We start from the raw sequence: 56,746 nt of genomic DNA, 5'->3' as shown, positions 1-56,746 counted from the left end.
ACATGTGTATAAGAGACCGTTCCACCACCGCGCCCATCACCGCGGCGACATCACCCTCACCGGACCCGCCGACCACCTCGCCGTCACCGACGCCACCGGCCAACCCATGACCAACCGCGCCCTCGCCCGGCCACCCACCACACCTCCACCGGAGGTGAAACCGTGCCCCGGACCGACCGGGGAACGCGCCGACTGGTGGTGGTACACCCCCTACCAACCCAAACCACCACCGGCCGCCGCGTAGGTCGAGAAAACGCGAAGACCCCCGCGGCGAAATGCCTTGTCAGACAAGACGCCGCGGAGGCCTCCGTGATGCCGAACGGGACGCGCTACTAGTCGCGAACCTCGCTGTCGTCGTAGACGATCCGGCCGATCAGCTCGTACCGGCGGGCGTCGCGGTACTTGAAGTACGTCGCCATGGCCGCGCCGATCACGAAGACCGACACCACGATCCACGGCGTAAGCTTGAACAGCAGCGTGCCCGACGCCGTACCCGCGGCCGACTCCTTGTGCTCCCACAGCAGATACACCACGTAGAGCATGCCGAGGCCACCCATCAGCGGCGCGAGGAACGTCTTGAACCAGTGCGCACTCGACGGATGCTCCTTGTGGAAGTGGAAGTACGCGATCACGGCGAAGGCGCACAACGACTGCACGATCAGGATCGCCATCGTGCCCAGGATCGCCAACAGCGTGTACATGTGCACGTACGGATCCATACCGGCGGCGAAGAACGCCATGATCAGCACCAGGGCGATACCGCTCTGGACGAACGACGCGATGTACGGCGAACCGTGCTTCTTGTGCGTGGCGCCCAGCGTCTTCTGCAGACCGCTCGACAGCCCTTCGCGCCCCAGGGCGTACAGGTAGCGCGAGGCACAGTTGTGGAACGCCATCCCGCACGCGAACGAACCCGTCACCAGCAGGATGTTGAACAGCGTGATCGCCCACTCGCCGTAGGTGGTGCGCACCGGGCCGAAGAAGATCTCCGACGACGTGTCCGCGTCCTGCGCGAGCTCCAGCGCCCTTGACGGACCCGTGCCAGCGATCGCCATCCACGACACGAAGACGTAGAACAGGCCGACACCCAGGACCGCGATCATGGTGGCGCGCGGGATGATCCGCTTCGGGTCCTTCGACTCTTCGCCGTACATCGCGGTCGATTCGAAGCCGACCCATGACCAGAACGCGAAGAACAGGCCGAGGCCCGCGCTGGCGCCCGCGATGGCGGCCGGGGTGAAGGCACCGATCGGGTTGAGCGTCTCGGCCACCGCGAATCCGTCCGGACCGCCGCCCTTCACCAGCACCGCTACCGCACCCAGACCGAGCATCACGATCTCGGTCACCAGGAAGACACCGAGGACCTTCGCGGTCAGATTCACGTCGAAGTACGTCAGGATGGCGTTGAGCACCAACATCAGCAGCGCCGGCAGGATCCAGTGGATCTCGACGCCGAACTGCGACGACAGGAAGTTCTTGAAGAAGAACGAGAAGATGCCGATCAGCGAGGCCTCGAAGACGACGTACGCCATCGTGATCAGCAGACCGCTGGCCATCCCGACGATACGGCCCAGGCCGTGGGAGATGTAGCCGTAGAACGCACCGGTGGCCGTGATGTGTTTGGCCATCGTGGCGTAACCGATCGCGAACAGCCCGAGCACGATCGTTGCGACCAGGTAGCCCGCGGGGGCGTGCGAACCGTTTCCGAAGCCGACCGCGATCGGCACGTTGCCGACCATTGCGGTGATCGGCGCTGCGGTGGCGACCGCCATGAAGATCACCCCGAGGGTGCCCACGGCGTTACGCTTGAGTCGCTGCACCCCTTGAGGTGCTGTGTTCTGCGGTGTGACCGCTTGATCCGTCATTTACGGGCGCGCCTTCCTGCGAGCGGTACAGAGAATCCTGATAGACGATGTGGCGTGGACCACAACCGAACCGTAGGAATATTGGCACTACCAATGCGACTGCGCAACAGGAACCGCCAACCATTGACTTGAATGGTCCGCCCATTTACGGTGGCGGGGTGTACGACTACGGCACGTTCTCCTTCGAGTCCAAGACTCAGGTGCTGGAGCGCGCGAAGACGTTCTGGAATCCGGACAAGACCCAGTTCTGGACCGACTCCGGCGTCGACCTGGTCATCGACAAGCGCGAAGGCTACTTCCTGTGGGACATGGGTGGCCGCCGGCTGATCGACATGCACCTCAACGGCGGCACCTACAACCTCGGGCACCGCAATCCCGAAGTGATGCAGGCTGTTTCGCAGGGCATGGAGATGTTCGACGTCGGTAACCACCATTTCCCGTCGGTGGCCCGCACGGCGCTGGCGCAGCGGCTGGTGGAGACCGCCCCCGACTCGATATCCAAGGTCGCCTTCGGTTCGGGCGGCGGCGAGGCCATCGACATCGCGCTCAAGAGCGCCCGCCACGCCACCGGCCGGCGCAAGATCGTCTCGGTCATCAAGGCCTACCACGGCCACACCGGACTGGCCGTCGCCACCGGCGACGATCGCTTCGCGCAACTCTTCCTCGCCGACCGGCCCGACGAATTCATCAAGGTGCCGTTCGGCGACATCGGCGCCATGGAGCAGGCGCTGGCAGGCAATGACGTCGCCGCGCTGATCATGGAGACCATTCCCGCGACGTACGGCTTCCCGCTGCCCCCACCGGGCTACCTGGAAGCGTGCTACGCCCTGGCCCAGAAGCACGGCGCCCTCTACATCGCCGACGAGGTGCAGACCGGGCTGATGCGCACCGGCGAGCTGTGGGCGATCACCAAACACAACATCGAGCCCGACATCATCGTCACCGGCAAGGGTCTCTCGGGCGGCGTGTACCCGATCACCGCCGCGCTCCTCGGCGACCGCGCCTCCCGCTGGCTCGACCAGGACGGGTTCGGCCACATCTCGACGTTCGGCGGGTCCGAGCTCGGCTGTGTGGCCGCCATCAAGACACTCGAGATCACCACCCGGCCCGAGGTCCGCTCGATGGTGCACTACATCGCGGACATCTTCGACGTGGGGCTGCGCCGGATCCAGCGCGACTATCCGGACTGGTTCATCGGCATCCGGCAGAACGGCGTGGTGATCGGGCTGGAGTTCGACCATCCCGAAGGGGCGAAGTTCGTCATGCGTGAGCTCTACGAGAACGGGGTGTGGGCGATCTTCTCCACCCTCGATCCGCGTGTCCTGCAGTTCAAACCCGGGCTGCTGCTGAGCCGCGACCTGTGCGAGGACGTCCTCGACCGCCTCGAGGTGGCGGTCGGCCGGGCGGCGGCGACGGCCAGGAAGCGGGGTCGGGTATGACTGATTTTGCTTCAGCAGGACACATGCTCGAGCGTGCCCGCTGGGCGGCCCGCGCCTACGGCGAGTACGACCAGACCGCCGTCACGGCGATCGTCACCGCAGTCGCCGATGCCGCCCACGCCGCGGCCGATCGGTTCGCCGCCGAGGCCGTCGCCGAGACCGGGATGGGTGTCGTCGCCGACAAGGTCATCAAGAACCGGGCCTGCTCGCGCGGCATCGTCGACTTCTACCGCGGTGACGACTACGTCTCGCCCCGGGTGGATCCGGCCAGCAAGATCGTCGAAATCCCCCGCCCCGCAGGCGTCGTCCTCGCACTGACCCCCACCACCAACCCCGTCTCTACGGTGTACTTCAAGGTGCTGCTCGCGCTGATGACGCGCAACGCCGTCGTGGTCGCCCCGCATCCGCGCGCCAAGCGGTGCTCGGCCGACGCCGCCCGGCTGCTCGCCGAGGCCGCCGTGGCCGCGGGCGCTCCCGACGGCATCGTGCAGGTGGTCGACGAACCGTCCATCCCTCTGGTCGAGGCGCTGATGGCCGACGAGCGCACCGACGTCATCGTCGCCACGGGCGGTACCGGCGTGGTGCGCGCGGCTTACTCGTCGGGCACCCCCGCACTCGGCGTCGGCCCCGGCAACGTGCCCGTCTTCGTCGACGGCAGCGCCGACGTCACAGCCGCCGCCCAGCGCATCGTCGACAGCAAGGCGTTCGACAACTCGGTGCTGTGCACCAACGAATCCGTGCTGATCGCCGAGGAGTCCATCGCCGGCGCCCTGAGCTCGGCGATGACGCGCGCCGGCGCACACATCCTCGACGAGGACGGCGCGAACCGGTTGCGCGAGTACATGTTCCGCGACGGACACCTCAACACCGACGTCGTCGGACGGGACGCCGCGTGGATCGCCGGCCAGGCCGGGCTGCGGGTCACCCCCAAGACCCGGGTGCTGGTGGCGCCGTTCGGCCAGGTCATCGGCGAGGAGATGTTCACCCACGAGAAGCTGTCGCCGGTCCTGGGCATGACCACTGTGCCTGACGCCGGCCGCGGAATCCGCGCCGCACGCGCCGTCGTCCGCATCGGCGGGGCCGGACACTCTGCCGCAATCCACAGCGAGAACGCCTCCGTCATAACCGAATTCGCCACGCAGGTGCCGGTGCTGCGGGTGTCGGTCAATGTCGGCAACAGCACCGGCAGCTCCGGTCTCGACACCAACCTGGCGCCGTCGATGACGATCGGCACCGGCTTCATCGGGCGCAGTTCGATCGGGGAGAACCTGCGGCCGGACAATCTGCTGAACTGGACCCGCATCGCGTACAACAGCGATCCGTCCGTCGCGATGCCCCAGTTCGCCGGAATCAACCCCTGGCACACCCCGGCCGGGGCGGTACCCGAGTACCCCCGCGCCTCCAACGACCGCGACGCCCCGGCACCGGCGCGCACCGCCCCGTCCGTCAGCCGTTCGGCCGACCCGGGTTACGAGGCCCTGCGGGCCGAGTTGCGGGCGCTGGTGGTCGAAGAACTCGCACAATTGATCAAGAGGTGAGTCGTGGCTGAACTTCGTTCCTTCATCTTCATCGACCGGCTGCAGCCGCAGACCATGTCGTATCTGGGCACCTGGATCAAGGGTGCGTTGCCGCGGGCGAACATGGCCGCGCAGATCATCGAGGTCGCCCCGGGCCTGGACATCGAGGGTGTCACCGACGTCGCCCTCAAACACGCCGACGTCAAGGCCGGAATCCTGGTGGTGGAACGGCAGTTCGGCTACCTGGAGTTCCACGGCGAGACCGGCTCGGTGAAAGCCGCCGCGGATGCAGCGCTCGAATACCTGGGCGGGGAGCGTGATTCGGCCGTCCGCCCGAAGATCCTGGCGTCTCGGATCATCTCCAGCATCGACCACCAGCACGCATTCCTGATCAACCGCAACAAGATCGGGTCCATGGTGCTGGCCGGCGAGTCGTTGTTCGTCCTCGAGGTCGCCCCAGCGTCCTACGCGATCCTGGCCACCAACGAGGCCGAGAAGGCCGCCGACGTCAAAGTCGTCGACTTCCGGATGATCGGCGCGACGGGCCGGGTGTACCTGTCCGGTGCGGAGGCCGACGTCCGCCAGGCCGCCGAGGCCGCCCGCGACGCGCTGGCCCGGAGCACACCGTGAGCGGCATCGACCGCGACGCGCTGCGCGCTCTTGTCCGGGAGGTGGTGCGGGACGCCGTGCGCGACCTGCCCCGTCCCGCGTCCGCACCGGCGCCGCCACCGTCGCCGCCGCCCCCCGCGGCCTCGACCGTCGCCGAGCAGATCGGCGTCGTGGCATCCGGACCGCTCGCTGCCGACGAGAAGCACCGCAGTGAGACCGTCCGGCTGGCCACCGACCGCGACCTGGATGCCTTCGTGCGGAACCTGTTGCGGCTGTTCGAGAATCCCAAGAACCGCGCCGACCTCAAGGCTGGCCGACTGACGTTCCGGTTGGCCGGCACCGGTAACTCGGGGACCGGTCAGACCCGCCGGATCGAATCCGGCGCCGTCACCGAACGTCACATCGCCGACGTCGCCGCGGTGGGCGCCGGCCTGGTGCTCGGCAGGCGGGCAGTGCTCACCCCGCTGGCGCGTGAGAAGGCCCGGGCACTGGGCGTCTCGATCGAGAAGGAGCGTAGATGATAAGCGCCACCGTCACCGGAAGCGTCTGGTCGACCCGCCGCATCGAGGGCATCCCGGCGGGCGCCTTCCTCGAGGTCGAACTCGACGGCTCCGGTAGCCGAATGGTCGCGTTCGACGTACTCGGCACCGGCATCGGCGAACGCGTTCTGATCACTCAGGGCTCCGTCGCCGCCAACTGGTTCACCGGAACCCCACCGCCGGTCGACGCGCTGATCATCGGGTCGATCGACTCCGACTCACCCGTCACCCAACCTGTAGAAACCGACTGAAGGAGAAACCATGCCCAGCAATGCGATCGGTCTCATCGAGACCAAGGGCTACGTAGCCGCCCTGGCCGCCGCCGACGCGATGGTCAAGGCCGCCAACGTCAGCATCACCGACCGCCAGCAGGTCGGGGACGGTCTGGTCGCGGTCGTGGTGACCGGTGAGGTCGGCGCCGTCAAGGCTGCCACCGAGGCCGGCGCGGAGGCGGCCTCGCAGGTCGGCGAGCTCATCAGCGTCCACGTGATCCCGCGTCCGCACAGCGAGCTCGGCGCCCACTTCGCCGTCGCCACGTCGTAGCCGGCCGCTCTATGGTCGCGATCGACACCGGGCCGCAGTCACGGACGCACACCGACATCCGCGTCTATCTGCTGGTCGAGGATCTGCAACAGCAGTTCGCCGCCTATCTCGGCACGCCCACCCGGGCGCGGGGATATCCGCCGTACGCGGGTGAGCACGCGCTGATCGTCGAGGTGTCCCCCGCCCTGGCGATCGAGCGGGTGATCGATCTCGCGCTGCGCGAGGTGCCCGGGATCCAGCCCGGAATCCTCTACGTGGAGCGGCAGTTCGGTGTGTTGGAGATCCACTCGGCGAATCTGGACGACGTGCAACGGGCGGGGCAGGCCATCCTGGCCGGCACCGGCAACCGCGCCGAGGACCAGCTGCGGCCGCGGGTGCTGTACCACGACATCATCACCGACATCACCGATCAGCACGCGGTGATCCTCAACCGCAACCGCCAGGCGTCGATGATCATGCCGGGCCAGTCGCTGCTGGTCTACGAGATGACCCCGGCGTTGTTCGCGGCGGTGGCGGCGAACGAGGCCGAACGGGCGGCTCCGGGTCTTACGGTGGTGGACGTGCAGATGATCGGTGCCGCGGGACGGCTCTACATCGGTGGTTCGGTCGCGGACGTGACCGTGGCGCGGGACCGCATCACCGCGGTGCTCGCCGGGATCGAGGGACGGGAGCACTGATGGCTGAGGTGATCGCCGACGACATCCACGTGGCCCAGCAGGCGCTCGCCGACTACGACCTGGCGCCGAGTTCGACTCTGCGCCTGCTGAACCTGTCGGAGAACGCGACCTATCTGGTCGAGGACCCCGACAGCGACACCCGCTCCATTCTGCGGGTGCACCGGAAGAACTACCACCGCCGGCACGAGATCGAATCCGAACTCGACTGGCTGGACGCGCTGCGCACCGAAAGCGACGTCACCGTGCCGACGGTGCTGCCGACCCGCGACGGCCGCCGGGTGGTCACCGTCGACGACCACGGCACCGAACGCTACGTCGTGCACTTCGACATGGTGGCGGGTGCCGAACCGGACGAGGGCACCGTCACCGTCCACGACTTCCACACACTGGGCTGCATCACCGCGGCGCTACACGATCACTCGCGGTCCTGGACCCGGCCGGCGACGTTCGGCCGCTTCGCCTGGGACTGGCAGAACTGCCTGGGCGACGCTCCGCGGTGGGGACGCTGGCATGACGCCGCTGGTGTCGGCCCCGACGAGACCCATCTGCTCGGCCGCGCCCAGGATCTGCTGCACCGGCGCCTCGTCGACTACGGCAACGGCCCCGACCGCTTCGGGCTGGTGCACGCCGACCTGCGACTGGCGAATCTGCTCGTCGACGGCTCGACCATCACGGTCATCGACTTCGACGACTGCGGATTCGGTTGGTTCTTCTACGATTTCGGCACCGCGGTGTCGTTCATCGAGGACGACCCCGCGCTGCCGGAGTGGCAGGCGTCGTGGGTGGAGGGTTACCGCAGCCATCGTTCGGACCACGGCGAAATGACCTCCGCCGACGAAGAGATGCTCGCGTCGTTCGTCCTGTTGCGCCGCCTGCTGTTGCTGGCTTGGATGGGAACCCACAGCCACTCGAAGGAATCGCAGTCCAAGGCGGTCAGCTTCGCCGCGGGCAGCTGCGCCCTCGCGGAACGCTATCTGAGCACCAACGGCCAACGGCTGGCCTGATCACCCACGAGCTCAGGGCTCGACACACCGAAGGACGGGGACAATGTTCAACTCACTGCAGGGCCGCACCGCGCTCGTCACCGGCGGCAGCAAGGGGATCGGCAGGGGCATCGCGGAGGTGTTCGCCGCCGCCGGTGTCAACGTCGTCATCACCGGCCGCAACCAGGCCGACATCGACAGTTGCGTCGAGGCGCTCAGCGGCAAGCCCGGCGCGGTGAGCGGTGTCGCGGCCGACGTCGCCGATCCGCAGGGGTGCCGGGACGTGGTCGACGCCACGGTCGAACGGCACGGCGGCCTGGACATCCTGTGCGCCAACGCCGGCATCTTCCCGTCGGCACGGCTCGAGGAGCTCACCGCCGAGGACCTCGATCAGGTGCTCGCCGTCAACTTCAAGGGCACGGTGTACTCCGTGCAGGCCGCGCTACCCGCACTCGGTGCCAGCGGGCACGGCCGGGTGATCGTGACGTCGTCGATCACCGGACCGATCACCGGCTACCCCGGGTGGTCGCACTACGGCGCCAGCAAAGCCGCTCAGCTGGGCTTCATCCGCACGGCCGCAATGGAGTTGGCGCCCAAGCAGATCACCATCAACGCGGTGCTGCCGGGCAACATCATCACCGAGGGCCTGGTCGACATGGGCGAGGACTACATGAAGCAGATGGCGTCGGCGATCCCGGCCGGCCGGCTCGGCGGCGTCGCTGACATCGGTAATGCTGCGCTGTTCTTCGCCACCGACGAGGCGGCCTACATCACCGGGCAGACGCTGGTGGTGGACGGCGGGCAGATCCTGCCGGAATCGCATATGGCGATCGCCGAAATGTGATCTGACCGCCCGATAGGATTGGTTCTACCAAATCATGGTCGACGCCGATCCGTCGATGAGGCAGCTGACAGGAGGTCCTCCGGTGCCCACGCAGAGTGAGGAGTTGCGGCGCCGGATCGTGGCCGACATCAACGCCGGGTCGCCTGGCGCCAAACTCGGCAGCGAACGCGACCTGGCCGAGCGGTACGGCACCAGCCGGTCGAGTCTGCGCCAGGTGTTGGCCGCGTTGGAGGAGGCCGGTCTGGTGCACCGGGCCATCGGCCGGGCGGGCGGCATCTTCATCAGCCACGCCCAGGTCGAGCGCAATCTCGCCGACGTGGTGGGGGTGCCGGCCTTCCTGGCCAACCAGGGCTACGTCGCCGGGACGCGGGTGCTGTCGACGAGGATCGCCCCGGCCGACGCCACCACCCAGGCCGCGCTGCGCCTGGCCCCGACGGACTTCGTGGTCGAGATCCAGCGGTTGCGATTGGCCGACGGATCGCCGATGTCGTTGGAACTGGCGCAGTTTCCCGCCGATGCGTTCCCCGGTCTGCTCGAACAACAGCTGGGCGGCTCGATCTACGAGGTGCTCGAGACCCACTACAGTCTGGTGCCGGGCCGGGCCGACGAACGCATCGAGGCGGTGAACGCCACCAACGCCGAGGCTTCGCTGCTCGGGGTCAAACCGAAGTCGGCGCTACTGCTGATCACCCGCGTGACCTATGACGAGGCCGACACCCCGTGCGAGTTCTCCCGCGACCTGTTCCGCGGTGACCGGATCTACCTCGCGGTGACCGCCCAGGGCCGCGGTATCGGCAAGGGGATGGGCGAGCGCCCTGACCCCAACACCGCGTCGGTCACCCTGCAGAGCCAGCTCGCGGTGTGATCGGCCGGACGCGCCACCGCCCCGCGATCAGCAGGACGGCGACCACCGGAGTCATCGCCAGGATGTAGAGCACGGTGCTCGCGGTGACCGACATGGCCGAACCGGTCAGCAGATCCAGGCCGACCGCCACGACGAGATTGCCCCCGCCGTGCACGAGGCACGACGGCCAGACCGAACCCGTTCGGCCCCAGACGAATCCGATGACGAACTCCAGCATGATCGACAGCGGCACCCACAGCAGCATGGCGATCACGGCCTCGCCGGCGTCGACGTGCGCGCCGAAGTAACCGACCCACGGCAGCGGCCAGTGCCACACACCCCAGATGAGCCCGGTGAGGAACGTGGTGGCGATGGGCCGGCCGGGCAGCAGCCGGTCGCGCAGATACGCCGTCCAGCCGAACTCCTCGCCGAAGAAGATCGGCGCCGCGAGCACCGGGATGACCGGGATGGCGATCAGGAACAGGGCGTGGTCGGACCATTCGGTCTCCGACGGGCTCCAGTAGCCGGCCGCCCAGGCCAGCCCCAGCGCGATACCGAGGAACACCGGCGCCACCGCGAGGGCGAACAGATAGGTCGGCCAGTGCGCGCGCAGCCGCGGTCGCAGTCCGGCGTCGGCGAAGCCCTCGCGGGTCACCCACCGCCGAACGACGATCGCCGCCAGCGCCGGGATGAACGCGGCGGTGACGAGCTGGGTCACCGGATCGTCCATGCTGCCCCCGGCCGCGCCGACGGCCGCCCAGGCCAGCCATGCGGGCACGAAGGCCAGCGCCAGATAGCTCAGGACCCCGCGCGAACGCACCCGCTCAGTCGGCTTCGACCAGCCGTGCGGCCACGTACTCGGCGGCCTGCTCGGTCATCGGGCCGTTGTAGGTGGCCGGGGTGTGCATGGCGAAGTTCAGCCCGTCCGAACACACCGGATCCTCCGGCGCGCAGAGCTGGATGGTCTTGGCCGCGTACTGGGGGCCGATGACGACCGGCGGTTCGCCGAGAAAGTTCATCGCCCGCACGTTCGGCAGGCCGAACAACGCGACCGCCGCGACGTGCTCGGCGATGTCGGGGTCCAGGGGCTTCGGCACGGTCGTCGGGTCGACGCCGTCGGGTACGTTCTCCGAGGTGACGAAGCCCATCACCGCGGCGCCCTGCGAGTATCCGCCGAGCACCATATCGGTGTCCGGACAGGCGTTCGCGAGGGTCAGCACGCGGGCGCCGGCATCCCGTACGCCGTCGGCACCGGTGGCCCACAGGTCGATCGCCGGATAGTTCACCGGATACACCGCCAGCGTCTGATCGCCGATCCGGCCGCGGAGCGCATCGACGAACGCCTGGCCGGTGGGACCGACGCCGGGCGGTTCATGCGTGCCGCGGGCGAACAACACCTCGACGTCGGGACACGACTGCGCCGAGGCGGCGGCGACCATACCGGTCGGACCCACCAGGGATGCGACCGTGGCGGTGATGGCGAGGACCGTGAGATCGAGGCGCACGACATACTCCGTTCCGCTGCAGGACCGCGAATGAGCGCGGCGAACCACACCTATTGTCTTGAGCGCAGCGATGACTGCAAGTGGGATGTTCCATCGCGGCCCTCCGACGGTCGCGCGTGAGGGCTCAACCCGACGCGTGGACCTCGCCGGCGATGACCGTCGCGGCCACCAGGTCGGCGTCGAGGATGGCGAGAACGTCGGCGGGGTCGGCGGCCAGCAGACACAGATCGCCCGGCTGACCCAGGGTGACGGTCCGCGGGTCGGCGGGCGCCGCACCCGATCCGGTGAACATCGCCAATGCTGTTGCGGGTTTGATCCGTTCGCGAGGCCCGAGGATGTCACCGCACGGTGCGCGACGGTGCACCGCGGCCCGCATCGCCGCCCACGGATCGGCGGCGCCGAACGGCGTGTCGGTGGACAGCGCGACGGGGATGCCGGCGTCGAGCAGTGTCGCGACCCGCCACAGTTCGTGGTGCTCGGTGGCGGGCACCTCGGCGATGTACTGGTCACCGCGCTCGGCGACGAAGTTGGGCTGGGTGACGACGGTGACGCCGAGGTCCGCCAGATCCGCCACGCAGTCGTCAGGCACCACCGCGGCATGCTCGATGCGATCGCCGGGACGTGTGCCGGCGAGGCGCAACGCGGCGATCGTGACGACCAGCTGCGCGGCGGTGACGCAGTGCACTCCCACCGGAACGTCGGCGGCGTGCGTGCCGTCGATCCAGGCGGTCAGCTCGTCGAGGTCGAGTCCGTCGTCGTGCAGGATCCGTTTGCCGGGGGCCAGGACGTGCACCCGCTGCCGCAGGTCCGCGGGAAGGTCGGCCGGGTCCAGATCCGGTGTGGCATCGGTGATTCCGGTGATCCCGTACTGCAGTAGCCGGCGACTCCACTCGGCGGTGGGGAGAGCCCGCCGGTCGGTGCCCCAGGTGGTGTCTGCGCTGCGCAGCCGGCCGTCGGGATGGTCGGAGCGGCCGAGCAGGCGCAGTCCTGCCGAGTTCATCATCCACAGCGCGCCGGTGCGGTGCTGGATCCGGACCGGCACCCCCGGGGCGAGGTCGTCGAGGACCGTTCGGTCGAGCGGTCCGGCCGCCGCCTCGTGGTAGTCGATGCCCCGGATCCATCCGTCCGCACCCGGCGTCGCCGTACGCAGCAGCCGGCCCAGCGCGGCGCGGCCGGCGACGGCGGCGGGGCCGACCCGGATGGATCCCGAAGCCGCTGCGGCGGAACGGATGTGAAGGTGGTGATCGTGCAGCCCCGGGATCACGGTCATCCCGGCGGCGTCGAACACGTCTTCACCGGGCCACGGGTCGAGGGTGTCGGCGACCGCGTCGATCAGCTCGGTCACCCGCACGTCCACCCGACGGCCGTCGAGCAGGCGGGCTCGTTTGATCAGCATATGTGGCTGCGGCTTTCGATCAGATCGCGCACCGCGGCATTGTCGCGGCCCAGTGGTGCCGCCCGATCCGTCAGGCGGGGTGCGCGCAGGCCCACGTCGTCCACACCGTCGGGCGGCAGCGCCGCGTACCCGGCGGCGACGGCCGCCATCGCGAGCTCGATCAACTCGCCGCCACCCCGGGCCGCCGCTTCGGCGACGCAGACCGCCGCCTGCAGTCCGGTCAGCGGATCGGCGATCGCGTCGCCGAGGAACACCGGACCGTCGCCCAGCAGCCCGCCCGCGACGGCGGCGTCGTCACCGAACGCCACCCGGTCCGCGAACTCCCCCGCCGCGCCGTACCCGGTGATGCGCAGCCAGATCCGGCCGTCCCGCGCGGGCACCTGTTCGGCCGCGAGACCACGGCGGGCCAGTGCGGCGGGTCGCGACCCCTCGATGACGACGTCGGCCACCGCGAGCAGGGCCCGCACGGCGTCGTCCGCCAGATCGCTTGCATAGCTGAGCTTTCCGGCGTTCGTCCAGTCGAAGAACGGTGGCGGGCCGGCCCGGGTCCCGTCGGGCCGCGCGGGGCTCTCCACCTTGACCACCGTCGCCCCGGCCTGTGCGAGCAGGCGGCCGCACAGCGGTCCGGCCCACATCGACGCCAGCTCGACGACGAGCAGATCTCGCAGCGGGCGGGGCGGCGCCGGGCGGCCGAGCGGCCGGATCACCGGCGTGGTGGGCGCCGTCTCGCCGGGCACGGCCGCGGGCAGGCCGAGCAGGCGGGCGCGGGCCACGGCCTCGGTGGCGGTCCGGTGGGCGGACCAGTCGGCGAGGGCCGGCCAGGGATCGGCATCGACGCGGTCGGCCTCCACCAGCGCGGGGACTGCGGCGATGTCGTCAGCCCGCGACAGGGTCAGCGCGATCCAGCCGTCGCGGGTGGGCAGCAGCCGCGAGGCGCCGCCTGCGGAGATCCGCCCCGGCGCGGGCAGGCCCAGCAGCGCGGCGCGACCGGTGAGCAGTTCGATCGCGTCGACGCGGTCGGGGAGGCGGTCGGCGAGCCGCTGCGCATGGGCGGGCACCGCTGCTGCCAGCCGCCATGCGCTCATCGGTTCATTGTGCGCATCGGTTCAGAACTGGAGCGCGGAGAACCGCCAGTCCAGCACCTGGCGGTCGTCGCCGCCGCCGTCGTCGGACGCCGCGAAGACCAGTGACCGCAGCCCGAGCACGCCCCCGCGGCCGTCGGCCAACGGTGTCGCGGACTCGACGTGGAGCTCGCTGTAGAGCGTGTCACCTTCGTACACCGGGCCGGTGTGGTCACAGGACTCCCACCCCAACACCGTGACCAGATCGGGCAGCAGGCGCGTCGCCTGCGCCAGCGCCAGCCCGATGGTGTGCCCGCCGTACACCAGGCGCTGCCGGCCGAAGCGGGCATCGTGGTGGATCGCTGCGATGTTGAGGCTCAGGCGCGCGAGTTCCGGTGCGCTGCTGACGACGTCGGCGGTGCCGTGCAGCACCGCGCCGGCCAGTCCGGCGTCGAAGTGCGCACCGGGCACCCGGTCGCGGTAGGCCGCCGCGTCCCACTCCGCGGTCGGATCGGGCGGTGCCACGGCGTCAGCGCCGATCGACGACAGATCGTCGGCGTGGCCGGTATCGGCGGCATTATCGCTCAGTGGCAGCATCGCGCACCGGTAGAAGTCCAGGACGAGGCGGCCGAGCTGGTCGACCGTCGTCATCCGCAGTGCGGCCAGCCCGGTGCGCGCACGGCCCGGTTTGACCGAGTTCTGCCGCAGGCCCACCACCTCGGTACGGGTGAACAGGCTGTCGCCGATCACCGGGTACCGGTGGAACACCAGCCCGCGGTAGAACAGGTTCGCCTTCACCCGATGGGTGACCAGCGTGGACTGCCCGATCGCGACGTCGCACACCAGGGCCGGATGGGCCAGCGGGACAGTCGAACCCGTGACCGCGGTCGCGAGGTCGGCGTCGAGGGTGAGGCGCAGCCGGTCCCCGATGATCGAGTGGTGCACCGCGGCCGATCCCGTGGTGAGCGTCATCGACGGGGCGGTGTCGAAGACCTGCCCGACGGTGAGGTCGTCGAAGAATGGCCCGCCCGCCAAATGGCCGTACAAAGTCACAGCTGTCGACTCTGGCAGTGCCCCGAGCAGTGTGTCAACATGGCCGTACATATGACCGAAGAAGAGCAGCTCCTCGTCGACACCGTCCGCCGCTTCATCGATCGCGACGTCCGCCCGACCGTGCGCGAGGTCGAACACGCCAACACCTATCCCGAGGCGTGGATCGAGCAGATGAAGCGCATCGGGATCTACGGTCTGGCCGTCCCCGAGGAGTACGGCGGCTCGCCTGTCTCGACCCCCTGCTACGTCGAGGTCACCCAGGAACTCGCGCGCGGCTGGATGAGCCTGGCGGGGGCGATGGGCGGACACACCGTCGTCGCCAAGCTGCTCACCCTGTTCGGCACCGAGGAGCAGAAGCGGGTGTATCTGCCGGGGCTGGCCACCGGCGAGATCCGCGCGACCATGGCCCTGACCGAACCCGGCGGTGGCTCGGATCTGCAGGCGATGACCACCACGGCGCTGCCGTGCGACGGAGGCGGGCTGACCGTCAACGGCGCCAAGACCTGGATCAGCAACGCCCGCCGCTCCGGGCTGATCGCGCTGCTCTGCAAGACCGATCCGGCCGCCGAACCGCGGTACCGGGGGATCTCGGTGCTGCTGATCGAACAGGGCACGACGGGGCTGTCGGTGTCGCGGGATCTACCCAAACTGGGCTACAAGGGTGTCGAGAGCTGCGAACTGCTCTTCGACGACTGCCGCGTCCCCGCCTCGGCGATTCTCGGCGGCGATCCCGGCCGGGGCTTCGGCCAGATGATGAAGGGCCTCGAGACGGGCCGCATCCAGGTGGCCGCCCGCGCGCTCGGCGTCGCGACCGCGGCGCTGGACGAAGCCCTGCGCTACGCCCAGGAGCGCGAGAGCTTCGGCCGGCCGATCTGGAAGCACCAGTCGGTGGGCAACTATCTGGCCGATATGGCGACCAAGCTGACCGCCGCCCGCCAACTCACCCGCTACGCCGCCGAGCGCTACGACAGCGGTGAGCGGGCCGACATGGAGGCGGGGATGGCCAAGCTGTTCGCCTCCGAGGTGGCAATGGAGATCGCGCTGAACGCCGTACGCATCCACGGCGGATACGGCTATTCGACCGAGTATGACGTAGAGCGCTACTTCCGCGACGCACCGCTGATGATCGTCGGCGAGGGCACCAACGAGATCCAGCGCAACGTGATCGCCGCCCAACTGGTCGCGCGCGGCGGACTCTGAGCGGTGCGCACCGAACCGGCCTACCAGCTGCTGCGGGAGCAGCTGCGCGACGAGATCGCCGCGGGCCGCTACCCCGACGGCGTGCGGCTGCCCACGGAGTCCGAACTCGTCGAGCGACACGGCCTGTCGCGCCAGACGGTGCGACGCGCGTTCCAGGATCTGGTCGCCGAGGGGGTGGTCTACCGGGTGCCCGGCCGCGGCACCTACGCCCGCGGCACCGGGCGGTATCTGCGCCAGCTCGGCTCCATCGAGGATCTGATGAGCCTGTCGGAGGACACCACGATCGAGGTGATGGCCGGGTTGACCAGGCGCACCGACGTCGAGGCCGCGAGCCGGCTGCGTCTCGACGACGACGTGGTACACACCGTCGTGTTCCGCCGGCTGCACGGTGCGCCCGGCGAGGGTGTGCCGTTCGTGTCGACGACCGTGCATCTGCCCGGATCCGTCGCCGCCGCGGTGCGCGGTGACCTGGGGATCTCCGCCGCGCTGCGCACCGGCGCCGTCGGCACCCACACCGTCATCGGGTTGCTCGAACCACATCTGCCCGAACCCATTGCCGAAGCCGCGCAGTCGATCACGGTTGCGCCCGCCGACGCCGGCGTGGCCGCGGCGCTCGGCTGCGCACCGGGGCACCCGATGCTGCGTGTCGACCGGCTGTACAGCGATGCGTCGGGGCGGCCCGTCGAGCTGTCGGTCAGCCATTTCCTACCCGAGCAGTACACCTACCGGGTGACGTTGCGCCGCTCCGGATGATCGGTGGCGGCGATGGCGCCGAGCAGCGTCACCGCGTCGGCGCTGGGGCTGCCGGGTTCCGCGTCGTAGACCACGAGCTCCTGACCGGGGGCGGACCGGACGTCGAACGTCTGCATCCGCAACGTGAGCACGCCGACCTGTGGATGACGGAACCTCTTCTCCGCCAGCGATTTCCGCCGTGCATCACGGCGCTCCCACAGTGCGCGGAACTCGTCGCTGCGCTCGAGCAGCTCCGACAGCACCGCACGGGTTCGTGGATCGTCGGGTGCGCTGCTGTGGGCCATCCGGAAACCGGCGGTCGAATCGGCGGCGACGGCATGCCAGTCCACGTAGAACTCGCGGGCCCGCGGTTCGGTGAACACCAGCAGCATCAGATTGCCGACCGCCCCGACCGGTCCGAACAGCGCCTCGGCCAACGGATTCACCGCCAGCACGTCATAGGACCGGTTGTAGACCAGCGCCGGGTTGTCCGGCCAGGCGTCCATCAACCGCAGTAGCGCCGGATCGACCCGGTCGGACACCCTGGTGCGCTGGGGTGTCGGTGCGTGCCCGGCCAGCCGGAACAGGTGGGTGCGGCCGTCGTCGTCGAGGCGCAGCGCCGCGGCCAGCGCATCGAGCATCTGCACCGACGGTGACCGCTCCCGCCCCTGTTCGAGGCGGCTGTAGTAGTCGACGCTGACACCGGCCAGCATCGCGACCTCTTCACGGCGCAGACCCGGCACCCGGCGGACGCCCACACTGGACAGCCCGGCGTCGGCCGGGCGCAGCGCGGCGCGGCGACTTCGCAGGTACTCGCCGAGTTCGGCCACGTCCTCAGCCTAACCGCGCCGCCGGATCCAGACAGGGTGCAGCGCACCCTGGTTGGCGGCGCCCGCGCGACGAACGATGGGGACATGACCGAATCCAAGACCGTCCTCGTCACCGGAGCCAGCAGCGGGATCGGCGAAGCGGTGGCCCTCGCCCTGGCCGCCGAAGGCCATCAGGTGGTGGCCGGCGCCCGCCGGGAGGACCGCCTGGCCGAACTGGCCCGGCGCTCCGGCGGCCGGGTCGACACCCACCGCCTCGACGTCACCGACCGCGACGACGTCACCGCCTTCGTCGACGCCGCCGTGGCGACCCACGGCCGGGTGGACGTCATCGTCAACAACGCCGGGGTGATGCCGCTGTCCCGGCTCGACGCCCTGCTGGTCGACCAGTGGGACGCCATGATCGACGTCAACATCCGCGGACTGCTCAACGGCATCGCGGCCACGCTGCCGCATTTCCAGCGACAGGGCGGCGGGCACTTCATCACGGTGGCCTCGGTCGGCGCCCACGAGGTGGTGCCGACCGGTGCCGTCTACTGCGCGACCAAACACGCGGCCTGGGCCATCACCGAGGGTCTGCGGCTCGAGGTCGATCCGTCGATCCGCGTCACCACCGTATCGCCGGGCGTGGTGGAATCCGAACTGGCACAGACGATCACCGACTCGACGGCCGCTGAGGCGATGCGGCAGTACCGGGCCGAGGCGATCCCGCCGGCGGCGATCGCCCGGGCCATCGCCTACGCGATCGGTGAGCCGGCGGAGGTGGACGTCAACGAGCTGATCATCCGCCCGGCCCGCCAACGGTGACGGCGTCGACCAGGCCCCAGCGCAACGCGGTCGGCGCACCGATCGTCCGACCCGACAGCACCAGATAGGCCGTGCGCCACCGGCCGATCCTGCGGGTGACGCTGACCGTTCCGCCCGCCCCGGGGATCAGGCCCAGGTTCAGTTCCGGCAGACCGAACACCGCGTTGGGGGCCGCCACCACCTGACCGCAGTACGCCGCCATCTCCAGCCCGCTGCCCAGGACCTGACCGTGCACCCGCGCCACACAGCGCCGGCCCAGGCGCGCGGTGAGCTCGTCGAGGACCAGCGCCGGACTGTGCCGCGTTCGCGCGAGATGGGCGTGCGCCGGATCATCGAAGCTGCCGAACTCCGCGAGATCGCCTCCGCTGCAGAAAGATCGGCCCGCACCGGACAGCACCACCGCGTCGATTGCCGGATCCAGCCTGGCCACCTCGAGCGCCTCGAGCAGAGCGGCGCGGGTGTCGGTCGCGAACGCGTTGTGCCGTTGCGGCCGGTTGAACTCCACCGACAGCGTGTTCCCGTCGCGCCACGCGCGCACCGGATCCGGTGAGGTCGGCGCCCGGGCGGGTCCGCGGGCGGCGAGCCAGCCGGCGAACTCCGGACCGGCCTGCAGCGTCGAGTACGCCAGCGATTCGGTGACCACCCCCGCCCGGGTGGTGCCCGCCGGATCGATCGCGCGTAGCACGTCGTCGCAGACCGCGGCCGCCACCGGGCGGCGTGCGCAGCGCTGCGTCAATTCGTCGAGGCTGTCGCGGACCGAGGCCACCGTGACGGCCCGCCGGTCGTCGGTGTCCTCCTCGAGGAGCGTGAACGTCGTGTCGGCACGGGGCTTCCCGACCCCGACGACGATCCCGCCCGGCAGCTCGACGGTGCTCACTTCACGAATACTTCGTGATCAGCTCCTGCTTGTACAGCTTGCCGGTGTCGGTGCGCGGCAGCTGCGCCTCGAACGACAGCGAGCGCGGACACTTGTAGTGCGCCAACCGGTCCCGCAGCCAGTTCAACAGTTCCTCGGCGAACTCCTCGGTGGCATCGCTCGGATCGACGGTCTGCACAACGCCTTTGACGCGCTGGCCCATCTCGTCGTCGGGGACGCCGAACACGGCCGCATCCATCACCTTCGGATGGGTCACCAGCATGTTCTCGGCTTCCTGCGGATAGATGTTCACCCCGCCCGAGATGATCATGTGGTGGCGCCGGTCGGTCAGGTACAGGTATCCGTCCTCGTCGAGGTAGCCGATGTCACCGACGGTGGCCCAGCCCTTCGGGTGCCGGGATGCGGCGGTCTTGTCCGGGTCGTTGAGGTACTCGAAGGAATTGCCGCCCTCGAAGTAGATCTCACCGGCCTGCCCCGGCGGCAGTTCGTTGCCGTCCTCGTCGAGGATGTGGATGGCGCCCATCATCGGCTTGCCGACCGACCCGGGATGCGTCAGCCACTCCTCGGCACCGATCAGCGTCGACCCGTGCGCTTCGGAGGAGGCGTAGTACTCGTCCACGATCGGGCCCCACCAGTCGATCATCTGCTTCTTGATCTCGACCGGACACGGCGCCGCCGCATGCATCACCCGTTTGAGGCTCGACACGTCGTAGCGGTTGCGCACCTCCTCGGGCAGCTTCAGCATCCGGGTGAACATCGCGGGCACGAACTGACCGTGGGTGACGCGGTACCGCTCGATCGCCTCCAGACAGCCTTCGGCGTCGAACTTCTCGAGCACCACGGTGGTGATGCCGCCTGCCTGGATCTGCATCGACCACACCGACGGTGCGGTGTGGTACAGCGGGGCCGGGCTGATGTAGATCGCGTCGGGGTCGAGCCAGAACCCGACCAGCGCGGCCATCAGACCCGGCACCTCCGACGGCGGCAGATGCGGCAACTCCCGCTTGATTCCCTTGGGCCGGCCGGTGGTCCCCGACGAGTACTGCAGCAGGTCGCCTTCGATCTCATCGTCGATCGGCGTATCCGGTTGGTCGGCAACACCTTCCGGATAGCGCACCCAACCGTCGAGATCGGCGTCGGCGATGAGCCGTACCGGCGGCAGACCGTTGGGCAGTTCGGCAACCAGTCCCGCGCAGGTGTCACGCAGCGCGGCCGAGCCCACCACGGCCTTGGCCCCGCTGTTGTCGATGATGTAGGCGGCCTCGGCCGCGGTCAGGTGGGTGTTGATCGGCACGTAGTACAGGCCGCTGCGGCGCGCCGCCCACATCACGGCGTGGATGTGCTCGTTGTTCTCCATGAGGATGGCGACGACGTCACCCTCCTGCAGTCCCTGCCGGCGAAAGTAGTGCGCGAGCCGATTGGCCCGTGCCTCGAGGTCGTCGAACGTGATGACGGTGCCCGACGGGTGAAGGATGATCGCCGGCTTGGACGGTTTCCCGTCCTTGCTCAGGTGCTCACGAATCTGCATGCGCTGACTCTACGATGAGCACCACTTGACGCGTGTCAAGTGGTCCGAATTACGCCGATCACGTCAGGCCCTTGCGGGTGAACGGCTCGGCCTTGCCCTGATCGACGGCCTCGTCGTGTTTGTCGGCCGCGCGCTCCAGCAGCTCCATCAGCGCCGGTTCGTCGCGCACCATCTGCCGGTACTTGGGCCCGAGCGCCAGGATCTGATCGCGTTCGGCGAGCAGCTTGGCGAAGATGCGCTCGCGTTCGGCGTCGTCGCGCGTGTACTCCGAGTCCAGATACGCCGTGGCATGCCTGCGGGCGTTGGCGATGGCCGTCTGCGCCTTGCCCTTCTTGCTGAACAGCGAGGCGAGCACCGTGACGACCAGCACGCCGATGATCACCGACAGCGACACCGAGGTCCCGATCTCGACGACGGGCACCGGCTCGCCGTCGTTGATGAACGGCACGTTGTTCTCGTGCAGGGCGTGCAGGATCAGCTTGATCCCGATGAAGCCGAGGATCGTCGCCAGGCCGTACGACAGGTAGATGAGGCGGTCCAGCAGACCGTCGATGAGGAAGTAGAGCTGACGCAGGCCGAGCAGGGAGAACGCCGTCGCGGTGAACACGATGTAGACGTCCTGGGTGAGCCCGAAGATCGCGGGAATCGAATCGAGGGCGAACAGGATGTCGGTGCCGCCGATGGCCACCATGACCAGCAGCATCGGCGTCAGGGCGCGTTTGCCCTCGTGCATGGTGAACAGCTTGTCGCCGTCGTAGTGCTCCGTGGTGTGGAAGATCTTCTTGGCGATCCTGATGATGAAGTTGTTGGCCTTGCTGTCGTCCTCGGAATCCTCCGGCTTGAGCATGTTGCCCGCGGTCAGCAGCAGGATCAGGCCGAAGAGGTAGAACACCCACGCGAAGCTGTTGATCAGCGCCGCGCCCAGGAAGATGAACCCGGTGCGCGCGATGAGCGCGAACACGATCCCGAACAACAGCACCTTCTGCTGATCCTCGCGGGGCACCCGGAAGCTGGCCATGATGATCAGGAAGACGAACAAGTTGTCGACCGAGAGCGCCTTCTCCGTGACATACCCGGCGAAGTACTCGGAGCCGGGTTCGGTGCCACCGAACACCAGCACCCCGACGCCGAACAGCACCGCGATGCCGACGTAGAGGGACGACCAGATCGCGGCCTCCCGCAACGTCGGGACATGGGCCTTGCGTACGTGGAAGATGAAGTCGAAGGCCAGCAGGCCGGCGATGCCGGCGATTGTCAGGCCCCACACCCAGGTCGGCACGTCCATGTCGCCACAGTAGCGGCGTGCCCGGACTGGGCCGTCTGACCAACCACGTTTGCTACATCTGACCTGCGGGGATACCGGACACATGGACATCGAGCAGCTCACCGACCCGATCGCCGAGCACGGTGAGGGTCCGGTGTGGTGGGCCGACTGGGGCGGTCTGCGCTGGGTCGACATGACCGCGGGCGACGTGCTGTCGTTCGGCTCCGACGGCGCGGTCCAGCGGCGTCACGTCGATGCGGTCGCCGCGGCGGTGCGGCCACGCATCGGCGGCGGTGCGGTGATCGCCGTCGAACGCGGCTTCGCGCTGGAGGACCCCGACGGCACCACGACGCCGCTGCCGCCGGTGTGGTCGGATCCGGGGATCCGCATGAACGAAGGCGGCTGCGCGCCCGACGGATCGTTCTACTGCGGCTCGATGGCCTACGACCAGCGGCGGGGTGCGGCGTCGCTCTACCGGCTCGCGCCCGACCATTCGGTGAGCGTCGTGCTGACCGGCGTCACCGTGTCCAACGGCCTCGACTGGTCCCCCGACGGGGCGCTGGCCTACTACAACGACACCGAGACCGGCCGGGTCGACGTCTTCTCGTGGGAACCCGACCGCGGACTGCACGATCGGCGGCCCTTCGTCACCCTGTCCGACGGGCGGCCCGACGGGTTGACGGTGGACGTCGAGGGCGGCGTGTGGACCGCGGTGATCGACCACGGGTCGGTACACCGCTACACCGCCGACGGCGACCTCGACGCGGTCATCGACTTCCCCGTCCGCAAGGTCACCGCCTGCACGTTCGGCGGCCCCGACCTGGCCACCCTGTACGTCACGACGACGCAGGAGGGTCTCGAGCCGGGTGAGGACCGACTGGCCGGAGCACTGTTCGCCGTCCGCCCCGGGGTCAGCGGCCGGCCGACCAGGGCCTACGCCGGATGATCCCCACGCTGCTGATCATCGGAGCCACCGGCGATCTCACCTCGCGCTATCTGCTTCCCGCGCTGGCCCACCTCACCGCCCGCGGGGCCCTTCCCGACGACTTCCGGCTGATCGGCGCCGCGGTCGAGGACTGGTCGGACGACGTGTTCTGCCGCCACGTGCGCGACGCCGCAGGTGTGCTCGCCGGCACCGTGACCTACCGGCAGCTCGACGTCACGGACGCCAACGCCGTACGGGCGGTGGTGGCCGACGCCGCGTCGAGCGGCCCGGTGGGCGTGTACGTCGCGCTGCCCACCGGCCTGATCGCGGCCACGCTCGACGCGCTGGCCGACGTCGAACTCCCTGCGGGCAGCCGCATCGCGGTGGAGAAGCCGTTCGGCGACGATCCGGACAGCGCGTGCCGGCTCGACGAGCTGCTGTTGCGAGCCGCAGGCGCGGCCGGCGAACCGGGCGTGTACCGCGTCGACCATGCGCTCGCCATGAGCGGTGCGCGCAACCTCGTGACGCTGCACTCGGCCAACCGGCTCATCGCCGACACCTGGCACTCCGGTGCCGTCGAACAGGTCGACGTGCTGTGGGACGAGACCATGGCGCTCGAGGGCCGGGCGGCCTACTACGACCGGGCCGGCGCACTGCGCGACGTCATGCAGAACCACATGATCCAACTGCTGTGTCTGGCCGCCATGGAGCCGCCGGCGAGCGCGGCGCCCGGCGACGTCGGCGCCGCCAAACTCGACGTCCTGCGCCACGCGCAGGTGGCCCGCGATGCGGACGGTGCGCTGCGCACCCGGCGCGCGCGGTACACCGCCGGCGTCCTCGTCGGAGAGCCGAATCCCCGGCCCGTACCCGATTACACCGAGGAGGACGGCGTCGACCCCGGCCACGAGACCGAGACCCTGGCCGAGGTGGTCCTCGATCTCGACACCCCGCGGTGGCGCGGCACCCGGTTCGTCCTGCGCACCGGAAAGGCACTCGCCGCCGCCCGGGTGGGGGTGCTGGTGCACTACCGGCGTCCCGACGGCCACCCGGAGGGCGTGCGGGATCGGCTCTGGATCGGCGTCGACGACCCCGACGACGTCCGTCTCGAGCTCGCGGGTGCCACGCTCGGGCCACCCGCCGAGATCCGGCCGCTCACACTGACGGCGCCGGTGCCCCCGGCCGACCAACCCGCCTACGGACACGTGCTCACCGACTTCCTGTCCGGCGGGAAGGCGTACTCGGTGATCGGGGACGAACCGGTCGAGGCGTGGCGACTCTTCCAACCGGTCTTCGACGACTGGCGAAGCGGTCGAACGCCGTTGACGACTTATCCGGCCGGATCGCAGGTGCCGATGACGGAACCGTCACCCTGAGAAGTGCCCGTGGAAGCCTTGCGGGATATGACTTTTCAGCTGCGCCGTCGCGATCGGACCGGTGGTCGGATCTGAGGCGTCGAACACCACCAATCGCGACGTCTGTTGCGCGGCCTGGTATTCGACGGTCAGCAACCAGCCGTCATCCTCGGCGACGGCGCCGGGCCGGGGCGTGAACACCGGTTCGCAGAAGCTGTTGCCGGGTTCATTTGCGCTCCAGGTCAATTCGGCCTGGGCGGCCAGGTCGAGTTTGGTCACCGAATCGTAGAACGCCCGCAGTCGCCTGCGGGTGTTGACGTAGGCGTAGCGGTGGGGGCGCCCTTCGTATGCGGGATGGTGCCGGGGGAATTCGCACGGGCTGTCACTCAGCGGTTCGGTCACCACCCGGCCGGACGCGGTGATGCGGAACCGGGTGAACACCGACGGCGCATCGTCCAGCGTGCTGGTGTGGAACCGGGAGATTCGTTCGAGCAGGGTTCCGTCAGGGTAGGTGACGGCGTCGACGACGACGTCGCCGCGGTCGTCGAACGCGTTGCTGAGGTGGAACTGCAACACTGCGGGGTGCTCGATCCGGCGGATCCGGCCGCCGTCGCGGGGGATCAACAGGAAGACGCTGCCGCGCTCGGGGCGGTAGCGCAGCGTGTCGCCCATCGGCGCCAGCCCCAGCGTCACCGCCCGGGCGTCGGGGATGATCGGCGACACCAGGAACACGAGATGGCGCTCGGTGATCGCGAAGTCGTGCACCATCGCCGGATACGGCAGCGGCGTCGACCGGAAGTGCCGCAACCGGCCGCGCCGGTTGGTGCGGTAGATGCGCAGATGCGGCCGCGGTACCAGTTCGACGCCGAAGTTGAACATGGCCCCGCTGCTCGGGCAGAAGCTCGGATGCGCTGAATATGTTCCCAGCCAACGCAATTCGCCGCCAAAGCGGGTGGCCCCGATGGTCTCCAGGGTGTCGGGGTCGATCTCGTGCGGCGGCCCGCCCTCCCAGAGCGCGTAGAGATGTCCGGCGTGCTCGACGACGTTGGTGTTGGCGAGATTCGGCGGAAGCCGCCCGATGTTGGCCGGCCAACCGCCCGGCGCCGCCGTACCCATGTGACTGACGCCGGAGCGGCCCTGGAAGTGTTTGGTCCGCACGTAGCGGTTGCGGTAGCGCACACCACTGGAGCCGATGGTGAACGCCGAGAGCATGCCGTCGCCGTCGAAGAGGTGGTGCAGCGGCCGGCCGGTGTGGTCCTCCCAGCGCCCCGGCCCGTTGCGGTACAGCGTTCCGGCCAGCGCGGCCGGCAGGGTGCCGTCGATCTCGTCGACCATGTAGTCGTGCTCGACGGTCTGCGGTTCGCTGACACCGAGGCTGCTGAGATCCGCGGGGCTCAGCGCCGCGAGCCGGTCGAGTGCCGAGGAACGTTCGTCGGCGGGCAGCACGTCGAGATACCGGCGCAGCGACGGGAACGGACGCAGATCGACAGATGGTTCCACCGAGGTACCGGACACGACGCTCCCCACTCGCTGAGACTAGATTCGAAATTAGTCTCAGAACGAGATGCCGTCAATGACTCGGCCCCGGCGGAGGCTGAGGCAAAATGCCGGTGATGCCCTCGACCCGGTCGCATGACGCGCTGTTGGAATCGGCGCTGCAGCTGATCGCCGCAGGCGGCGTCGAGTCGCTGACGCTCAGCCAGGTCGCCGCGCACGCCGGGGTCTCCCGCGCGACGGCCTACCGGGAGTTCGGTGACAAAGACGGCCTGATCGGCGCGGTCGCCCGCAACGAGATCGCGACGATGCTGATCGCGGTGTCCGCCGAGATCGACCCGCACGCCGACCCGCTTCCGCTGGTGGCGTCCGTCGTCGTCGCGGCGCTGCGGTATCTGCGCAACCACGCCGCGTTCAGCTACGTCCGCGACCACGAACCGCGCTGGCTGCTGTCCGCCGCGATCGGTGGCGGATCCGGGCCGAACCTGGTGCAGACGGTCGCGTCCGCCGTCGCGCCTGCGGTGACGCTGGACGCGGCGGGCCTGCGGATCCCGGTGCACAAGGCCGCCGAGGTGATGGTGCGAACGGTGCTGTCGCACAGCCTGATCGAGTCGAGCGCGCTCAGCGATCAGGAGGTCGGTGACGCGGTGGCGTACGCGGTCGTCGCGTACTGACCGCGCCTACTCGGCTTCGGCCAACCGGGTCTTCAGCGCGTCGAACTCGTCCTTGATGCCGGTGGGCAGCTTCTCGCCGACGAACTCGAACCACTCCTCGATCAGCGGCAGTTCCTCGCGCCACTCCGCCGGTTTCACCGCCAGGGCGGCGTCCACGTCGGCGGGGTCGACATCGAGGCCCTCGAGGTCCATGTCGGCCGCGGTCGGGACGATCCCGATCGGGGTGCTCTGGCCGTCGGCCTTGTGCTCGATGCGCTCGACGGCCCACTTCAGCACGCGGCTGTTCTCACCGAATCCGGGCCACAGGAACCGGCCGTCGTCGCCGCGGCGGAACCAGTTGACGAAGAACACCTTCGGCAGCTTCGACTCGTCGGCCTGCTTGCCGATGTTGATCCAGTGCTGGAAGTAGTCGCCGACGTTGTAGCCGAGGAACGGCAGCATCGCCATCGGGTCGCGACGCACGGTGCCGACCTTGCCCTCGGCCGCGGCGGTCTGCTCGGAACCGAGGGTGGCGCCGATGAACACGCCGTGCTGCCAGTCGCGGGCCTCGGTGATCAGCGGGACCGTGGTCTTGCGGCGGCCGCCGAACAGGATCGCCGAGATCGGCACACCCTGCGGGTCGTCCCACTCCGGCGCCAGCGTCGGGCACTGCGAGATCGGGGTGCAGTACCGCGAATTCGGATGCGCCGCCTTGGTTTCCGTCTCGCGCAGGACCCAGTCCTCGCCCTTCCAGTCGATCAGGTGGTCGGGCTCACCCTCCAACCCCTCCCACCACACGTCGCCGTCGTCGGTCAGCGCGACGTTGGTGAAGACGGTGTTACCGGCGGCGATGGTCTTCATCGCGTTCGGGTTGGAATCCCAGTTGGTGCCCGGCGCGACGCCGAAGAAGCCGAACTCGGGGTTGGTGGCGTAGAGGCGGCCGTCCTTGCCGAAGCGCATCCAGGCGATGTCGTCGCCGACGGTCTCGGCGCGCCAGCCCGGGATGGTGGGCTGCAGCATCGCGAGGTTGGTCTTACCGCATGCCGACGGGAACGCCGCGGCGATGTAGTAGGCCTTGTTCTCCGGGGAGATCAGCTTGAGGATCAGCATGTGCTCGGCGAGCCAGCCCTCATCGTGGGCCATCGCCGAGGCGATGCGCAGCGAGTAGCACTTCTTACCCAGCAGCGCGTTACCGCCGTAGCCCGAGCCGTAGCTCCAGATCTCCCGGGTCTCGGGGAAGTGGGTGATGTACTTGGTCTCGTTGCACGGCCACGGCACGTCCTTCGCGCCGTCGGCCAGCGGGGCGCCGACTGAGTGCAGCGCCTTGACGAAGAAACCGTCGTCGCCGATCTTCTCCAGCGCCGCCGCGCCCATCCGCGTCATGGTGCGCATCGAGACGACGACGTACTCCGAGTCGGTGAGTTCCACACCGAGCTTGGGATCCTCGGCGTCGAGCGGTCCCATGCAGAACGGCACCACCCACAGGGTGCGGCCGCGCATGCACCCGCGGTACAGGTCGGTCATGATGCCGCGCATCTCGCCCGGGTCCATCCAGTTGTTGGTGGGTCCGGCGTCGACCTCGCGCTCGGTGCAGATGTAGGTGCGTGACTCCACGCGCGCGACGTCCTTGGGATCGGACAGCGCCAGGTACGAGTTCGGCTGCTTGTCCGGGTTGAGCTTGCGGAAGGTGCCTGCCTCGACGAGCTGCTCGCAGAGGCGGTCGTACTCCTCCTGTGAACCGTCTGCCCAGGCGACGCGATCGGGCTGGGTGAGTTCGGCGACCTCGCGCACCCACGCCAACAATCCCTCGTGCTTGGTCGGCGCGGTATCGAGGCCCGGAATGGTCGCTGAGGTCATGAGTTCTCCTGCGTAGGTTCTCTGCCAGGACGCAGGTCGCGGACCATTTCGGCGGCGATCACGGTCGTCCCTAGGCTTCGAGGTTAACGTGGGTGACATACCCCGCGGAATTCGGATCCATGTCCGATGACTCACAGGAACGATTCAGAAAAGGGCTTTGTACGCGCTACCGATCGGTAACCCGCAATTTGCGCCCGGCAAATTCGTCGGACCCACCGAACATGCGTCCTCGACGCCCCTCGAACGCCTCGCGTGTCCACGCCGATTCCGCGTCCAGCACCCGCAGCGCGACCGTCTCGTCGGCCGCCGATCGCAGCAGGGCGCACACCTCGGCGACCCACCGGTCGAGCGCCGCGCGATCGTGCAGCAGACCGCGGATGCCCACCACCCACGCCGTCACCGCCAGACCGGTGACACCGCCCGCGAACAGCCCGGCCACGGTCAGCCCCGGATCCAGCCCGGACAGCAGCCGGCTCACCGCCAGCGCCACCCCCAGTCCGAATCCGACTCCGAGCAGCGTCGCCAACCGGTTCTCCTGCCGGCGTGGCCGCAGTGCCGGGCCGGTCACCACCGGCGGCGCGCCTGGGTTTGTCGGCGGGGGCGGCAGACCCAGGTCGGCGGCGACACCAGCCAGCTCCGCAGTCACCTCACGGTCGACCTCGGCGAAGATCTCGGCCGCGCGACGGCGGACGTGCGCGGTGAAGTGATCGAACCGACGGCGACCGAGGTCGGCGATCTCGTCGTGCAGCTCCCCGCGCAGCGCCGCGCACCGGGTGCGGGCGTCGTGGGACAGCGCGACGCGGACCCGCTGGACGCGGTGGCGCAGCACGACGGTCCGGGCGGCCGGCGCGGGTCGCCGGCGCGGCAGGGCAAGGGCTCGGCCGAGCAGATCGACGAGATCATCGAGCCACGGCTGCGGCCCGGCGGCCACTCCGGCCCACGGTAGGTCCGGGAACTCGGCGGCGACCATTGCGCGGTTGGTCTCCAGTACGGCTCGCCAGTCGTGGTGGGCGTCGGTTTTCGTCACGGCCGCGAGCACGGGCGCCGCGCCGCCGGCCGCTGCGCGCAGCAGGGCGCGGTCCGACCCGGCCATCGGGGCCACCGCCGACACCGCGAACACCACGACGGCCGGGTCGGCCCCGTGCCTGTCCTCGTCCTCGGCGAACACGACGCCGGGCAGCCGGGTCCGCAGCGCCGCTACCAACGTCGTCACCCCGGCCGACGGCGGCCCGGTCACCCGCACGGAGCCCGTCATCGGCCGGACCGGCCCAGCAGCCGCAGCGATCCGCGGCAGACGTCGAGCCCGCAGGCACGGTGCAGCGGGCCGACCGGTCCGCGGCTGTACGCGCGCCACCGCACCGCCCGGCGCAGATGGGCGTGCGCCGTATCCCCCGGATCGACGGACAGGCCGGCGGCCTCCAGTACGTCGACGGCCGCACCCATGGTCGCCAGCGCCAACTCGTCCCCGGCGAGGAAGTCCGCGATGACGTCGCCCGGGTCGCCGCGCAGAGCGACCGCGTGCAGCGCCGTCACCGCCGCTCGCGCACGCCGGTATCGGACGGTGGCGGTGAGATCGCCGAGCTCGCGGTGCACGGCGTCGATGCCGCTGGCCTCCCGCAACACGGCCCGCAGCCCGTCGGGTGCGGCACCGTGCTGCAGTGCGTCGACGCACACCGTGGTGCCGTGGCGGTCCAGGGTGTGCAATAGCCGGCGGCGCACGTCCCGCTCCACCGACCGCAGGTCGGCCGTCCGCAGCGCGCCGAGCAGCTCGTCGTCCAGATCGACGTCGGCGAGCAGCGCCGCGCACGCCAGGCCGGACGGACCGGCGCCGAGGTCGGCCTTGGTGCGCACGACGACGATCGGCACCCCCCGGCGCCGCCACCGGGACTGCTCGGCCGTGTCCTCCGGTTTGACCGCCTCGGCGAACGCCACGACGGCGATGTCCGGATCGCCGTGCGGATCCGGGTCGACGATCCGCCACCGCCCGGCCAGGGCGCGGGCCAGTGTGCGCCGCCCCACCCCGCGCCGTCCGCACACCGCCGCCCGCACCGGCGCCGCCAGCGCGGCGGCGATCGGGGCCACGCGCGGGTCCCCGGTCTGCTCCGCGAACCGGCGAAATACCTCGGCGACGATGCGAATCCTCCGGCTGGATGGTGATCCTTTCCGGAAATCGTCACACCCGCGGCGGGGGTGTCCCGACACTTTCTCGGCAGGCCGCCGCGGTAGGCAACTGTTGGGTATCAATATGGTCGGCGATGGGGGTACCCAAGGGTCCATGAGCGACCATGGACGGATGTATGCGCGCGAGTCGGACGTCGCCGGGCGCCCGGCGACGGAGCCGGCTCCGGGCACGCCGCATCCGCCCAGGCGGGTGACCAGCTTCCGGTCCCGCCGCTCCGCGCTGTCCGACAGCCAGCAGTCCACCTGGGACCGGCTGTGGCCGACGCTGGGCACGCAGGCCCGTGACGACGCCGGCCAACCCGCCGCACCGCTGGACACCGCCGCCTGGTTCGGCCGCTCCGCGCCCGTCGTCCTGGAGATCGGCTGCGGCACCGGCACCTCGACCCTGGCGATGGCCCAGGACGAACCGCACATCGACGTCATCGCGGTCGAGGTGTACCGCCGCGGCCTGGCCCAACTGCTCGGCGCCATCGACCGCGAGGGCGTACCGAACATCCGGATGATCCGCGGGGACGGCCTCGACGTGCTCGAGCACATGGTCGGCAGTGGATCGCTGACCGGTGTCCGGATCTTCTTCCCCGATCCGTGGCCCAAATCGCGCCACCACAAACGTCGCTTCCTGCAGCCCGAGACCGTCGCGCTGATCGCCGACCGGCTCCGTCCGGGCGGCGTCCTGCACGCCGCCACCGACCACTCGGGCTACGCCGAGCACATCGCCGAGGTGGGCGACGCCGAGCCGCTGCTGCGCCGGGTGCAGCCCGACGACGAACTGCCCATCTCCACCCGGCGGCCCGTCACGAAGTACGAACGCAAGGCGCTGGCCGGTCCGGACGTCACCGAACTGCTCTGGGAGAAGACGCCATGAGCGTCACCGAGGACGCGCCGCCCGACGCGCCGCAGGTCACGCCGCCTCCGCCACCGGCCGGGCCGCAGCCCGGCACCCGTCGCGTGCTGCTGGTGTGGGACGCGCCCAACCTCGACATGGGCCTGGGGTCGATCATCGGGGGCCGCCCGACCGCCGCGCACCGCCCGCGCTTCGACGCGCTGGGCCGCTGGCTGCTGGCCCGTACCGCCGATCTGTCGGCCGGCCACGAGGACGTCACCCTCGAACCCGAGGCCACCGTCTTCACCAACATCGCCCCCGGCAGCGCCGACGTGGTGCGGCCGTGGGTCGAAGCGCTGCGCAACGTCGGGTTCGCGGTGTTCGCCAAACCGAAGATCGACGAGGACAGCGACGTCGACTCGGACATGCTCGCCCACATCGAGCTGCGCCGCCGGGAGGGCCTGGCATCCGTGCTGGTCGCCTCGGCGGACGGTCAGGCGTTCCGCCAGCCGTTGGAGGACATCGCCCGCGACGGCATCCCGGTGCAGGTGCTGGGGTTCCGCGAACACGCGAGTTGGGCGCTGGCCTCCGAGACGCTGGAGTTCGTCGACCTGGAGGACATCCCGGGCGTCTTCCGGGAACCGCTGCCGCGGATCGGTCTGGACTCGCTGCCCGACGAGGGTGCGTGGCTGCAGCCGTTCCGGCCGCTTTCGGCGCTGCTGGCCTCGCGGGGGTGACGGCGGCGGCGCACCCACAGGGACGATTGAAGGAAGGACCAGAAGAAAGGAGACAACCAGGTGAGGGCTTCGGCGCCCGGTGTGACGATTTCGCGAACATGCGGGCCGGACGCTAGCGTCGGATACCTTGGAGAGCACTGACCTGGTGCGCATTCACGCAAGATGTGTTCCGGGAACCCTTGCCGCGGATATATGGCCGCTGTCGGTGCTGCTGACCTCGCGTGTGTGAAAACAAAAAAGACCACAGCGCGGTCGTCGAAGAATTTAGTGAGGAGCTTGAGTGTTCGCCTGGTGGGGTCGAATCGTGTACCGATTCCGGTACATCGTCATCGCTGTCATGGTGGCTCTCTGTCTCGGTGGCGGTGTGTACGGGATCAGCCTGGGCCAGCACGTCACCCAGAGCGGCTTCTACGACGAGGGCAGCCAGTCGGTGCACGCCTCCGTGGTGGCCGACGAAGCCTATGGACGTGACCGGACCAGCCACGTCGTCGCGATCCTGACACCGCCCGACGGTAAGAAGGTCGACGATCCGCAGTGGATGGAGAAGGTCACCGGCGAGCTCGACGCGCTGGTCGCCGACAACCCGGACCAGGTCGAAGCCTGGGTCGGCTGGCTGAAGGCCCCGACCACAACGCTCGAGACCGTCCAGCAGATGAAGACCTCCGACCTGTCGAAGACCTTCGTCAGCATCCCGCTCAAGGGCGACGACGACGACTCGATCTTGAAGAACTACCAGGTCGTCGAACCCCAGCTGAAGGCGATCAACGACGGCGACATCCAACTCGCCGGCCTGAACCCGCTCGCCAGCGAGCTCACCGGAACCATCGGCGAGGACCAGAAGCGTGCCGAGGTCGCCGCCATCCCGCTGGTCTGCGTGGTGTTGTTCTTCGTGTTCGGCGGCGTCATCGCCGCGGCGCTGCCCGGTCTGATCGGCGGCCTGACCATCGCGGGCGCGTTGGGCATCATGCGGTTGTTCGCCGAGTTCATGCCCGTGCACTTCTTCGCCCAGCCGGTGGTGACGCTGATGGGCCTCGGCATCGCCGTCGACTACGGCCTGTTCATGGTGAGCCGATTCCGCGAGGAACTCGCCGAGGGCTACGACACCGAGGCCGCCGTCCGGCGCACGGTGATGACGTCGGGCCGGACCATCATGTTCTCCGCGGTGATCCTGGTGGCCTCGTCGGTGCCGCTGTTGCTGTTCCCGCAGGGCTTCCTGAAGTCCATCACCTACGCGATCATCGCCTCCGTCATGCTCGCGGCGATCCTGTCGGTCACCGTGCTGGCCGCCGCGCTGGCCATCCTCGGACCGCGCGTCGACGCCCTCGGCGTCCGCACGCTCGTCAAATTCGCTCTCCCGGACCCGATCCACTCCGATCCGGCCGTGCAGAAGACCAACACCTTCGCGATCGCCTCGATCCCGCTCGGGCTGCTGGTGCCGCCTGCGGGTATCGCGCTCGGCCACATCGCCCGCAAGCGGATCAAGCAGAGCGGCGAACAGGGCGCCCAGCTGGCGCTGATCGGCCTGGTCATCGGCTACACGGCGCTCTACGGAGCGATGACGTGGGGCGTCATCGCGATGAAGGACGCCGACGTCATCGGCAGCGCCGTCTACTGGATGCTGCTCGGCATCATCGCGTTCCTGGCCATCGTCACCTTCGGCCTGGCGCTCGCGCGCTACGTGCCGCTGGCGCGCCGGCCCATCGTGTGGTGGCTGAACTGGCTCAGCGACAAGACGCAGAAGACCAAGACCCGCGCCGAGGTCGAGCGCGGCTTCTGGGGCAAACTCGTCACCCGCGTGATGAAGCGGCCCGGCGCCTTCGCCGCCCCGATCATCATCGTGATGATCCTGCTGGTCATCCCGCTCGGCCAGCTGGCGCTCGGCGGCATCAGCGAGAAGTACCTGCCGCCGGACAACGCCGTGCGCATCGCGCAGGAGGACTTCGACAAGACGTTCCCCGGCTTCCGCACCGAACCGCTGACGCTGGTCATCGAGAACACCGACGGTCAGCCCGTCACCGATCAGCAGGTCGCGGAGATCCGCAACGAGGCGCTGACGATCCCCGGGTTCATCGAACCCGACGGCGATCCGTCGAAGATGTGGCAGCCGCGTGGCGGTGAATCCACCGACCCGTCGGTGCGGGTGATCCAGAACGGCCTCATCGACCGCAACGATGCGTCGCAGAAGATCGAGGAGCTGCGCGAACTGGCGCCGCCGCGGGGCCTGACGATCTCGGTCGGCGGCACCCCCGCGCTGGAACAGGACTCGATCCACAGTCTGTTCGACAAGCTGCCGCTGATGGTGACGATCCTGATCGTCACGACGACGATCCTGATGTTCCTGGCGTTCGGCTCGATCGTGCTGCCGATCAAGGCGGCGCTGATGAGCGCCCTGACGTTGGGCTCGACGATGGGCATCCTGACGTGGATGTTCGTCGACGGGCACGGCTCCGGGCTGATGAACTACACCCCGCAGCCGCTGATGGCCCCGATGATCGGCCTGATCATCGCGGTGATCTGGGGGTTGTCGACCGACTACGAGGTGTTCCTGGTCTCCCGCATGGTCGAGGCGCGGGAGCGCGGGATGTCGACCGCCGAGGCGATCCGCATCGGTACGGCCACCACCGGCCGGCTGATCACCGGCGCCGCGCTGGTGCTGGCGGTCGTGGCGGGCGCGTTCGTGTTCTCCGACCTGGTGATGATGAAGTACCTGGCGTTCGGCCTGCTCATCGCGCTGCTGCTGGACGCGACGATCATCCGGATGTTCCTCGTGCCCGCGATCATGAAGATGCTGGGCGACGACTGCTGGTGGGCGCCGCGCTGGATGAAGCGCATCCAGGAACGCCTCGGGCTCGGCGAGACCGAACTGCCCGACGAGCGCAGGCGTCCGGTGGTGCACGATCCGAGCGACGATATGGCGCTGGTCGGGGCCGGCGCGCCGGTGCCGCCGCGGCCGTCGGTCGGACATCGTCCGCCGCACGATCCCACGCATCCGGTTCCCGAGGGACGGGTCGGCCCGACTCGTATCCCGCCGGGCCCGCCGCGCGTCAGCGGTCCGTCGGTGGCGGGTACCACCCGGCTTCCGGCCGGTCGTCCCCCGGCTCCCGAACCGCCGACCACCCGGCTGTCGATGGCCAAGAACGCGGTGCGCGGGGCGGTCAACGCGACCACGCAGCGCACCCCGCAACCGCAGGCGCCGCAGCGCGAGGAGCGCGAGATCGAGTCCTGGCTCGGCGAACTGCGCGGCGGGGCGAACGGTCCGGGCGGACCCGGCGGTCAGCCGCCGCGGCCGCAGCCGTCGGCCGAGCCCACCCAGGCGATGCGGCCCGGCGGACGCGGCGGGGATCCCAACGAGGGCAACGAGCCGACGACGGCGATCCCGGTGCAGCGGCCCGCGCAGCCGCAGTCGCAGCCGGATTCCGGTGAGGCCACGACCAAGCTCCCGGTGCCCGAGAATCCCAAGTCGCCGTCGGACGCCGATTCCACGGAGAAGATCGACCTCACCGAGGAGGCGCAGAAACGGCGCGGCGGCGGGGTCAGCGCACAGGATCTGCTGCGACGCGAGGGCCGGATCTAGCAGACGCTCGAGCTGATCGAGTGTGCAACTAGTCGACCTTCTCCTCGACATCGTCGGGTTCGGCGCTGATCGCGGGGCCGTCCTCGGCCTTCAACTCGGCGGCCTCGGCCTGCGGGTCGGGGGCGGTGAGCACACGGATCGCGCTGTTGAGGAACGCCACCAGCGGGACCGCGAGCAGCGCGCCGATGATGCCCGCCGTCACGCCGCCGCCGGCGATGGCCAGCACGACGGCCAGCGGGTGGATGGAGACAGCCCGGCCCATCACCAGCGGTTGCAGCACATGGCCTTCGAGCTGCTGCACCGCCAGGATCAGGCCGAGGGTGATCAGCGCGTACACCAGACCCTTCGTCAGCAGCGCGACGATCACGGCGAGGAAGCCGGTGACGACGGCGCCGACCAGCGGGATGAACGCGCCCATGAACACCAGCGAGGCCAGGGGCAACGCCAGCGGTACCCCCATGATCGCCAGGCCGGTGCCGATGCCGATGGCGTCGACGAGCGCCACCAGGAACGTCGCGCGGACGTAGCCGATCAATGAGTGGAAACCGGCCCGGCCGGCGTCGCGTACCCGACGGCGGGCTGGTGCGGGGAAGATCCTGGTCACGAATTCGAAGATGTTGCGGCCACCGTGCAGCAGGAAGATCAGGGTGAACAGCACGAGCAGTGCGCCGGTGACGATCTCGGTGATCGTGCCCGCGGTCGACAGCGCCCCGCTGGTCACCCGCTCCTGGTTGTCCTGCAGCGCCTGGATCGCGGAGTTGCCCGCGTTGTCGATCTGATCGCGGCTCAGTCCGAGCGGGCCGTCGATCAGCCAGCGCCGAAGCCCGTCGATGCTTCGGGTCACCTGTTCGACCAGCGCGGGGGTGCCCTCGACGAACTGGCTGACCACGAACGTCAACAGGCCGCCGACGATCGCCAGGCCGCTGAGCAGGATCAGTGCGACCGCCCCACTGCGCGGTGCGCCCCTGCGGTCGAGGAAATCGACCGCGGGCATCAGCAGCGCGGCCAACAGCGTCGCCAGCGCGACCGGCACCACGATGATCTCGAGCTGCAGCACCAACCACAGCACCGCGAACACCGCCCCGAAGATCACCAACAGCCGCCACGCCCACGCGGCGGCCTGCCGGACGAATGGAGTCACCGAGAGATCGTCCGCGGACAGGCCTGCTGGCATGCGGGGTACTGTAGCCGCCCCCCGTTACCCTGTAGCCGTGTCTCACGACGCGCCTGCCGGCGACACCCAGTCGGCGGGGACCGATCCCGCGGGATCCGCCCGGGGGAAGTACTGGTGGGTGCGGTGGGCGGTCATCGCGCTCGCGGTCATTGTGCTCACCGTCGAGGCGGTCCTGGTGTGGGATCAGCTCGCCAAGGCGTGGCAGAGCCTGCTGTCGGCGAACTGGTGGTGGGTGCTCGCGGCGGTCGTCGCCTCGCTGCTGTCGATGCACAGCTTCGCCCAGATCCAGCGCACGCTGCTGCGCTCGGCCGGCGTCGAGGTCCGGCAGTGGCGATCGGAGGCCGCGTTCTACGCGGGGAACGCGCTGAGCACGACGATGCCGGGCGGACCGGTGCTCTCCGCGACGTTCCTGTACCGCCAGCAGCGGCTGTGGGGTGCGACGCCGGTGGTGGCGTCCTGGCAGCTGGTGATGTCCGGGGTGCTGCAGGGTGTCGGTCTGGCGCTGCTCGGTCTGGGCGGTGCATTCCTGCTCGGCGCCAGCAAGAACCCGCTGTCGCTGGTGTTCACCCTCGGTGGTTTCGCGGCGCTGCTGGTGCTAGCCCAGGCGGTGGCGTCGCGGCCGGAGCTGATCGACGGTATCGGGGTCAAGCTGCTGACCTGGTTCAACTCACTGCGCGGCAAGCCGGCGGGCACGGGGGTGGCGAAGTGGCGCGAACTGCTCACCCAGCTGGAGTCGGTGCAGCTCGGTAGACGCGATCTCGGGGCGGCGTTCAGCTGGTCGATGTTCAACTGGGTCGCCGACGTGGCCTGCCTGGCGTTCGCCTGTTACGCCGCCGGCGGGCATCCTTCGCTGGCCGGGCTGACGGTGGCCTACGCCGCGGCCCGCGCGGTGGGGACCATCCCGCTGATGCCCGGTGGTCTGCTCGTGGTCGAGGCGGTGCTGGTGCCGGGCCTGGTGTCCAGCGGGATGACGCTCGCGGGCGCCATCTCCGCAATGCTCATCTACCGCCTCGTCAGCTGGATCTTCCTGGCCGCGATCGGCTGGGTGGTGTTCTTCTTCATGTTTCGCACCGAACCCGACATCGATCCCGATCTGGAAGAGGAACGCCCATGATCCGCAAGAGCCGTTGCGCGACAACCCTTTTCGCGGCAATGGTGCTGCTCGCGGGATGTGCACAGTCGGCGGAACCGCCCAAGGAGACCGGCGGGCCGGCATCGGCTGCCCCGCCGTCGCCCGAGGCGGGAGCGGAGCCGCACACCTCGACCTCTCCCCCGGTGTTCACCCCGCTGCTCGCCGAGGTGCTGTCCGAACCCGTCGCGGTGCCCGGGACCGACGGCCGGGACCATCTGGCCTACGAGCTGCGGCTGACCAACGTGCTGGCCCAGGACGTCACGATCACCTCGCTGGAGGTGCTCGCCGCCGAACGCGTGCTGCTCACGCTGACCGGCGACCAGATCGGCTACTGGACGCGGGTGATCGGCACGCCGGTGCCCACCACGAGGATCGGGCCCGGGCAGACGGCCCTGACGTGGCTCGACGTCGCCATCGACCGTCCGGCCGAGGGTGGGCCGGCCGCGCCGCCGCGCGATCTCGTCCACCGGATCGGCATCTCGGTGGCCGCGCCCAGCCCGCCGCTGGTCCCGGCGACGATGACCGAGACGGTCGCGCCGGTGACCGTGCAGACCCGCGAACCCGCCGTCATCGCACCGCCGCTGCGCGGAGGCGGCTGGCTCGACGGCAACAGCTGCTGCGACATGACTGCCCACCGCATGGCCGCCAACCCGCTCGACGGCAAGCTCTGGGCCGCCGAACGATTCGCCATCGACTACGTCCAACTCGGCCCCGACGGCAGGCTCTTCGCCGGCGACCGCGCGAAGACCGAGAGCTATCCCTACTTCGGCGCCGACATCTACGCGGTCGCCGACGGCCCGGTTGTCGCCGTCGTGGACAACCTGCCCGAACAGGTGCCCGGCCGCAGCCCGACCGGCCTGCCGGTCGACCAGTACGGCGGCAACCACATCGTCCAGGACATCGGCGACGGCAACTTCGCGTTCTACGGCCACCTCAAGACCGGCAGCATCACCGTCCGACCCGGCGATCGGCTCAGCACCGGGCAGGTGATCGGCGCACTGGGCAACTCCGGCAACACCGATGCGCCGCATCTGCACTTCCACGTGATGAGCACGCCCGACCCGCTGAAGTCCGACGGGCTGCCGTTCGTGATCGACTCCTTCTCGCTCGACAACCGGCTGGCCTCGAACGACGCGCTGGACCCGCTGTTGGCCGGTGAGCCCGCGGCGATGCAACCGGACTTCGCGCCGCGAGCCGAGACCGACGTCAGTCCCCTCGTCCTGGATGTGATGACCTATGCCGCACCCTGACCGCCGCACCGCGCTCCTCGCGCTGCTCGCCGACGCCGTGTGCGTCGTGGTGTTCTGCACGATCGGCAGGCGCAGCCACGCCGAGGGCCTGAGCGTGGCGGGGGTGGCCGAGACGGCGTGGCCTTTCCTGGCCGGCTCGGGTGTCGGCTGGCTGGTGGCCCGGGCCTGGCAGCGGCCGCTGTCGCCGGCGCCGACGGGGGTGCTGATCTGGGTGTGCACCGTGGCGGTGGGGATGGTGCTGCGCAAGCTGACCGGCCAGGGCGTCGCGGTGAGCTTCGTGATCGTCGCGTCGCTGGTGACGGCGGTCCTGCTACTCGGATGGCGCGGCGCTGTGTTGGCGGTGCGCCGCCGCGGGGTTCAACGCGGCTGAGTGTCGCTGTCGCGCGGGGACGTCGAGATGGTCAACGTCGCCCGCAGGCCGCCGAGCGGCCCGTCGGACAGTTTGATGTCACCGCCGTGCAGCTTGGCCTGCTGGGCGACCAGCGCCAGCCCGAGTCCGGAACCGCCCGGTGTGGCGGTGCTGCCGCGGCGGAACCGGCCGAGGACGGTCGTGTGCTCCTCGGCGGGCAGTCCGCGGCCGTTGTCGTCGACCGCGATGGTCAGCACGCCGTCGCCGCGATGGGCGTGCAGGACGACGCGGGTGGCGTCTCCGTGGGTCAAGGCGTTGCGCAGCAGGTTGTCCACGGCGAGCCGCAGACCGCCGGGCCAGCCCCAGACCGCGCCGATGTCGTCGTCGGTCTGCACGACGATCTCCGCGCCGGAGCGGGCGTTCTCCCGGGCCACCCGGTCCAGGAGATCGGTGACGTCGATCAGCTCGCGGTCCTCGGCCTGCGCCAGTTGACCCGACGCGAGCTGCCCGAGCGCGGTGATGATCGCCTCGACGCGGCGCTGCGCCCGCGACAGGTCGGCCACCACCTCGGCGCGTTCGTCGGCGGGTAGGTCGTGGATGCGCAGGGTGTCCAGATCGGCGCGCATGGCGGTCAACGGGGTGCGCAGTTCGTGGGTCGCGTTCGCGGCGAAGTCCTGCGCGGCCTGCAACGAGTTGGTGGTCGCCTGCTGAGCGGCGGCGAGCCGGTGCAGCATCGCCGACATGGCGTCGGAGAGCTCCTCGGCCTCGCGCACGCCCCGCACACCGGGCATCGAGTCGCTGCCCTCCCCCAGGGCCGACGTCTGTTCGGTGAGTTTGCGCAGCGGCCGGATCGCCGGACCGGCCAGCAGCCAGCCCAGCCCACCGGCGATCAGCACCGTCACCACCCCGACCGTCGCGTACTGGGGGATGCGACGGCTGCTGAGCAGCAGGCTGTCGGCCCGGATGCCGATGGACATCAGGACCCCGCCGCCCTGATCGACGGGAAGTGTGCGGACGCGGTACTCCACGCCGTTGACCTCGACGGTCTCCGTGCCGGGCGGCAGCGTGGGCAACTGGAAGCCGCGCTGGAAGACGACCTCACCGGTGGAGCGGGACCGACCGGTCGTCAACACGCCGCGGCGCGGATCCTGCAGTTGTTCGGGGAACATACTGGCGTCGACGATCGCGTCGAGCCTGCGGTCGATCTGGGCGGCGTCGTTGTTGGCCAACACCAGCGAGGTGAGGATCGTGAACGCCGCCACCACCGCCGACGCCGCCGCCGCGGACGCCACCGCGACACGGGTGCGCAGCGAGGCAGAACGGATGAAGCGCGGAACCCACACGGCCGCTAGGGCTCGTCGCGCAGTACGTAACCGATCCCGCGGACGGTGTGGATGACGCGCGGCAGACCGTCGCGCTCCAGTTTGCGGCGCAGATAGGAGATGAACACGTCGGCCACGTTGGTGTCGACGTCGAAGTCGTACCCCCACACCAATTCGAGCAGCCGCTGCCGGGACAGCACCACCCCGTGGTTCTCGGCCAGCACCGTCAGCAGGTCGAACTCGCGTTTGGTGAGGTCCACCCGCTCACCGTCGACGAACACCAACCGGCGCGCGGTGTCGATCGTCAGCGCGCCGACGGTGATCGTGTCCGACGGCCGATCCGACGGGTTGGCCCGGCGCAGCAGCGCATGCAACCGGGCCACCAGCTCGCCGAGATCGAAGGGTTTGGTCAGGTAATCGTCCGCGCCGGCCTCGAGGCCGGCGATGCGGTCGTTGACGGTGTCGCGCGCCGACAACACACAGATGGGGATGTCGTTGCCGAGGGCGCGCAGCGCCGTCACGACCGCCACGCCGTCCAATTCGGGCATCTGCACATCGAGGACGAGCGCGTCGTGCGAGTCGGCGGACAGCAGGCGTAGCGCCTCCTTGCCGTTCGCCGCCACCCGCACGTCGAAACCCGAATGGCGCAGACCCCTGGCCACGGACGTGCGAACGTCCGGGTCGTCGTCGACCATCAGCACCGTACGGCCGGCGGCGTCGTGCTCTCCGTGCTCAGCCGGTGCCAGCGGTCCACTCCGCACTAGTCGATGTCGTCCGGGGACATCGCGGTGCCGCAGCGGTTCTTCAGGTCGACCAGCGGCTGCCGGATGCCGGTCAGCTCGGCCTTCACCTGCGGGTTGGCGTTGAGGTAGTCCTCGACCTGCGGGCGGATCTGGTCGCGCGGCTGACCCTCGAGGCTGGTGAAGAAATCGTTCACCCACGGGTGGGTGAACAGGTAGGCGGACGTGGACGCGGACACGCCGGACGCGACGCCCGCAAGGTCTGCGGCGGTGCAGTTCGGCGGCAGGGGCGCGGGCTGTGCCGATGCCGCGGGCATCGCGCCGAACAGCATCGCGCCGGCGGCCGCGCCAGCCCCGAGCACACCAGCGACCGCACGGGCGGTACGGGCAGGAAGCAACATGGACGAGCTCCTTCACATTCACCGTGGAAGTCGTAACCCGGCAGGTTACAGCGAACAGCTAATCAGATGTCAGCAGCAGTTTCTCGCCTTGTCGTCAAACACGTTGTCAATCCGACCTGACGAACGGCCCTCTAGCGGTACGGGCCGGGCAGCGGCCCCCGGTTCGGCAGAGTCGCCGATACCGGGGCCGGGACCGCGGCGGCCGGCATGCCTGCGCCCGCGCCCTGCTGCTGCGCGGCCTGCATCAGGCTGAGCACCTGCGGGAGGGTGATCGGCAACCGGCAGCGGCCCGACAGGCTGGTCAGCGGCTGCTGCAATTTCTGCAGATCCTTGGCGACCTGCGGGTTGGCGTCGAGGTAGGCCTTCAGCGTGGCCAGCGACTGCGGGCCCTCCTGCTGGGAGATCGCCGTCAGCGCGGCATCGGTCTCGGGGTTGGCCTCGAGGTAGATCCCGGTGTTGGTGCCGACCGAACCCACGGTCCTGGCCACCTGGCTGGCGGCGCACGGATCCGGTGCGGCGGCGGCCTGCGGGAGGCTCAGAACGGCGGCGGCGGTGGCACCCACTGTGGCGTACAGGCTGCGGCGCAGCATGCTGGTCTTCACGGCACTCCTTACGGTTCCCGGACGCCATCCTGCCACCGTGTGCGGACCGGGCCAACCGCACCAGCAGTGGATCACAGCAGGTTGGAGCGCCGGTCACAGCTTGGCGGCGGCCCGACGACGAGCCCGGTAGCCTACAGGACCCTGCGGTACGCTTCGGCAAAGAAACGCCGGACGGGCCGGGGAGACCTGACAGGAGTTGTCATCCAGCAGTTCATGATGCGCTTGAGCAGCAACCTGCGCAGATTCCGCTGGGCGGTCTTCGGCGTCTGGGCGATGCTGCTGCTGCCGTCGATCTACCTCGCGCTGAGCCAGTCGGGCAATTTGACCGGCGGCGGATTCGAGGTCGAGGGTTCGCAGTCGCTGCACGTGCAGTACGAACTCGAGGACCACTTCCCCGATCAGGGGGCCTCCCCGCTGGCGCTCGTCGCCGCCCCGCGGGCCGACGCGTCCTACGACGATATGAACGCCGCTGTAGCGGAGCTGGACCGCATCGCCGGTGAGGTACCCAGCGTCACCATCACGCCGAATCCGCAGCAGCCGCCCCCGCAACCGGACCGCCCGTACGTCGTCACACTGTCGTTGGACTTCGACAACACCGGCGCCACGGACGTCGCCAAGGAGCTGCGCACCAAGATCGGCGTCGACGGCGAGGACCCGGGCGAGTTCCGCGACGGCAAGGTCAAGTTCTACGTCATCGGTCAGGGCGCGCTCGGCGCCGCGGCGTCGTCGGCCATCAAGACCGACATCGCCCAGGCCGAACAGTGGAACCTGCCGATCGTGCTGCTGGTGCTGCTCGCGGTGTTCGGTTCGCTGGCCGCGGCGGCGATGCCGCTACTGCTCGGCGTGTGCACGGTCGCGGTGACGATGGGCGTGGTCTACCTACTGTCGACGGTGACCACGATGTCGGTGTTCGTGGCGTCCACGGTGTCGATGTTCGGGATCGCCGTGGCCGTGGACTACTCGCTGTTCATCCTCATGCGGTTCCGGGAGGAACTGCGGGCCGGTCGCGATCCGCAGCAGGCCGCCGACGCCGCGATGGGGACCTCGGGTCTGGCGGTGCTGCTGTCGGGGATGACCGTCATTGCCTCGGTCACCGGCATCTATCTGATCAACACCCCGGTGCTGACGTCGATGGCCACCGGCGCGATCCTCGCGGTCGCCGTCGCGGTCCTCACCTCGACGACGCTGACCCCGGCGGTGCTCGCCACGTTCGGCCGGGCGGCGGCCAAACGCTCCTCGTACCTGCACTGGTCGCGCCGGCCGGACACCACCCAGTCGCGGTTCTGGACCCGCTGGACCGGGTGGGTGATGCGGCGTCCGTGGATATCGGCGCTGGCGGCGACGGCGGTGCTGCTCGCGATGGCGGCGCCCGCGTTCGCGATGGTGCTCGGCAACAGCATGCAGCGGCAGTTCGAGCCGACCCACGAGATCCGCGGCGGCGTCAATGCCGCCTCGGAGGCGCTCGGTCCCGGGGCGCTCGGACCGGTCCGCGTGCTGGTGACCTTCCCCGACGGGAACGCCGCGTCGGCGGCGGCGAAGGAACCGACACTGCAGGCCGTGCGCGCGGAGATGGAGAAGGCGCCCAACGTGGTGACGGTGTCCCCGGCGACGTTCGGCGACGACTACCGCACCGCGCTGCTGTCGGCGGTGCTGTCGGTGGACCCCGAGGACATGGGCGCGCGCGAGACCGTGGACTGGTTGCGCGCCAACCTGCCCGCCACGGCGGGTCCCAACGTCTCGATCGACGTCGGCGGCCCCACCGCGCTGATCAAGGACTTCGACGATCGGGTGTCGGTGACGCAGCCGCTGGTGTTCGGCTTCGTCGCGCTGATCGCGTTCCTGATGCTGCTGGTGTCGATCCGGTCGGTGCTGCTCGCACTCAAGGGCGTGCTGATGACGGTGCTGTCGGTGGCCGCCGCGTACGGCAGCCTGGTGGTCGTCTTCCAGTGGGGCTGGCTCGAACCGCTGGGCTTCGAACGGCTGCCGTCGCTGGACAGCACGATCCCGCCGCTGGTGCTGGCGATGACGTTCGGCCTGTCGATGGACTACGAGATCTTCCTGCTGACCCGCATCCGGGAGCGGTTCCTGCAGACCAACAACACCCGCGATGCGGTGGCTTACGGCGTGAGCACCAGCGCGCGCACCATCACCAGCGCCGCACTGATCATGATCGCGGTGTTCATCGGCTTTGCATTCGCCGGGATGCCGCTGGTCGCGCAGCTCGGTGTCGCGTGCGCGGTGGCGATCGCCGTGGACGCGACCATCGTGCGGCTGGTGCTGGTCCCCGCGTTGATGGCGATGTTCGATCAGTGGAACTGGTGGCTGCCGCGCTGGTTGGACCGGATCCTGCCGTCGGTGGACTTCGAGAAGCCGCTGCCGAAGGTGCAGATCGACGATCTGGTCATCATCCCCGACGACATCTCCGCCCTCGGTCCGTCCGGCGCGGACCTGCGCGGCATGGTCAAATCGGCCGCGCGGATGAAGAACCTGGCGCCGAAGACCATCACGGTGGCTGATCCGCTCGCATTCAGCGGCTGCCAGCCGATCAAGCAGCGCGTCGTCGCGCGCAACGGCGGCGATCAGACCGTGCGATTGCGCACGGCCACCGGTTACCGGCGGCTCGGCCGTAACGGCATCAGCGGTCGCGAGGGCGGCGCGACGGTGCGCACCACGCTGCCGGTGCATCCGGTGACGATGTGGCGCGGCCGGCTCTCGGTCGCCCTCGACGCGCTGGAGACGCAGGCCGGGCGGGAGAACCTGCCGGTCGAGCGGCGCGGTCCGGTGGAGACGACGAACGTGCAGTTGCCGACCGGTGACCGGTTGCAGGTCCCGACGGGTGCGGAGACGCTGCGCATGAAGGGCTTCCTCATCATGTGCCGCAACAGCAGCCGTGACTACGCCGAATTCGCGGACCTGGCCGAAGCGATGGAGACTCACACCGCAGCGGTCGTGTTGTCCGGTATGGACCGGTACTACTGTGGGCAACACCTGATGAGGAAACAGTGGGTGGCCACCCAACTGGTGCGCCGCCTGGCCGACCCGCAGCCGTCCGACGAGTTCGACCTACTGACCTCAGACCCCGAAGCGGAGGCGGAGTGGGCGACGGTCCGGCAGCGCTGCCTGGCGGTGGCCGTCGCGATGCTGGAGGAGGCGAGGTGACAACCGAGGGGTTGCTGACGAGCGACGCGTCTTCCGCGCCCACCCGCCCGGTGCCCGCCGCGGTGCGTCCGGTCACGATCGACGACCGGCCGGTCGAGTTCTGGTCGACCGCTGCGATCCGCACCGCGCTCGAGTCCGACGATCTCACCGTGTGGCAGCGGATCGTCACGGCGATCAAACGCGACCCTTACGGCCGCACCGCCCGCCAGGTCGAAGAAGTGCTCGACAAGGCGGCACCGCCCGGAGTCTCGAAGGCGCTGGCCGAGGTCCTGGTCCGCGCCCGCGAACACCTCGATGCGTCCGAACGCGCCGAGGTGGGCAGGCACGTACAGGTGCTGCTCGACCGCTCCGGCCTCGGCGCGCCGGAGTTCGCATCACGGATCGGGGTGCCGGAGGACGAGTTCGCCGAATTCCTCGACGGGCACACCTCCCCGCCGGCATCGCTGATGCTGCGGATGCGCCGGCTGTCCGATCGCTTCGCCAAGATGCGCGCGCAACGGTCCGATCGCCCCCACTGACGCCTTCCCGCGCATCGTCGGCCCGGTTACCGGGAATGCTGGACCCATGACCGAATCAGCCGCCTGGACCGAACCCGACCACGACGAGTTGCGGCGCATCCTGCGGGAGACCCGCACGGTCGCCGTGGTGGGGGCGTCGGCCAATCCGACGCGCCCCAGCTACGGCGTCTGGGAGTACCTCCGGGACGCCAGCCACTACGAGCTGTATCTGGTGAATCCGACCGTCGGCGAGATCGCCGGCCACAAGGTCTACCCGACGCTGGCCGACCTGCCCGTCAAGCCCGACATGGTCGACGTGTTCCGGCGCAGCAGCGAACTACCCGGAGTCCTCAAGGAGGCCGTCGACGTCGGCGCGAAGACGCTGTGGCTGCAGCAGGGACTGTGGGACGAGCAGGTCGCCGCGGACGGGACGGCCGCCGGTCTGCAGGTGGTGATGGACCGCTGCCTGAAGGTCGACTACGCCCGCCTGCTCTAGCGATTTCGGCGTCAGCGGGAGTGCAGCGGTGTGACGTCCTCGACCAGCCAGCGGCCGTCGATCTTGGACAGCGTCACCCGCAGGGCCAGCACCGCGTTGTCCACCGGCTGACCCGGCACACTCTGCGTGCCCCGCAGCACCACGGCCACGCTGGCCGCCGCGGGGCCGAGCGCCTCCACACCGGCCGACGCCGTACGGGCCTGCGCCGAGACGTTCCTGCTGGTGAGGTCCTCGGCGACGGCGGCGAACTCCTGTTTGAAGGATTCGGCGCGGTCGGGCACCATCTGCTGGGCGGCGCGGTCGATCGAGGCCGTCGGGTTCTGCGGGGTGAACGTGGCCGTCGCCTCGGAGACGCTGCTGGCGATGCGCACCACCTCGGCGCTGTCGGCGGTGAAGGTGCGGTCGGGCACCGTCCACCGCAGATACCCGACCACCACCGCGGCGACCAGCGCGGCGGTCGCGACGCCGACGACCGCCAGCCGCAGACCCGGGCCGTCGTCGTCGGTCCCGACGGTGACGCCATCGCGCCGCGCCAGCACCACGTTGACGATCACGCCCTGCACGATCAGCAGGCACAGCACCGAGCACACCGACACCCACCACAGCGGCCAGGCCAGCACCACCCCGATGAACACCAGCGCGGCGATCGCCGCGGCCGGGGCCAGCGTGTCGAACGCCAGCACCCGCAGGCGATTCCTCATCGAATCGACTCCAGGCTGGAGATCATGAGCTTGCCGTCGACGTCGGACACGCCGAGCCGCAGATTCCACCGCACCGTCTGCGGCTGATCCGCGCCGGCGTTCTCGGTGACCGAAGTGGCGACCACCAGCACGGTGTCGGTGCGCGACGCGAACGCCGACACCTGGGGATCGGGCGGCGCCGGCAGCGCGGGCCCGCCGTCCGGGCTGCCCGCCGGATGGTGCAGCCCCTCCACCGACACCGAATCGATCTGTCCGGTGGTGCGGGTCTGCAGCCGCTCGACGAGCTGCCGGTAGGGCTGCACCGCCGAGTCGAAATCGGCGTTGAGGTCGCCGACGGTCTGCTCCTGCAGTCGCAGCAGGCTCGCGGCGACGTCGTCCTTGTTCATGTTGATCAGCACCGAGGCCCAGTCCGCGGCGGCCTGCAGGACGCGGGTCTGGTACGCGCGCTCGTCGGTCTCGGCCCGGTGGCCGGTCCAGATCAGCCCGGCCAGAACGACGGCCGCGACGGCCAGCACACCCAGTACCGCGGACGCCACCCCGAAGCTGCTGAACACCCGCTCGCCGCCGGTCTGCTCCTCGGGGAGCTCGTCAGACATGGCCGTGAGGCTACCGGCCGCATTCTGGAAGAATGTCGGGGTGACGGTAGAAGCAATCAAGTCGGGCATCGACCTGACGCACGTCGACCCCCAAGCCCGCCCCCAGGACGACCTCTTCGGCCACGTCAACGGACGCTGGCTCACCGACTATGAGATGCCCGCCGACCGGGCCACCGACGGCGCGTTCCGGACCCTGTACGACCGGGCCGAGGAGCAGATCCGCGAGATCATCACCGAATGCGCCGAGAAGGGTGCCCAGAAGGGGACCGACGAACAGCGCATCGGCGACCTCTACGCCAGCTTCCTCGACGAGCAGACGGTCGCACGTCTCGGCGTCGCGCCGCTGCTCGACGAACTGGAGTCGGTCGACGGCGCCGACACCCCCGACGCACTGGCCGCAGTGCTGGGCGCCCTCCAGCGCACCGGTGTCGGCGGCGGCACCGGCGTCTACGTCGACACCGATTCGAAGGATTCGACGCGCTATCTGGTGCATCTGAGCCAGTCCGGGATCGGGCTGCCCGACGAGTCGTACTTCCGCGACGAGCAGCACGCCGAGATCCTGGCCGCCTATCCGCGCCACATCGCGGCGATGTTCGCGCTGGTGTACGGCGGGGACGCCGACGACCACGCCGACACCGCCGAGCGCATCGTCGCGCTGGAGCGGACGCTGGCCGCCGCGCACTGGGACGTCGTCAAGCGCCGCGACGCCGATCTGACCTACAACCTGGTGCGATTCGCCGATCTGCCGACCCAGGCGCCCGGCTTCGACTGGGCCGGCTGGGTGGGCGCGCTCGGCGCCACCGAGGACAAGGTCGCCGAGCTGGTGGTGCGTCAGCCCGACTATCTGACGGCGTTCGCCGCTGAATGGTCCGGTGTGGGCGGCTTCTCACTCGAGGACTGGAAGGCCTGGGTGCGCTGGCGCCTGATCAAGGCGCGCGCGTTCCTGCTGACCGACGAGCTGGTCGCCGGGGACTTCGCGTTCTACGGCCGGCTGCTATCGGGCACCGAGCAGATCCGGGATCGCTGGAAGCGCGGCGTCAGCGTGGTGGAGAGCCTGATGGGCGATGCACTCGGCAAGCTCTACGTCGAGCGGCACTTCCCACCGAACGCCAAGGCCCGCATGGACGAGCTGGTGGCCAACCTGCGTGAGGCCTACCGCGTCAGCATCAACTCGCTGGAGTGGATGACCCCCGAGACGCGGGAGAAGGCGCTGGCCAAACTCGACAAGTTCACCCCGAAGATCGGCTATCCGGCGCGGTGGAAGGACTATTCGGAGCTGGTCATCGAACGCGACGACCTCTACGGCAACTACCGGCGCGGCTACCAGCTGGCCAGCGACCGCGAGCTGGCCAAGCTCGGCGGCCCGGTTGACCGCGACGAGTGGTTCATGACGCCGCAGACCGTCAACGCCTACTACAACCCCGGGATGAACGAGATCGTCTTCCCCGCGGCGATTCTGCAGCCGCCGTTCTTCGACGCCGACGCCGACGACGCCGCCAACTACGGCGGGATCGGGGCGGTGATCGGTCACGAGATCGGCCACGGTTTCGACGATCAGGGCGCGAAGTACGACGGGGACGGCAACCTCGTCGACTGGTGGACCGACGCCGACCGCACCGAGTTCGGCGCCCGCACCAAGGCGTTGATCGAGCAGTACGAGGAGTACACGCCGCGCGAACTCGAAAACGGCCATCATGTGAACGGCGCATTCACCGTCGGCGAGAACATCGGCGACCTGGGCGGGCTGTCCATCGCGTTGCTGGCGTACGAGCTGTCGCTCAAGGGCGAAGAGGCTCCGGTCATTGACGGGCTCACCGGCGTGCAACGGGTGTATTTCGGCTGGGCGCAGGTGTGGCGGACGAAATCCCGTACCGCCGAAGCGATCCGGCGCCTGGCCACCGATCCGCACTCTCCGCCGGAGTTCCGCTGCAACGGGGTGATCCGCAACCTCGACTCGTTCTACGAGGCGTTCGACGTCCACGAATCGGATGCGCTCTACCTCGAACCCGACCGGCGGGTGCGCATCTGGAACTAGGCTGCGGGGAGATCCCAGACCAACGGTCGGAGGCCGCATGGAAGCGATCGAACCTGCCTATGGCGCGACGACGCTGCTGCTGATCGCCGCGGCCGCCGTCGCCGTCCTGCTGTTCCTCATCATCAAGGTCAAGCTGCACGCGTTCGTGGCGCTGGTCCTGGTGAGCGTACTGACGGCGCTGGCGGCCGGCTTCCCGGTCGGCGACGTCCCGGATGCCCTGATGTTCGGCTTCGCCGACACCCTCGGGTCCGTGGCGCTGCTGGTCGGGTTCGGCGTGATGATCGGGCGGCTGCTGGAGATCACCGGCGGCGCGCAGGTGCTCGCCGACACGCTGATCAACCGGTTCGGTGAGAAACGCGCCCCGTTCGCACTGGGTGTGGCGGCGCTGCTGTTCGGCTTCCCGATCTTCTTCGACGCCGGTCTGGTGGTGTTCCTACCGATCATCTTCACCGTCGCGCGGCGGTTCGGCGGATCGCTGCTGCTGTACGCGTTCCCCGCGGCAGGTGCGTTCGCGGCCATGCACGCGCTGGTGCCGCCGCACCCCGGTCCGGTGGCCGCGGCGGGCGCCCTGGACGCGAACATCGGCCTCACGCTGCTCGTCGGCGCACCGGTCGCAATCCTGTCCTGGTACGTGGGCTCGTATCTGGTGTCGAAGGTGCTGGGCCGGCGGTTCCACGTCGACATCCCGGAGGCGATCTTCGGCGAGGTCAACGGGGGCCGGGATCCCGACACCGTGGCCGGCACCGACACCGACACCGCCGGGCCGGGCGGCACCCGGACCGGCACCCGCACCGCACCGGCCTTCGCCACCGTCCTGGGGATCCTGCTGCTGCCGTTCGTCCTGATCTCCTTCGACACCGTGATCAGCACGCTGGCCGCTGCCGGGGTGGTCGCGGAGGACGCCACCTGGGCCCCCTATCTGATGCTGCTCGGCAACACCACCGTGGCGCTGCTGATCACCGTCCTCGTGGCCATCGCGGTGCTCGGTACGCGCGGCCGGTCGATGGCCGACGTCCGCGACATCCTCGACCATTCGCTCGGGCCGATCTGCTCGATCATCCTGATCACCGGCGCCGGCGGCATGTTCGGCGGCGTGCTCGAACTCAGCGGCATCGGCGACGCGCTCAGCAGTTCGCTGTCCAATCTGGGGATCTCGCTGATCCTGCAGGCGTTCATCATCGCCACGCTGTTGCGCGTCGCGCAGGGGTCGGCGACGGTGGCGATCACCACGACGGCCGGACTGCTCAGCGCGGCCGCCGCAACAGCGAACCTCAGCGATCTGCGGCTGGCGCTGCTGGTGATCGCGATCGCCGCAGGCGCGACGGTCCTCTCGCATGTCAACGATTCGGGGTTCTGGTTGGTCAGCCGGTTCTTCAACATGGACGTGAAGACGACCCTCAAGACGTGGACGGTCATGGAGACCACGCTGGGACTGACGGCGTTCGTGATCGCGCTGGCCCTGTGGCTGGTGACGTGAGTCAGACCGCTCTCAGATAGGGCCGCAGCGCGATCAGGTAGCCGCCGAACAGTGCCAGCGGTGCGGCCAGCGGCAGCCACGGCAGCTGCACCGGGATCGCCGCCACCACGGTGGCCAACGCCCCGAACCCCGCGGCGGCCAGCACGCTGGGCGGCGTCACGCTGTATTCCCCGTGCCGCAGCAGGAGATACGCCGCGGCGGCCAGCCCGGCCAGCGCGGTGAACATGGGCGCCGGGCCGGACACCGCGATGGTCACCACCGCGCACAGCACGGCCAGGGTGGCGGCTGGACGGAACCGGATACCGGCGAGGACCGCGACCGCCGATGCGGCGACGGGCAGCAGTTCGACACCGACCGCCTGACCGGCCGACGCGGCGACCATCAGCAGTCCGCAGATCGTCGCCGATACCGGGGTGCCACCGAAGCGCGTCACCGCCGCACCTGCATCCGGCCCCGGCGGTCGGGCAGCACCGCCATCGCCTGGTCGAGCGTGACATCCGACGGCCACGCCACCACGTCGACACCGACGGTGCCCATATCGCGATACATGAACGACCGCTGCAGCGCCCACATCCGGTCGACGAGCGGATCGCGGTCGCCGGACAGCGGGCTGCCCTCGAGCACGTCGACGGCGATCACGGTGTGTCCGCGTTTACGGAGCTCGATCAGCGCCAGTGCGAACTCCGTCTCCAGCATGGTGGAGAACGCGACGACGACAGCGCCGGGCGGTACTGCCGCACGCGGTGCGAGTGTGCCTGTGCCGGTGTCGAATTCGTCTGATGCGTCGAGCAGGGTGTCGAGGATCCGGTAGAACTGGCGCTGCCCGATGTCGGCGGCCAGCCAGCGGGTGCGCCGGCTGCCGAGGGTGACGATGCCGGAGCGGTCGCCGTAGCGCAGCGCGCTCTGCACCACCTGGACGGCGCCGCGGGCGATGCGTTCGGTCGCCTCGGTGGCGGGCCCGGGCGGTTGGGCGTAGGTGTCGGCGAGCACGACGACGTCGGCGGAGCGGTCGGTGAGCCGGCGCGTCACGTGCAGGGTGCGTCGCCGCGCGCTGACCGGCCAGTTGACCGTGCGCAGCTGATCGCCCGGCACATAGGGCCGGATGTCGGCGTATTCGACGCCGGGCCCGTGGTGGCGGGTCAGATGGGTGCCCAGCCGGTCCAGCAGTTCGGTGCGCGCGAGTGCGACCGACTGCGGGGGCGCCAGCGGGAACACCGCGACGTAGGCGGCGTCGACGGATCCGGTGCCGGTGAGCAGCCCGCCGCGCCCGGGCACCCGCACGTGCGCCCGGATCGGATAGCGGCCCCACCGCGCGGCGCGGGCGACCAGCGTCTGCGTCGCCCCGGTTTCGAGATCCATCCCGGCGACCGTGTCGCAGTACAGATCGACCGGCGCGCCGTCGGACGCGCTCGCCCAGACGGTCATGTGCAAGGACTCGCCCTCGAAACAGCGCTGCAGCCGCGTGCCTGCATGCACGCGCACCGTCGGCACCGGCCGTTGCCAGCCCAGCGAGCACAGCACCCCGAGCAGCGGGGCGGCGAAGGCGACGAGGTCCCAGCGGTCCACGACCAGCGCCGCCGCCAGCGCCACTCCCGCGCATGTCGCCAGCGTCGTCGTCAACACCGAAGGCCGCCAACGCAATTCGACGTCAGAATCGAACGCCTCCGCGGTCACGGCGCAGCGCCGGTCCGGGGCACGGGCAGCCGTCGCAGCAACTCCTCGATGACATCGGCGCCCTGCACCCGCCGCACCCACATCTCGGGTCGCAGGCTGATGCGGTGCGCCATCACGGGTACGGCGAGGGCTTTGACATCCTCGGGAATGACGTAGTCGCGACCGGCCAGCAGCGCGTGGGCACGGGCGAGCTGCACGAGGTCGAGTTCGGCGCGGGGGCTGGCCCCGACGGCGACCTGCGGATGCTGACGGGATGTCGCGGCCAGTGCCACCACGTAGCTCAGCACGTCGTCATGCACGGTCACCTGCTCGACGGACTCCTGCATGGCCACCAGCCCCCCGGCGTCGACCACCTGGCTCACCACCGGCGGAGCCGATCCGCGCTCCAGCCGGCGACGCAGCATCGTCAACTCTTCGGGCTGCGAGAGGTGACGCAGCTCGAGCCGGATCGCGAACCGGTCGAGCTGTGCCTCCGGCAGCGGATAGGTGCCCTCGTACTCGATGGGGTTGTCGGTGGCCAGCACGATGAACGGCGCGGGCAGTCGGTGGGTGATGCCGTCGATGCTGACCTGGCCCTCTGCCATCGCCTCGAGCAGTGCGGCCTGCGTCTTGGGTGGGGTGCGGTTGATCTCGTCGGCGAGCAGGAGATGGGTGAAGACGGGACCCTGCCGGAACTGGAACCGGCCGGACTGCATGTCGTAGATCGTCGAGCCGAGCAGATCGGCGGGCAGCAGGTCGGGGGTGAACTGCACCCGGGTGAACTGCAGGCCCAGCGCGGCGGCGAACGACCGCGCGATCAGCGTCTTCCCCAGCCCGGGCAGGTCCTCGATGAGCACGTTGCCGCGGGCCAGCACGGTGGTCAGGATCAGCGACAACGCCCGCCGTTTACCCACCACGACCGAGCCGATCTCGTCGAGCACCGCTTCGCACTGGGCGGTGGTGGTCGTCAGGGGCAGGCTCATACGCGCTCCAATCGCTGCAGGATCTCGTCGAGCGCAGCGCGGCCCGGCCCGGGTTCCCGGCCGCCGGTGCGCGACACATTCTCCGGGTCGACCCACTGCCACAGCTGCGCACCGAACAGCATGCGGCCGGTGGCCTCGAACGCCTCGACGTTCCGGCTCCTGCGCTGACCCGTCGCGAGTTCGAATTGGCGGGCCAGCATCGGCCGCAGCCGGCGGTCCCAATCCGCGCGGGTCGCCTCGGACCACGAGATCATGGTCTCGGTCCGCACCGCCCAGCGCTGCAGCGCAGCGGCACGTTCGTCGGCCTCCGACGCCGGCGGCGCCGACATCCGGTCCGGACGCAGGGACCAGCGCACCGCCACCAGACCGCCGACGAGCGCGACGCCCGACACCACCAGCACGTCGTCGCGGTCGAGGCGGACGACCGCGTAGAGCTCGGCCAGCACCAGCAGCGCGACGGCGGCCGCGATCGGGCGGGTCACGGGGCGACCTCGAGTTCTGTCAGGACATCGCGCAGCACCCGCTCGGCGGCGTCGCGGTGTTCCTCGGCCATGATGTGCGGGCTGAAGCGGGCCTCTTCGAACAGGTCGACGAGTTCGGTCGCGCTGTCGGCGTGCAGCAGCCGGCGCTGCACGGCGCGGGCCAGCACCTCCGACGGGGTGTCCGAGTCCAGCGGCATCGCCCCCGGCGACTTCTCCAGTTCGCGTTCCATGGCCGCGTAGCAGGCGATGATCGCTTCCCGCGGATCCCGGCTCAGATCAGCGATCTCCGCCAGTCCGCGCTCGGCCGCGCGCGCCAGCGACTGCGATCCGGTCACCGGCGCCGGGACGTCGGCCGGTTCGGGGAGCGGCGGCGGGTCCGCCGGTCGACGCCTGCCGATCACGGTCGCGACCGCTGACAGCACGATCAACGCGACGGTGGCGGCGGCCAGGATCCCGAAAACGCCTACTCCCCCACCGGATTCGCTGCGTGGCTCCTCGGGCGCCGCCGCCTCGGCACCCGCAGGCAGCATCGGGGACGGCTCGGTCCCGGACTGCGTCGGTGGTTCCGGCGGGTCGATCCAGCCCCGCAACCGCATGAGGAACAGCACCGTGGCCAGCCAGAGGATGGCGACCGCGATCAGGATCGCCACCGTCCGCGGGGACAACCGCGTGCCACGGAGGGGTCCGGTGGAGAGTGCGTCGCCGCTCGCGCCGGCCCGGCGGGCGGGGTGTCGGGCCTGCCGCAGGATCGCCAGGGCGATGATCGCCAGTGCCAACACGATCATCACTGCGACGGGGATGAGGGAGGCCGCGCCCGCGGGCTCGGGTTCGCGGTCGGTCGGGGTGGCGCCGGGCAGGTAGCCGCGCAGTGCGACGGCGGCCAGCACGACCAGCACGATCACCGCGACCGTGCGTGCCGTCGCCTTGTCGTCGTCGCCTGACACTGCGCCCATCCTGACACGCAGCCGGAAGAGGCTGGTGCCGAACGGGAATCAGGTCAGAACATCTGCCAGTCGGATGCGCCGTCGGGCTGGGTGTACATGCCGCCGTCGGTGTTCTTGATGACCACGGCGTCACCGCTGCCGAAGTTGTCGAAGAACCACTGCGCGTTGGCCGCGCTGAGGTTGATACAGCCGTGGCTGACGTTGCTGTTGCCTTGCGCGCCCACCGACCACGGGGCGCTGTGCACGAAGATGCCGCTGTTGTCGATGCGCACGGCGTCCTGCACCTTGAGCTTGTAGCCCTCACCGGACGGATCGTCGACCGGCACGCCGTAGGTCGAGGAGTCCATGACGATGTCGGCGAACTTCTCCAGCACGTAGTAGGTGCCGTTCTTGGTGTCGTATCCGGGCTTGCCCATCGACACCGGGAAGGTCTTGATCACCTCGCCGTTGCGGACGACCTCCATCTCCTTGGTGTTGTCGTCGATGGTGGCGACCAGCTGCTCGGGCACCGTGAAACTGGACTTGGTGCCGGAGGCGTCGATGTTGACGACGGTGCCGGCCGGCCAGAAGTCCTGCGGACGCCAGCGCACCTGGGTGTCGCTGATCCAGTAGAACCGGCCGGGTACGGGCGGAGTCGAGGAGATGTGGATGGCGTCCTCGGCGAGTTGCCGGTTGGCGATCGGACGCTGGAAGTTGATGTAGATCGGCTTGGCCGCGCCCACCTTCGAGCCGTTGACCGGGTTGAAGCTCGGCGGCGCGAACACGGGCTCGCCGACGTACGGCGTCGGGTTCTGGCCGGCCGGGGTGCCCTCGGGGATGGGCAGCGGCTGCGCGGTCGGCGCGAACGGATTCGCCGCGGGCATGCCCGGCAGCGCAAAGGGGCTGGCCGGCGGCGGCGGGGCGAGGGGGTTGACGGGCACCGGCGGTGGCGGCGGCTGTCTCTTATACACATCTCCGAGCCCACGAGACACTGAGCGAGCTCGTATGCCGGCTTCGGCTTGAAAAAAAAAAGGGGGGGGGGGGGGGGGGGGGGGGGGGGGGGGGGGG

At 69.7% G+C, this 56,746-nt stretch carries 54 protein-coding genes and 1 pseudogene; 28 read left to right on the top strand and 27 right to left on the bottom strand.

From position 1 onward, the window contains the following. Positions 1–244 (top strand): annotated as a pseudogene (locus A5757_RS23470) (hypothetical protein); the annotation flags it as partial. Between the two features lie 88 nt (positions 245–332). Here the strand turns inward: A5757_RS23470 and A5757_RS17385 are convergent. Beyond that, positions 333–1,865, bottom strand: a complete 1,533-nt coding sequence (locus A5757_RS17385; protein WP_066836353.1) for an APC family permease — start codon at positions 1,863–1,865, stop codon at positions 333–335. 158 nt (positions 1,866–2,023) lie between these two features. Between A5757_RS17385 and A5757_RS17380 the strand changes: the two genes are divergently transcribed. The 10 genes from A5757_RS17380 (at position 2,024) to A5757_RS17335 (ending at position 9,881) form a co-directional block, all read left to right on the top strand. Further along, entirely contained in the window at positions 2,024–3,304 is a 1,281-nt protein-coding gene (locus tag A5757_RS17380; RefSeq protein WP_066836351.1) for an aspartate aminotransferase family protein, read from the top strand. Continuing rightward, positions 3,301–4,842, top strand: coding sequence for an aldehyde dehydrogenase family protein (locus tag A5757_RS17375; RefSeq protein ID WP_066836349.1), 1,542 nt, complete (start codon positions 3,301–3,303; stop codon positions 4,840–4,842). The genes A5757_RS17380 and A5757_RS17375 overlap by 4 nt, the downstream gene beginning before the upstream one ends. Positions 4,843–4,845: 3 nt before the next feature. Continuing rightward, positions 4,846–5,451, top strand: a complete 606-nt coding sequence (locus A5757_RS17370) for a BMC domain-containing protein (protein WP_066836347.1) — start codon at positions 4,846–4,848, stop codon at positions 5,449–5,451. Continuing rightward, complete coding sequence (locus A5757_RS17365) at positions 5,448–5,951, top strand: hypothetical protein (RefSeq protein ID WP_066836346.1); 504 nt, start codon at positions 5,448–5,450, stop codon at positions 5,949–5,951. The genes A5757_RS17370 and A5757_RS17365 overlap by 4 nt, the downstream gene beginning before the upstream one ends. Beyond that, the gene (locus tag A5757_RS17360; protein WP_066836345.1) at positions 5,948–6,220 is read left to right on the top strand and encodes a EutN/CcmL family microcompartment protein; all 273 of its coding nucleotides are present in this window, start codon (positions 5,948–5,950) and stop codon (positions 6,218–6,220) included. Before A5757_RS17365 ends, A5757_RS17360 begins: the two co-directional genes overlap by 4 nt. Before the next feature lie 10 nt (positions 6,221–6,230). Continuing rightward, a complete protein-coding gene (locus tag A5757_RS17355; protein WP_066836343.1) occupies positions 6,231–6,512 on the top strand; it encodes a BMC domain-containing protein in 282 nt (93 codons plus the stop codon). 11 nt (positions 6,513–6,523) lie between these two features. Beyond that, positions 6,524–7,189, top strand: a complete 666-nt coding sequence (locus A5757_RS17350) for a microcompartment protein (RefSeq protein ID WP_066836341.1) — start codon at positions 6,524–6,526, stop codon at positions 7,187–7,189. After that, the gene (locus tag A5757_RS17345) at positions 7,189–8,193 is read left to right on the top strand and encodes a phosphotransferase enzyme family protein (RefSeq protein ID WP_066836339.1); all 1,005 of its coding nucleotides are present in this window, start codon (positions 7,189–7,191) and stop codon (positions 8,191–8,193) included. The genes A5757_RS17350 and A5757_RS17345 overlap by 1 nt, the downstream gene beginning before the upstream one ends. 43 nt (positions 8,194–8,236) lie before the next feature. After that, positions 8,237–9,016, top strand: a complete 780-nt coding sequence (fabG, locus tag A5757_RS17340; RefSeq protein WP_066836338.1) for a 3-oxoacyl-ACP reductase FabG — start codon at positions 8,237–8,239, stop codon at positions 9,014–9,016. 82 nt (positions 9,017–9,098) lie between these two features. Continuing rightward, complete coding sequence (locus tag A5757_RS17335) at positions 9,099–9,881, top strand: GntR family transcriptional regulator (RefSeq protein ID WP_066836370.1); 783 nt, start codon at positions 9,099–9,101, stop codon at positions 9,879–9,881. Here A5757_RS17335 and A5757_RS17330 read toward each other — a convergent pair. The 5 genes from A5757_RS17330 to A5757_RS17310 all read right to left on the bottom strand — a co-directional run bounded on the left by A5757_RS17330 (position 9,853) and on the right by A5757_RS17310 (position 14,875). Beyond that, positions 9,853–10,680, bottom strand: coding sequence for a CPBP family intramembrane glutamic endopeptidase (locus A5757_RS17330; RefSeq protein ID WP_066836330.1), 828 nt, complete (start codon positions 10,678–10,680; stop codon positions 9,853–9,855). The two genes, A5757_RS17335 and A5757_RS17330, sit on opposite strands and share 29 nt — an antisense overlap. A 4-nt stretch (positions 10,681–10,684) precedes the next feature. Then, entirely contained in the window at positions 10,685–11,299 is a 615-nt protein-coding gene (locus A5757_RS17325; protein ID WP_082929530.1) for a cutinase family protein, read from the bottom strand. 190 nt (positions 11,300–11,489) lie between these two features. After that, complete coding sequence (locus tag A5757_RS17320) at positions 11,490–12,761, bottom strand: amidohydrolase family protein (RefSeq protein WP_066836326.1); 1,272 nt, start codon at positions 12,759–12,761, stop codon at positions 11,490–11,492. Continuing rightward, a complete protein-coding gene (locus A5757_RS17315; RefSeq protein ID WP_066836324.1) occupies positions 12,755–13,846 on the bottom strand; it encodes a CoA transferase in 1,092 nt (363 codons plus the stop codon). Before A5757_RS17315 ends, A5757_RS17320 begins: the two co-directional genes overlap by 7 nt. Positions 13,847–13,867: 21 nt before the next feature. Beyond that, positions 13,868–14,875, bottom strand: coding sequence for a MaoC family dehydratase (locus A5757_RS17310; protein ID WP_082929529.1), 1,008 nt, complete (start codon positions 14,873–14,875; stop codon positions 13,868–13,870). A gap of 39 nt (positions 14,876–14,914) precedes the next feature. On the opposite strand from A5757_RS17310, the gene A5757_RS17305 reads away from it, so the two are divergent. Next, positions 14,915–16,075 carry an acyl-CoA dehydrogenase family protein gene (locus tag A5757_RS17305; RefSeq protein WP_066836322.1) on the top strand — a complete coding sequence of 387 codons (1,161 nt, stop codon included), beginning with the start codon at positions 14,915–14,917 and terminating at the stop codon, positions 16,073–16,075. 3 nt (positions 16,076–16,078) lie between these two features. Further along, positions 16,079–16,828, top strand: coding sequence for a GntR family transcriptional regulator (locus tag A5757_RS17300; RefSeq protein ID WP_082929527.1), 750 nt, complete (start codon positions 16,079–16,081; stop codon positions 16,826–16,828). On the opposite strand, the gene A5757_RS17295 is transcribed toward A5757_RS17300, so the two are convergent. Further along, positions 16,798–17,637: a helix-turn-helix domain-containing protein gene (locus tag A5757_RS17295; RefSeq protein ID WP_066836320.1), complete on the bottom strand. Its 840-nt coding sequence runs from the start codon at positions 17,635–17,637 to the stop codon at positions 16,798–16,800. The genes A5757_RS17300 and A5757_RS17295 overlap by 31 nt on opposite strands. Before the next feature lie 84 nt (positions 17,638–17,721). On the opposite strand from A5757_RS17295, the gene A5757_RS17290 reads away from it, so the two are divergent. After that, positions 17,722–18,441 (top strand): SDR family oxidoreductase, encoded by a 720-nt coding sequence (locus A5757_RS17290; RefSeq protein WP_066836318.1) that lies wholly within the window; start codon positions 17,722–17,724, stop codon positions 18,439–18,441. Here the strand turns inward: A5757_RS17290 and A5757_RS17285 are convergent. Genes A5757_RS17285 through A5757_RS17275 form a run of 3 tightly spaced genes read right to left on the bottom strand, consistent with a single transcriptional unit; the run spans position 18,416 to position 22,131 of the window. Continuing rightward, positions 18,416–19,318: an enoyl-CoA hydratase/isomerase family protein gene (locus A5757_RS17285; protein ID WP_066836316.1), complete on the bottom strand. Its 903-nt coding sequence runs from the start codon at positions 19,316–19,318 to the stop codon at positions 18,416–18,418. The genes A5757_RS17290 and A5757_RS17285 overlap by 26 nt on opposite strands. A 1-nt stretch (position 19,319) precedes the next feature. Beyond that, positions 19,320–20,846, bottom strand: coding sequence for a fatty-acid--CoA ligase FadD4 (gene fadD4 / locus A5757_RS17280; RefSeq protein WP_066836314.1), 1,527 nt, complete (start codon positions 20,844–20,846; stop codon positions 19,320–19,322). 58 nt (positions 20,847–20,904) lie between these two features. After that, on the bottom strand, positions 20,905–22,131 hold the full coding sequence (locus tag A5757_RS17275; protein WP_066836312.1) for a TerC family protein: 1,227 nt from the start codon (positions 22,129–22,131) through the stop codon (positions 20,905–20,907). Between the two features lie 82 nt (positions 22,132–22,213). Here A5757_RS17275 and A5757_RS17270 point away from each other — a divergent pair, with 82 nt between their 5' ends. Then, the gene (locus A5757_RS17270; protein ID WP_066836310.1) at positions 22,214–23,056 is read left to right on the top strand and encodes an SMP-30/gluconolactonase/LRE family protein; all 843 of its coding nucleotides are present in this window, start codon (positions 22,214–22,216) and stop codon (positions 23,054–23,056) included. Further along, entirely contained in the window at positions 23,053–24,408 is a 1,356-nt protein-coding gene (locus A5757_RS17265; RefSeq protein WP_066836308.1) for a hypothetical protein, read from the top strand. The genes A5757_RS17270 and A5757_RS17265 overlap by 4 nt, the downstream gene beginning before the upstream one ends. On the opposite strand, the gene A5757_RS17260 is transcribed toward A5757_RS17265, so the two are convergent. Continuing rightward, positions 24,400–25,914, bottom strand: a complete 1,515-nt coding sequence (locus tag A5757_RS17260) for a carotenoid oxygenase family protein (protein ID WP_066836307.1) — start codon at positions 25,912–25,914, stop codon at positions 24,400–24,402. The two genes, A5757_RS17265 and A5757_RS17260, sit on opposite strands and share 9 nt — an antisense overlap. Before the next feature lie 86 nt (positions 25,915–26,000). On the opposite strand from A5757_RS17260, the gene A5757_RS17255 reads away from it, so the two are divergent. After that, positions 26,001–26,555, top strand: a complete 555-nt coding sequence (locus A5757_RS17255; RefSeq protein WP_066836367.1) for a TetR/AcrR family transcriptional regulator — start codon at positions 26,001–26,003, stop codon at positions 26,553–26,555. A 6-nt stretch (positions 26,556–26,561) separates the two neighbouring features. Here the strand turns inward: A5757_RS17255 and A5757_RS17250 are convergent, their stop codons facing one another. From A5757_RS17250 to A5757_RS17240, 3 genes are all read right to left on the bottom strand, one after another. After that, entirely contained in the window at positions 26,562–28,391 is a 1,830-nt protein-coding gene (locus A5757_RS17250; RefSeq protein ID WP_066836306.1) for a phosphoenolpyruvate carboxykinase (GTP), read from the bottom strand. 166 nt (positions 28,392–28,557) lie between these two features. Continuing rightward, positions 28,558–29,646, bottom strand: coding sequence for a hypothetical protein (locus A5757_RS17245; RefSeq protein WP_066836305.1), 1,089 nt, complete (start codon positions 29,644–29,646; stop codon positions 28,558–28,560). Continuing rightward, a complete protein-coding gene (locus A5757_RS17240; RefSeq protein WP_066836304.1) occupies positions 29,643–30,473 on the bottom strand; it encodes a hypothetical protein in 831 nt (276 codons plus the stop codon). Before A5757_RS17240 ends, A5757_RS17245 begins: the two co-directional genes overlap by 4 nt. A 193-nt stretch (positions 30,474–30,666) precedes the next feature. Here A5757_RS17240 and trmB point away from each other — a divergent pair, with 193 nt between their 5' ends. The 3 genes from trmB to A5757_RS17225 all read left to right on the top strand — a co-directional run bounded on the left by trmB (position 30,667) and on the right by A5757_RS17225 (position 35,706). Continuing rightward, the gene (gene trmB / locus A5757_RS17235) at positions 30,667–31,437 is read left to right on the top strand and encodes a tRNA (guanosine(46)-N7)-methyltransferase TrmB (RefSeq protein ID WP_066836302.1); all 771 of its coding nucleotides are present in this window, start codon (positions 30,667–30,669) and stop codon (positions 31,435–31,437) included. Further along, positions 31,434–32,132, top strand: coding sequence for an NYN domain-containing protein (locus A5757_RS17230; RefSeq protein ID WP_066836300.1), 699 nt, complete (start codon positions 31,434–31,436; stop codon positions 32,130–32,132). The genes trmB and A5757_RS17230 overlap by 4 nt, the downstream gene beginning before the upstream one ends. Before the next feature lie 280 nt (positions 32,133–32,412). After that, positions 32,413–35,706: an MMPL family transporter gene (locus tag A5757_RS17225; protein WP_066836298.1), complete on the top strand. Its 3,294-nt coding sequence runs from the start codon at positions 32,413–32,415 to the stop codon at positions 35,704–35,706. 28 nt (positions 35,707–35,734) lie between these two features. Here A5757_RS17225 and A5757_RS17220 read toward each other — a convergent pair whose 3' ends face one another. Further along, positions 35,735–36,880, bottom strand: coding sequence for an AI-2E family transporter (locus A5757_RS17220; protein ID WP_066836297.1), 1,146 nt, complete (start codon positions 36,878–36,880; stop codon positions 35,735–35,737). A gap of 37 nt (positions 36,881–36,917) precedes the next feature. Here A5757_RS17220 and A5757_RS17215 point away from each other — a divergent pair, with 37 nt between their 5' ends. Genes A5757_RS17215 through A5757_RS17205 form a run of 3 tightly spaced genes read left to right on the top strand, consistent with a single transcriptional unit; the run spans position 36,918 to position 39,632 of the window. Further along, the gene (locus A5757_RS17215; protein WP_066836296.1) at positions 36,918–37,994 is read left to right on the top strand and encodes a YbhN family protein; all 1,077 of its coding nucleotides are present in this window, start codon (positions 36,918–36,920) and stop codon (positions 37,992–37,994) included. After that, positions 37,991–39,262 carry a M23 family metallopeptidase gene (locus tag A5757_RS17210; RefSeq protein WP_231984035.1) on the top strand — a complete coding sequence of 424 codons (1,272 nt, stop codon included), beginning with the start codon at positions 37,991–37,993 and terminating at the stop codon, positions 39,260–39,262. The genes A5757_RS17215 and A5757_RS17210 overlap by 4 nt, the downstream gene beginning before the upstream one ends. Further along, positions 39,249–39,632, top strand: coding sequence for a DUF3054 domain-containing protein (locus tag A5757_RS17205; RefSeq protein WP_066836295.1), 384 nt, complete (start codon positions 39,249–39,251; stop codon positions 39,630–39,632). The genes A5757_RS17210 and A5757_RS17205 overlap by 14 nt, the downstream gene beginning before the upstream one ends. On the opposite strand, the gene A5757_RS17200 is transcribed toward A5757_RS17205, so the two are convergent. From A5757_RS17200 to A5757_RS17185, 4 genes are all read right to left on the bottom strand, one after another. Beyond that, complete coding sequence (locus A5757_RS17200; RefSeq protein ID WP_066836294.1) at positions 39,620–40,954, bottom strand: sensor histidine kinase KdpD; 1,335 nt, start codon at positions 40,952–40,954, stop codon at positions 39,620–39,622. The two genes, A5757_RS17205 and A5757_RS17200, sit on opposite strands and share 13 nt — an antisense overlap. Before the next feature lie 5 nt (positions 40,955–40,959). After that, positions 40,960–41,628 carry a response regulator transcription factor gene (locus tag A5757_RS17195; RefSeq protein WP_197497369.1) on the bottom strand — a complete coding sequence of 223 codons (669 nt, stop codon included), beginning with the start codon at positions 41,626–41,628 and terminating at the stop codon, positions 40,960–40,962. A gap of 65 nt (positions 41,629–41,693) precedes the next feature. Further along, positions 41,694–42,074, bottom strand: coding sequence for a heme-binding protein (locus A5757_RS17190; RefSeq protein WP_066836292.1), 381 nt, complete (start codon positions 42,072–42,074; stop codon positions 41,694–41,696). A gap of 131 nt (positions 42,075–42,205) precedes the next feature. Beyond that, positions 42,206–42,664: a hemophore gene (locus A5757_RS17185; RefSeq protein WP_066836364.1), complete on the bottom strand. Its 459-nt coding sequence runs from the start codon at positions 42,662–42,664 to the stop codon at positions 42,206–42,208. Between the two features lie 225 nt (positions 42,665–42,889). Here A5757_RS17185 and A5757_RS17180 point away from each other — a divergent pair, with 225 nt between their 5' ends. From A5757_RS17180 to A5757_RS17170, 3 genes are read left to right on the top strand one after another with little or no spacing between them, the layout of a single operon-like run. Further along, positions 42,890–45,835, top strand: a complete 2,946-nt coding sequence (locus A5757_RS17180; protein ID WP_066836290.1) for an MMPL family transporter — start codon at positions 42,890–42,892, stop codon at positions 45,833–45,835. Then, positions 45,832–46,353: an XRE family transcriptional regulator gene (locus tag A5757_RS17175; RefSeq protein ID WP_156618486.1), complete on the top strand. Its 522-nt coding sequence runs from the start codon at positions 45,832–45,834 to the stop codon at positions 46,351–46,353. Before A5757_RS17180 ends, A5757_RS17175 begins: the two co-directional genes overlap by 4 nt. 46 nt (positions 46,354–46,399) lie before the next feature. Then, positions 46,400–46,828 carry a CoA-binding protein gene (locus A5757_RS17170; RefSeq protein WP_066836288.1) on the top strand — a complete coding sequence of 143 codons (429 nt, stop codon included), beginning with the start codon at positions 46,400–46,402 and terminating at the stop codon, positions 46,826–46,828. Between the two features lie 11 nt (positions 46,829–46,839). On the opposite strand, the gene A5757_RS17165 is transcribed toward A5757_RS17170, so the two are convergent. Both A5757_RS17165 and A5757_RS17160 read right to left on the bottom strand, forming a co-directional pair. Beyond that, positions 46,840–47,529 (bottom strand): hypothetical protein, encoded by a 690-nt coding sequence (locus A5757_RS17165; RefSeq protein ID WP_066836286.1) that lies wholly within the window; start codon positions 47,527–47,529, stop codon positions 46,840–46,842. After that, positions 47,526–48,125 (bottom strand): hypothetical protein, encoded by a 600-nt coding sequence (locus A5757_RS17160; protein ID WP_066836285.1) that lies wholly within the window; start codon positions 48,123–48,125, stop codon positions 47,526–47,528. The genes A5757_RS17165 and A5757_RS17160 overlap by 4 nt, the downstream gene beginning before the upstream one ends. A 40-nt stretch (positions 48,126–48,165) precedes the next feature. Here A5757_RS17160 and A5757_RS17155 point away from each other — a divergent pair, with 40 nt between their 5' ends. After that, positions 48,166–50,160, top strand: a complete 1,995-nt coding sequence (locus tag A5757_RS17155) for a M13 family metallopeptidase (RefSeq protein ID WP_066836360.1) — start codon at positions 48,166–48,168, stop codon at positions 50,158–50,160. A gap of 37 nt (positions 50,161–50,197) precedes the next feature. Continuing rightward, positions 50,198–51,637, top strand: a complete 1,440-nt coding sequence (locus A5757_RS17150; protein WP_066836284.1) for a GntP family permease — start codon at positions 50,198–50,200, stop codon at positions 51,635–51,637. A gap of 1 nt (position 51,638) precedes the next feature. On the opposite strand, the gene A5757_RS17145 is transcribed toward A5757_RS17150, so the two are convergent. From A5757_RS17145 to A5757_RS17120, 6 genes are read right to left on the bottom strand one after another with little or no spacing between them, the layout of a single operon-like run. Further along, positions 51,639–52,070 carry a hypothetical protein gene (locus A5757_RS17145; RefSeq protein WP_231984034.1) on the bottom strand — a complete coding sequence of 144 codons (432 nt, stop codon included), beginning with the start codon at positions 52,068–52,070 and terminating at the stop codon, positions 51,639–51,641. After that, entirely contained in the window at positions 52,067–53,311 is a 1,245-nt protein-coding gene (locus A5757_RS17140) for a DUF58 domain-containing protein (RefSeq protein ID WP_066836283.1), read from the bottom strand. Before A5757_RS17140 ends, A5757_RS17145 begins: the two co-directional genes overlap by 4 nt. After that, entirely contained in the window at positions 53,308–54,273 is a 966-nt protein-coding gene (locus A5757_RS17135; protein ID WP_066836281.1) for a MoxR family ATPase, read from the bottom strand. Before A5757_RS17135 ends, A5757_RS17140 begins: the two co-directional genes overlap by 4 nt. Then, positions 54,270–54,755 (bottom strand): hypothetical protein, encoded by a 486-nt coding sequence (locus A5757_RS17130; RefSeq protein WP_066836280.1) that lies wholly within the window; start codon positions 54,753–54,755, stop codon positions 54,270–54,272. The genes A5757_RS17135 and A5757_RS17130 overlap by 4 nt, the downstream gene beginning before the upstream one ends. Continuing rightward, complete coding sequence (locus tag A5757_RS17125) at positions 54,752–55,699, bottom strand: DUF4129 domain-containing protein (protein WP_369815966.1); 948 nt, start codon at positions 55,697–55,699, stop codon at positions 54,752–54,754. Before A5757_RS17125 ends, A5757_RS17130 begins: the two co-directional genes overlap by 4 nt. A gap of 53 nt (positions 55,700–55,752) precedes the next feature. Next, complete coding sequence (locus A5757_RS17120) at positions 55,753–56,685, bottom strand: L,D-transpeptidase (protein ID WP_066836277.1); 933 nt, start codon at positions 56,683–56,685, stop codon at positions 55,753–55,755. Positions 56,686–56,746 lie beyond the last annotated feature (61 nt).

Origin of the sequence: Mycobacterium sp. 852013-51886_SCH5428379 (assembly GCF_001665575.1) — a bacterium.
Taxonomy (GTDB): domain Bacteria; phylum Actinomycetota; class Actinomycetes; order Mycobacteriales; family Mycobacteriaceae; genus Mycobacterium.
This window is presented reverse-complemented; position numbering and strand designations above follow the sequence as displayed.

What these genes read in the sequence shown, in the direction of transcription:
- A5757_RS17385 (WP_066836353.1), bottom strand. Translation starts at nt 1,865, where the DNA reads ATGACGGATCAAGCGGTCACACCGCAGAACACAGCACCTCAAGGGGTG.
- A5757_RS17375 (WP_066836349.1), top strand. Translation starts at nt 3,301, where the DNA reads ATGACTGATTTTGCTTCAGCAGGACACATGCTCGAGCGTGCCCGCTGG.
- A5757_RS17360 (WP_066836345.1), top strand. Translation starts at nt 5,948, where the DNA reads ATGATAAGCGCCACCGTCACCGGAAGCGTCTGGTCGACCCGCCGCATC.
- A5757_RS17355 (WP_066836343.1), top strand. Translation starts at nt 6,231, where the DNA reads ATGCCCAGCAATGCGATCGGTCTCATCGAGACCAAGGGCTACGTAGCC.
- A5757_RS17350 (WP_066836341.1), top strand. Translation starts at nt 6,524, where the DNA reads ATGGTCGCGATCGACACCGGGCCGCAGTCACGGACGCACACCGACATC.
- A5757_RS17345 (WP_066836339.1), top strand. Translation starts at nt 7,189, where the DNA reads ATGGCTGAGGTGATCGCCGACGACATCCACGTGGCCCAGCAGGCGCTC.
- fabG (WP_066836338.1), top strand. Translation starts at nt 8,237, where the DNA reads ATGTTCAACTCACTGCAGGGCCGCACCGCGCTCGTCACCGGCGGCAGC.
- A5757_RS17325 (WP_082929530.1), bottom strand. Translation starts at nt 11,299, where the DNA reads ATGGTCGCCGCCGCCTCGGCGCAGTCGTGTCCCGACGTCGAGGTGTTG.
- A5757_RS17320 (WP_066836326.1), bottom strand. Translation starts at nt 12,761, where the DNA reads ATGCTGATCAAACGAGCCCGCCTGCTCGACGGCCGTCGGGTGGACGTG.
- A5757_RS17315 (WP_066836324.1), bottom strand. Translation starts at nt 13,846, where the DNA reads ATGAGCGCATGGCGGCTGGCAGCAGCGGTGCCCGCCCATGCGCAGCGG.
- A5757_RS17305 (WP_066836322.1), top strand. Translation starts at nt 14,915, where the DNA reads ATGGCCGTACATATGACCGAAGAAGAGCAGCTCCTCGTCGACACCGTC.
- A5757_RS17290 (WP_066836318.1), top strand. Translation starts at nt 17,722, where the DNA reads ATGACCGAATCCAAGACCGTCCTCGTCACCGGAGCCAGCAGCGGGATC.
- fadD4 (WP_066836314.1), bottom strand. Translation starts at nt 20,846, where the DNA reads ATGCAGATTCGTGAGCACCTGAGCAAGGACGGGAAACCGTCCAAGCCG.
- A5757_RS17275 (WP_066836312.1), bottom strand. Translation starts at nt 22,131, where the DNA reads ATGGACGTGCCGACCTGGGTGTGGGGCCTGACAATCGCCGGCATCGCC.
- A5757_RS17270 (WP_066836310.1), top strand. Translation starts at nt 22,214, where the DNA reads ATGGACATCGAGCAGCTCACCGACCCGATCGCCGAGCACGGTGAGGGT.
- A5757_RS17265 (WP_066836308.1), top strand. Translation starts at nt 23,053, where the DNA reads ATGATCCCCACGCTGCTGATCATCGGAGCCACCGGCGATCTCACCTCG.
- A5757_RS17255 (WP_066836367.1), top strand. Translation starts at nt 26,001, where the DNA reads ATGCCCTCGACCCGGTCGCATGACGCGCTGTTGGAATCGGCGCTGCAG.
- A5757_RS17250 (WP_066836306.1), bottom strand. Translation starts at nt 28,391, where the DNA reads ATGACCTCAGCGACCATTCCGGGCCTCGATACCGCGCCGACCAAGCAC.
- A5757_RS17245 (WP_066836305.1), bottom strand. Translation starts at nt 29,646, where the DNA reads ATGACGGGCTCCGTGCGGGTGACCGGGCCGCCGTCGGCCGGGGTGACG.
- trmB (WP_066836302.1), top strand. Translation starts at nt 30,667, where the DNA reads ATGAGCGACCATGGACGGATGTATGCGCGCGAGTCGGACGTCGCCGGG.
- A5757_RS17230 (WP_066836300.1), top strand. Translation starts at nt 31,434, where the DNA reads ATGAGCGTCACCGAGGACGCGCCGCCCGACGCGCCGCAGGTCACGCCG.
- A5757_RS17220 (WP_066836297.1), bottom strand. Translation starts at nt 36,880, where the DNA reads ATGCCAGCAGGCCTGTCCGCGGACGATCTCTCGGTGACTCCATTCGTC.
- A5757_RS17210 (WP_231984035.1), top strand. Translation starts at nt 37,991, where the DNA reads ATGATCCGCAAGAGCCGTTGCGCGACAACCCTTTTCGCGGCAATGGTG.
- A5757_RS17205 (WP_066836295.1), top strand. Translation starts at nt 39,249, where the DNA reads ATGCCGCACCCTGACCGCCGCACCGCGCTCCTCGCGCTGCTCGCCGAC.
- A5757_RS17195 (WP_197497369.1), bottom strand. Translation starts at nt 41,628, where the DNA reads ATGGTCGACGACGACCCGGACGTTCGCACGTCCGTGGCCAGGGGTCTG.
- A5757_RS17190 (WP_066836292.1), bottom strand. Translation starts at nt 42,074, where the DNA reads ATGTTGCTTCCTGCCCGTACCGCCCGTGCGGTCGCTGGTGTGCTCGGG.
- A5757_RS17185 (WP_066836364.1), bottom strand. Translation starts at nt 42,664, where the DNA reads ATGCTGCGCCGCAGCCTGTACGCCACAGTGGGTGCCACCGCCGCCGCC.
- A5757_RS17180 (WP_066836290.1), top strand. Translation starts at nt 42,890, where the DNA reads ATGATGCGCTTGAGCAGCAACCTGCGCAGATTCCGCTGGGCGGTCTTC.
- A5757_RS17170 (WP_066836288.1), top strand. Translation starts at nt 46,400, where the DNA reads ATGACCGAATCAGCCGCCTGGACCGAACCCGACCACGACGAGTTGCGG.
- A5757_RS17165 (WP_066836286.1), bottom strand. Translation starts at nt 47,529, where the DNA reads ATGAGGAATCGCCTGCGGGTGCTGGCGTTCGACACGCTGGCCCCGGCC.
- A5757_RS17160 (WP_066836285.1), bottom strand. Translation starts at nt 48,125, where the DNA reads ATGTCTGACGAGCTCCCCGAGGAGCAGACCGGCGGCGAGCGGGTGTTC.
- A5757_RS17150 (WP_066836284.1), top strand. Translation starts at nt 50,198, where the DNA reads ATGGAAGCGATCGAACCTGCCTATGGCGCGACGACGCTGCTGCTGATC.
- A5757_RS17135 (WP_066836281.1), bottom strand. Translation starts at nt 54,273, where the DNA reads ATGAGCCTGCCCCTGACGACCACCACCGCCCAGTGCGAAGCGGTGCTC.